Annotated in this window: 49 protein-coding genes and 4 tRNA genes; 26 read left to right on the forward strand and 27 right to left on the reverse strand. The window is 36.5% G+C overall.

Annotation, left to right across the window (positions count from 1 at the left end):
* Window positions 1–621 precede the first annotated feature (621 nt).
* Complete coding sequence (parC, locus tag ACFIJJ_RS02845; RefSeq protein WP_375645848.1) at window positions 622–2,871, forward strand: DNA topoisomerase IV subunit A; 2,250 nt, start codon at window positions 622–624, stop codon at window positions 2,869–2,871.
* 546 nt (window positions 2,872–3,417) lie between these two features.
* On the opposite strand, the gene ACFIJJ_RS02850 is transcribed toward parC, so the two are convergent.
* The 10 genes from ACFIJJ_RS02850 to rpe all read right to left on the reverse strand — a co-directional run bounded on the left by ACFIJJ_RS02850 (window position 3,418) and on the right by rpe (window position 12,530).
* Window positions 3,418–4,674, reverse strand: a complete 1,257-nt coding sequence (locus ACFIJJ_RS02850; protein ID WP_375622407.1) for a multidrug effflux MFS transporter — start codon at window positions 4,672–4,674, stop codon at window positions 3,418–3,420.
* Window positions 4,675–4,745: 71 nt separating this feature from the next.
* On the reverse strand, window positions 4,746–5,078 hold the full coding sequence (grxD, locus tag ACFIJJ_RS02855) for a Grx4 family monothiol glutaredoxin (protein WP_375622408.1): 333 nt from the start codon (window positions 5,076–5,078) through the stop codon (window positions 4,746–4,748).
* A 99-nt stretch (window positions 5,079–5,177) separates the two neighbouring features.
* A complete protein-coding gene (locus tag ACFIJJ_RS02860) occupies window positions 5,178–5,411 on the reverse strand; it encodes a BolA/IbaG family iron-sulfur metabolism protein (RefSeq protein WP_375622409.1) in 234 nt (77 codons plus the stop codon).
* Window positions 5,412–5,466: 55 nt separating this feature from the next.
* Window positions 5,467–7,677 carry a phosphoribosylformylglycinamidine synthase subunit PurL gene (gene purL, locus ACFIJJ_RS02865; protein WP_375645849.1) on the reverse strand — a complete coding sequence of 737 codons (2,211 nt, stop codon included), beginning with the start codon at window positions 7,675–7,677 and terminating at the stop codon, window positions 5,467–5,469.
* A 281-nt stretch (window positions 7,678–7,958) separates the two neighbouring features.
* The gene (gene purQ, locus ACFIJJ_RS02870; protein WP_375622411.1) at window positions 7,959–8,630 is read right to left on the reverse strand and encodes a phosphoribosylformylglycinamidine synthase subunit PurQ; all 672 of its coding nucleotides are present in this window, start codon (window positions 8,628–8,630) and stop codon (window positions 7,959–7,961) included.
* An 11-nt stretch (window positions 8,631–8,641) separates the two neighbouring features.
* On the reverse strand, window positions 8,642–8,881 hold the full coding sequence (gene purS / locus ACFIJJ_RS02875; protein WP_375645850.1) for a phosphoribosylformylglycinamidine synthase subunit PurS: 240 nt from the start codon (window positions 8,879–8,881) through the stop codon (window positions 8,642–8,644).
* Between the two features lie 80 nt (window positions 8,882–8,961).
* A complete protein-coding gene (gene purC, locus ACFIJJ_RS02880; protein WP_375622413.1) occupies window positions 8,962–9,726 on the reverse strand; it encodes a phosphoribosylaminoimidazolesuccinocarboxamide synthase in 765 nt (254 codons plus the stop codon).
* A 191-nt stretch (window positions 9,727–9,917) separates the two neighbouring features.
* Window positions 9,918–10,466: an RBBP9/YdeN family alpha/beta hydrolase gene (locus tag ACFIJJ_RS02885; RefSeq protein WP_375622414.1), complete on the reverse strand. Its 549-nt coding sequence runs from the start codon at window positions 10,464–10,466 to the stop codon at window positions 9,918–9,920.
* A 70-nt stretch (window positions 10,467–10,536) separates the two neighbouring features.
* Window positions 10,537–11,844: an adenylosuccinate lyase gene (purB, locus tag ACFIJJ_RS02890; protein ID WP_375645871.1), complete on the reverse strand. Its 1,308-nt coding sequence runs from the start codon at window positions 11,842–11,844 to the stop codon at window positions 10,537–10,539.
* Entirely contained in the window at window positions 11,844–12,530 is a 687-nt protein-coding gene (gene rpe, locus ACFIJJ_RS02895; protein ID WP_375622415.1) for a ribulose-phosphate 3-epimerase, read from the reverse strand. The genes purB and rpe overlap by 1 nt, the downstream gene beginning before the upstream one ends.
* A 147-nt stretch (window positions 12,531–12,677) precedes the next feature.
* Here rpe and ACFIJJ_RS02900 point away from each other — a divergent pair, with 147 nt between their 5' ends.
* Together ACFIJJ_RS02900 and dksA are read left to right on the forward strand one after the other, a co-directional pair.
* Window positions 12,678–13,226, forward strand: a complete 549-nt coding sequence (locus tag ACFIJJ_RS02900) for a flavin reductase (protein ID WP_375622416.1) — start codon at window positions 12,678–12,680, stop codon at window positions 13,224–13,226.
* Between the two features lie 314 nt (window positions 13,227–13,540).
* A complete protein-coding gene (dksA, locus tag ACFIJJ_RS02905; protein ID WP_015856486.1) occupies window positions 13,541–13,957 on the forward strand; it encodes an RNA polymerase-binding protein DksA in 417 nt (138 codons plus the stop codon).
* Window positions 13,958–14,009: 52 nt separating this feature from the next.
* Here dksA and ACFIJJ_RS02910 read toward each other — a convergent pair whose 3' ends face one another.
* Window positions 14,010–14,486: a hypothetical protein gene (locus tag ACFIJJ_RS02910; protein WP_375645852.1), complete on the reverse strand. Its 477-nt coding sequence runs from the start codon at window positions 14,484–14,486 to the stop codon at window positions 14,010–14,012.
* Between the two features lie 218 nt (window positions 14,487–14,704).
* On the opposite strand from ACFIJJ_RS02910, the gene ACFIJJ_RS02915 reads away from it, so the two are divergent.
* Window positions 14,705–17,239, forward strand: coding sequence for a response regulator (locus ACFIJJ_RS02915; RefSeq protein WP_375645853.1), 2,535 nt, complete (start codon window positions 14,705–14,707; stop codon window positions 17,237–17,239).
* Window positions 17,240–17,523: 284 nt separating this feature from the next.
* Here ACFIJJ_RS02915 and purN read toward each other — a convergent pair whose 3' ends face one another.
* Both purN and purM read right to left on the reverse strand, forming a co-directional pair.
* Window positions 17,524–18,135 carry a phosphoribosylglycinamide formyltransferase gene (purN, locus tag ACFIJJ_RS02920; protein ID WP_375622419.1) on the reverse strand — a complete coding sequence of 204 codons (612 nt, stop codon included), beginning with the start codon at window positions 18,133–18,135 and terminating at the stop codon, window positions 17,524–17,526.
* On the reverse strand, window positions 18,132–19,241 hold the full coding sequence (gene purM / locus ACFIJJ_RS02925) for a phosphoribosylformylglycinamidine cyclo-ligase (RefSeq protein WP_375622420.1): 1,110 nt from the start codon (window positions 19,239–19,241) through the stop codon (window positions 18,132–18,134). Before purM ends, purN begins: the two co-directional genes overlap by 4 nt.
* 161 nt (window positions 19,242–19,402) lie before the next feature.
* Here purM and ACFIJJ_RS02930 point away from each other — a divergent pair, with 161 nt between their 5' ends.
* The 5 genes from ACFIJJ_RS02930 (at window position 19,403) to ACFIJJ_RS02950 (ending at window position 22,596) form a co-directional block, all read left to right on the forward strand.
* Window positions 19,403–20,614 (forward strand): AI-2E family transporter, encoded by a 1,212-nt coding sequence (locus tag ACFIJJ_RS02930; protein ID WP_375645854.1) that lies wholly within the window; start codon window positions 19,403–19,405, stop codon window positions 20,612–20,614.
* Entirely contained in the window at window positions 20,611–21,300 is a 690-nt protein-coding gene (gene hdaA, locus ACFIJJ_RS02935; protein WP_375622422.1) for a DnaA regulatory inactivator HdaA, read from the forward strand. Before ACFIJJ_RS02930 ends, hdaA begins: the two co-directional genes overlap by 4 nt.
* A 708-nt stretch (window positions 21,301–22,008) precedes the next feature.
* A tRNA-Pro gene (locus ACFIJJ_RS02940) sits at window positions 22,009–22,085 on the forward strand.
* Window positions 22,086–22,174: 89 nt separating this feature from the next.
* Window positions 22,175–22,480 (forward strand): ETC complex I subunit, encoded by a 306-nt coding sequence (locus ACFIJJ_RS02945; RefSeq protein ID WP_375645856.1) that lies wholly within the window; start codon window positions 22,175–22,177, stop codon window positions 22,478–22,480.
* Between the two features lie 39 nt (window positions 22,481–22,519).
* Window positions 22,520–22,596, forward strand: a tRNA-Arg gene (locus tag ACFIJJ_RS02950).
* Window positions 22,597–23,348: 752 nt separating this feature from the next.
* Here the strand turns inward: ACFIJJ_RS02950 and ACFIJJ_RS02955 are convergent.
* From ACFIJJ_RS02955 to ACFIJJ_RS02965, 3 genes are all read right to left on the reverse strand, one after another.
* Window positions 23,349–23,423 (reverse strand) — tRNA-Val (locus ACFIJJ_RS02955).
* A gap of 97 nt (window positions 23,424–23,520) precedes the next feature.
* Window positions 23,521–23,883, reverse strand: coding sequence for a cell cycle two-component system response regulator CpdR (cpdR, locus tag ACFIJJ_RS02960; RefSeq protein ID WP_375622424.1), 363 nt, complete (start codon window positions 23,881–23,883; stop codon window positions 23,521–23,523).
* Window positions 23,884–24,783: 900 nt separating this feature from the next.
* Window positions 24,784–25,686 carry a serine aminopeptidase domain-containing protein gene (locus tag ACFIJJ_RS02965; protein ID WP_375645857.1) on the reverse strand — a complete coding sequence of 301 codons (903 nt, stop codon included), beginning with the start codon at window positions 25,684–25,686 and terminating at the stop codon, window positions 24,784–24,786.
* A 283-nt stretch (window positions 25,687–25,969) separates the two neighbouring features.
* Here ACFIJJ_RS02965 and ACFIJJ_RS02970 point away from each other — a divergent pair, with 283 nt between their 5' ends.
* A complete protein-coding gene (locus ACFIJJ_RS02970; protein WP_375622426.1) occupies window positions 25,970–26,437 on the forward strand; it encodes an Hsp20 family protein in 468 nt (155 codons plus the stop codon).
* A 253-nt stretch (window positions 26,438–26,690) separates the two neighbouring features.
* Here the strand turns inward: ACFIJJ_RS02970 and ACFIJJ_RS02975 are convergent.
* Window positions 26,691–26,767, reverse strand: a tRNA-Pro gene (locus ACFIJJ_RS02975).
* Between the two features lie 614 nt (window positions 26,768–27,381).
* On the opposite strand from ACFIJJ_RS02975, the gene ACFIJJ_RS02980 reads away from it, so the two are divergent.
* Window positions 27,382–27,747 carry an iron-sulfur cluster assembly accessory protein gene (locus ACFIJJ_RS02980; protein ID WP_375645858.1) on the forward strand — a complete coding sequence of 122 codons (366 nt, stop codon included), beginning with the start codon at window positions 27,382–27,384 and terminating at the stop codon, window positions 27,745–27,747.
* A 60-nt stretch (window positions 27,748–27,807) separates the two neighbouring features.
* Here ACFIJJ_RS02980 and mazG read toward each other — a convergent pair whose 3' ends face one another.
* From mazG to ACFIJJ_RS03020, 8 genes are all read right to left on the reverse strand, one after another.
* Window positions 27,808–28,632 (reverse strand): nucleoside triphosphate pyrophosphohydrolase, encoded by an 825-nt coding sequence (gene mazG, locus ACFIJJ_RS02985; RefSeq protein WP_375645859.1) that lies wholly within the window; start codon window positions 28,630–28,632, stop codon window positions 27,808–27,810.
* A 33-nt stretch (window positions 28,633–28,665) separates the two neighbouring features.
* A complete protein-coding gene (locus tag ACFIJJ_RS02990) occupies window positions 28,666–29,595 on the reverse strand; it encodes a lipid A biosynthesis lauroyl acyltransferase (protein WP_375645872.1) in 930 nt (309 codons plus the stop codon).
* A 6-nt stretch (window positions 29,596–29,601) separates the two neighbouring features.
* Window positions 29,602–30,630 (reverse strand): zinc-binding dehydrogenase, encoded by a 1,029-nt coding sequence (locus ACFIJJ_RS02995; RefSeq protein ID WP_375645861.1) that lies wholly within the window; start codon window positions 30,628–30,630, stop codon window positions 29,602–29,604.
* Between the two features lie 57 nt (window positions 30,631–30,687).
* Window positions 30,688–31,962: a beta-ketoacyl-ACP synthase gene (locus ACFIJJ_RS03000; protein ID WP_375645862.1), complete on the reverse strand. Its 1,275-nt coding sequence runs from the start codon at window positions 31,960–31,962 to the stop codon at window positions 30,688–30,690.
* Window positions 31,963–31,977: 15 nt separating this feature from the next.
* On the reverse strand, window positions 31,978–33,153 hold the full coding sequence (locus tag ACFIJJ_RS03005; RefSeq protein ID WP_375622430.1) for a beta-ketoacyl-ACP synthase: 1,176 nt from the start codon (window positions 33,151–33,153) through the stop codon (window positions 31,978–31,980).
* An 11-nt stretch (window positions 33,154–33,164) separates the two neighbouring features.
* Window positions 33,165–33,449 carry an acyl carrier protein gene (locus tag ACFIJJ_RS03010; protein ID WP_375613069.1) on the reverse strand — a complete coding sequence of 95 codons (285 nt, stop codon included), beginning with the start codon at window positions 33,447–33,449 and terminating at the stop codon, window positions 33,165–33,167.
* Window positions 33,450–33,637: 188 nt separating this feature from the next.
* On the reverse strand, window positions 33,638–35,956 hold the full coding sequence (locus tag ACFIJJ_RS03015) for an NADP-dependent malic enzyme (RefSeq protein WP_375622431.1): 2,319 nt from the start codon (window positions 35,954–35,956) through the stop codon (window positions 33,638–33,640).
* Window positions 35,957–37,082: 1,126 nt separating this feature from the next.
* Window positions 37,083–41,639, reverse strand: a complete 4,557-nt coding sequence (locus tag ACFIJJ_RS03020) for a hypothetical protein (RefSeq protein ID WP_375645863.1) — start codon at window positions 41,637–41,639, stop codon at window positions 37,083–37,085.
* Window positions 41,640–42,310: 671 nt separating this feature from the next.
* Here ACFIJJ_RS03020 and hfq point away from each other — a divergent pair.
* The 4 genes from hfq (at window position 42,311) to ACFIJJ_RS03040 (ending at window position 47,143) form a co-directional block, all read left to right on the forward strand.
* Window positions 42,311–42,550: an RNA chaperone Hfq gene (hfq, locus tag ACFIJJ_RS03025; RefSeq protein ID WP_005773461.1), complete on the forward strand. Its 240-nt coding sequence runs from the start codon at window positions 42,311–42,313 to the stop codon at window positions 42,548–42,550.
* Window positions 42,551–42,604: 54 nt separating this feature from the next.
* Window positions 42,605–43,948, forward strand: a complete 1,344-nt coding sequence (hflX, locus tag ACFIJJ_RS03030) for a GTPase HflX (protein WP_375622433.1) — start codon at window positions 42,605–42,607, stop codon at window positions 43,946–43,948.
* A 144-nt stretch (window positions 43,949–44,092) separates the two neighbouring features.
* Window positions 44,093–45,919, forward strand: a complete 1,827-nt coding sequence (locus ACFIJJ_RS03035) for a hypothetical protein (protein WP_375622434.1) — start codon at window positions 44,093–44,095, stop codon at window positions 45,917–45,919.
* 147 nt (window positions 45,920–46,066) lie between these two features.
* Window positions 46,067–47,143 (forward strand): COX15/CtaA family protein, encoded by a 1,077-nt coding sequence (locus ACFIJJ_RS03040; RefSeq protein ID WP_375622435.1) that lies wholly within the window; start codon window positions 46,067–46,069, stop codon window positions 47,141–47,143.
* Window positions 47,144–47,164: 21 nt separating this feature from the next.
* On the opposite strand, the gene argC is transcribed toward ACFIJJ_RS03040, so the two are convergent.
* A complete protein-coding gene (gene argC / locus ACFIJJ_RS03045) occupies window positions 47,165–48,097 on the reverse strand; it encodes an N-acetyl-gamma-glutamyl-phosphate reductase (RefSeq protein ID WP_375622437.1) in 933 nt (310 codons plus the stop codon).
* 323 nt (window positions 48,098–48,420) lie between these two features.
* Between argC and glyA the strand changes: the two genes are divergently transcribed.
* The 6 genes from glyA (at window position 48,421) to nusB (ending at window position 52,959) form a co-directional block, all read left to right on the forward strand.
* Window positions 48,421–49,734: a serine hydroxymethyltransferase gene (gene glyA / locus ACFIJJ_RS03050; RefSeq protein WP_375622439.1), complete on the forward strand. Its 1,314-nt coding sequence runs from the start codon at window positions 48,421–48,423 to the stop codon at window positions 49,732–49,734.
* 13 nt (window positions 49,735–49,747) lie between these two features.
* The gene (gene nrdR / locus ACFIJJ_RS03055; protein ID WP_375611570.1) at window positions 49,748–50,230 is read left to right on the forward strand and encodes a transcriptional regulator NrdR; all 483 of its coding nucleotides are present in this window, start codon (window positions 49,748–49,750) and stop codon (window positions 50,228–50,230) included.
* Window positions 50,223–51,350 carry a bifunctional diaminohydroxyphosphoribosylaminopyrimidine deaminase/5-amino-6-(5-phosphoribosylamino)uracil reductase RibD gene (ribD, locus tag ACFIJJ_RS03060; protein WP_273791384.1) on the forward strand — a complete coding sequence of 376 codons (1,128 nt, stop codon included), beginning with the start codon at window positions 50,223–50,225 and terminating at the stop codon, window positions 51,348–51,350. The genes nrdR and ribD overlap by 8 nt, the downstream gene beginning before the upstream one ends.
* Entirely contained in the window at window positions 51,332–51,949 is a 618-nt protein-coding gene (locus ACFIJJ_RS03065; protein WP_375622442.1) for a riboflavin synthase, read from the forward strand. The genes ribD and ACFIJJ_RS03065 overlap by 19 nt, the downstream gene beginning before the upstream one ends.
* Window positions 51,950–52,030: 81 nt before the next feature.
* Window positions 52,031–52,486 (forward strand): 6,7-dimethyl-8-ribityllumazine synthase, encoded by a 456-nt coding sequence (locus tag ACFIJJ_RS03070; RefSeq protein ID WP_375645865.1) that lies wholly within the window; start codon window positions 52,031–52,033, stop codon window positions 52,484–52,486.
* Window positions 52,487–52,488: 2 nt separating this feature from the next.
* Window positions 52,489–52,959, forward strand: coding sequence for a transcription antitermination factor NusB (gene nusB, locus ACFIJJ_RS03075; protein ID WP_375622446.1), 471 nt, complete (start codon window positions 52,489–52,491; stop codon window positions 52,957–52,959).
* Between the two features lie 75 nt (window positions 52,960–53,034).
* On the opposite strand, the gene ACFIJJ_RS03080 is transcribed toward nusB, so the two are convergent.
* On the reverse strand, window positions 53,035–53,514 hold the full coding sequence (locus tag ACFIJJ_RS03080) for an outer membrane protein assembly factor BamE (RefSeq protein ID WP_375622476.1): 480 nt from the start codon (window positions 53,512–53,514) through the stop codon (window positions 53,035–53,037).
* A gap of 221 nt (window positions 53,515–53,735) precedes the next feature.
* On the opposite strand from ACFIJJ_RS03080, the gene ACFIJJ_RS03085 reads away from it, so the two are divergent.
* The 5 genes from ACFIJJ_RS03085 to ACFIJJ_RS03105 all read left to right on the forward strand — a co-directional run bounded on the left by ACFIJJ_RS03085 (window position 53,736) and on the right by ACFIJJ_RS03105 (window position 57,626).
* A complete protein-coding gene (locus ACFIJJ_RS03085) occupies window positions 53,736–54,293 on the forward strand; it encodes a DUF177 domain-containing protein (RefSeq protein ID WP_375622448.1) in 558 nt (185 codons plus the stop codon).
* Window positions 54,294–54,439: 146 nt separating this feature from the next.
* Window positions 54,440–55,510: a phosphate acyltransferase PlsX gene (plsX, locus tag ACFIJJ_RS03090; RefSeq protein ID WP_375645866.1), complete on the forward strand. Its 1,071-nt coding sequence runs from the start codon at window positions 54,440–54,442 to the stop codon at window positions 55,508–55,510.
* Window positions 55,511–55,559: 49 nt separating this feature from the next.
* Window positions 55,560–56,534: a beta-ketoacyl-ACP synthase III gene (locus ACFIJJ_RS03095; protein ID WP_375622452.1), complete on the forward strand. Its 975-nt coding sequence runs from the start codon at window positions 55,560–55,562 to the stop codon at window positions 56,532–56,534.
* A 77-nt stretch (window positions 56,535–56,611) separates the two neighbouring features.
* Window positions 56,612–56,926, forward strand: a complete 315-nt coding sequence (locus tag ACFIJJ_RS03100; protein ID WP_015856447.1) for an integration host factor subunit alpha — start codon at window positions 56,612–56,614, stop codon at window positions 56,924–56,926.
* A 196-nt stretch (window positions 56,927–57,122) separates the two neighbouring features.
* Complete coding sequence (locus ACFIJJ_RS03105) at window positions 57,123–57,626, forward strand: MerR family transcriptional regulator (protein ID WP_375622455.1); 504 nt, start codon at window positions 57,123–57,125, stop codon at window positions 57,624–57,626.
* The last annotated feature ends 45 nt before the right edge of the window (window positions 57,627–57,671 follow it).

Consider the following 57,671-nt stretch of genomic DNA (forward strand, 5'->3'; position numbering starts at 1 on the left):
ATAGTGGCTCTTCCCCTTGTGATAGGTGAGGAAATAATTATGATTGCTTGATCATGAATAAATTAGAAATGAAAGAACTCTATAATATTCGGGAGTCTCATTTTAGTTGAAAAAAATGAATTATCTTTATGTGTCAATATATTATTTATTTTTTATTGAAGTTTTTACAACGTTGTAGCAGAGAATTGTGTCTCTTCGTTTTTATGAAAATAATGTGATTTTCCATTCTATGGACTTACTCTGAAAAGTTTAAATTTCATAAATTTTGAATATTTTTTAGTTTTTCATAGAAAAACTGAAGGGGATTATTATACAATTTATCTTTATAATAAAAGATGATGTTTGAAAGGTGCTTTTGTCATTCCAGAAAGGATGAAATAACTCTTTGTAGGCAGTTAAATTATCGTCGGATTTGACAAAGCTTTCAATAAATTACTTAGGTCAAGGGGGACGGACATGTATAAATTTTTCAAATTGATATAATTTTCTGTTCATGTTCTAATTGCAGCGTTTGTTTTTATGTAATTGACTTTTAATAAAAAAGTCGACTCATAGAAGATTTCACTAAATAAATCCTATAAGATAATTTCTTATTATTGTGGGAATTGTTGTTTTAATACTATGTCTGATAAAATGAATTTACCTTTTGATAAAGAACATATTGAACCAATAGAATTACGTTCTGCTTTACAGGAACGTTATTTGGCTTATGCACTTTCTACGATTACACACCGTGCATTGCCTGATGTACGTGATGGATTGAAACCGGTCCACCGGCGGATTGTTCATGCGATGCGTCTTCTCAAACTAAATCCTGGACAGTCTTATGCGAAATGTGCGCGGATTGTTGGTGATGTCATGGGAAAATTTCATCCTCATGGGGATGCGTCTATTTATGATGCCTTGGTGCGCTTGGCTCAAAGTTTTGCTGTTCGTTATCCGTTGGTTGATGGGCAAGGCAATTTTGGTAATATTGATGGTGATAATGCTGCTGCTATGCGTTATACAGAAGCACGCATGACTGAAGTGGCTGCATTGTTGCTTGAAGGAATTAATGAAAATGCTATTGATTTTCGTTTGACTTATAATGAGGAAGATGAAGAGCCTGTTGTTTTACCAGGAGCTTTCCCTAATCTTTTAGCAAATGGTTCTTCTGGTATTGCTGTTGGTATGGCAACATCTATTCCACCCCATAATGTTGCGGAGCTCTGTGATGCAGCACTCCATTTGATTGCGCATCCCGATGTAAATGATGAGGATTTAAATCAATTTGTGCTGGGACCAGACTTCCCAACCGGTGGTATTTTGGTTGAATCTAAAAAGAGTATTGAAGAATCTTACCGTATAGGTCGGGGTTTTTTTCGATTGCGTTCGCGTTGGTATCAAGAAACTGGCAGCCGTGGTTCTTACGTGATTGTTGTGACTGAAATTCCCTACCAAGTTCAAAAGTCACGCCTTATTGAAAAAACTGCGGAATTGTTGCTTGCACGTCGGTTGCCAATGCTTGAAGATATTCAAGATGAGTCAGCAGAAGATATCCGCATTGTGCTTGTTCCTAAAAATCGGTCGGTTGATCCGGAACTTCTTATGGAATCCCTTTTTAAATTGACTGACTTTGAAGTGAGATTTCCCCTCAATCTTAATGTTTTATCTTCTGGAAGGATACCTAATGTTCTTTCTTTGCGCGAGAGTTTACAGCAATGGCTTGAACATCGGAAAGAAGTGCTTATTCGTCGCTCTCATTATCGGCTTGATCAAATTGATAGCCGATTGGAAATTCTTCATGGATATCTTATTGCCTATTTAAATCTCGATGAGGTCATTCAGATTATTCGTGAAGAGGATGAACCTAAAAAGCAGCTGATCAGTCGTTTTGAATTAACAGAAAATCAAGCTGAAGCTATTCTTAATATGCGCTTGCGCTCTTTACGTAAGCTTGAGGAATTTGAAATTCGTAAAGAATTTGAAAGTTTGAAAGCTGAAAAAGAAAAGCTACAGAATTTGTTAGCTTCTCCTATAAAACAGTGGAAAATAATTTCAGAAGAAATCAAAAAGGTTCGAAACACTTTTGGTCCTGAAACCCTCTTAGGGAAAAGACGTACGACATTTGAAGAGGCACCAAGACATGATCTTGATGATATTCAACAAGCAATGATCGAAAAAGAACCGATTACTATTGTTATTTCTGAAAAGGGGTGGATGCGTGCTTTGAAGGGACACTTGAACGATTATAAAGCACTTTCTTTTAAAGAAGGAGACAGTTTAAAGTTAGCATTTCCAGCATTTACGACCGACAAGATTGTGCTGATCAGTACGGGTGGAAAGTTTTTTGCTATTGGTGCAAATAATTTACCTGGAGGGCGGGGACATGGTGAACCTATTCGTCTCTTAGTCGATATGGATGATGAGCACGATATTCTCACAGCTTTTGTGCATCACGCTGAGGAAAAATTGCTCTTGGTTTCATCTCACGGAAATGGCTTTATTGTTTCTTCTGCAGAAGTGATCGCCAATACACGAAAAGGAAAGCAAGTGATGAATGTGAAAGCTCCTGATAAGGTAAAGCTTTGTGTTCAAGTAAATGGTGATCATGTTGCTGTAGTTGGTGAGAACCGCAAAATGCTTATTTTTTCTATTGAACAAATACCAGAAATGAATCGCGGTAAGGGGGTTCGTTTACAGCGTTACAAAGAGGGTGGTATTGTTGATGCCAAGACTTTTAATTTATCAGAAGGCTTAAGTTGGCAAGATACTGCTGATCGAATCTTTAATCGTCAAGCTGATGATCTCATTGAATGGATGGGAATGCGTGCGGGCGTCGGGCGTTTGGTTCCAAGAGGATTTCCAAAATCAGGAAAATTTATCAATTAAATGTATTTTATACACAGGAAAGTTCCGTATGATTTTATGATATGCAATATATTGATTTATAAGGATCATTTATGATTTTTTTATATTAAAAAGAAAGATCTAAAGTGTGAGTTTTTCTCTTATTTTTCTTCTGTTCAGGTTAAATCAATCAAAAATGTTTGCTTGCATGTCATAAGATGAGGGGAGATTGTGTGCATAAAAACTATTTCTTGTAAACCGTTTCAAATACAAGAGTTTTACAATAATAGGTCTATTTGTTCTTTGGTCAGTGATTATGTTTTTGAAAACCGAGAAATAGTATCATAATGCCGGTTTGTGTTCTTTATTAAGTAAAGATGCTGCTATTCAATGGCTTTTATACATTTTCACATTATACCATTTATGGGTGCTGTCATGAAATGATTTGATATTTCGAGAGCTGTACTTTTAAACAAACAATATGAATGTTTAACATAAGAGTGTTCTATTGGGAGATGTTTTATTTTGTCTGATAGGTTTATCTTCTTATTGTTCAAGAGAGATGTTATTAATCTTTCGTAGTAATATTTATTCGTTAGGATTACTATGATATTGCCTAAAAAGATGACCACGTTCAGCCCATAAGACGAGAAGTATGGCAGTGAGACTCAGAAAGAAAAATCCTGCTGAGTTTGGGATGGTTGTTTCATCAAATTGTTGGGCAATAAAAAAGCTAAGTCCTGCACCGATAGATGTTTGAAGAAAGCCGGATACAGAAGATGCTGTTCCAGCAATTTCGCCTACAGATTCGAGAGCGAGTGTATTGAAATTGGCCATAATGCCACCACAGGTAAACATTAATATACAATATAACGTCATATAAAAAGGAAAAGGGATAACACCACCTGCTAAGATGGAGCCAATAAACCAAATGCATGAAGTGGCACAAAAGAGCAAAAGCATAGTATGAGCAATACGTCTCATCCCAAGACGTCCGACAAGTCGAGAATTCATGAATGATGAGAAAGCCTGAAATGCAGCACCGATGGCAAATGCGATAGGAAACCAAAAGCCTAAGTTATAAATTCCTTCATAGGTTTGTTGTGATGTATTAACAGCGATAAAAATGCACCCTAAAATGATAGAAGTTGCAAGTGTATAGCAAAGTGTTGTACGATTTGTCACAACAACCCATAAGTTGTGTTTAACTGAAGAAAAGGAAAGAGGGCGTTGTTCATGAAGTGTTTCAGGCAAGCGGAATTGAATCCAAATCATCAGCCCGAAACCAATCATTGCCATGAAAATAAAAATATATTGCCAATGTCCGAGCAGTAAAATGATCTGTCCTGTTGCGGGACCAACCATTGGTGCAACAAGAAAAACCATCATAACAATAGACATAACTTCTGCCATTTTTCGACCACTGTAGAGATCACGTACAACGGAAACTGTGAGCACGCGCATAGCAGCTCCTCCAATACCTTGCAAGATACGCAAAATAAGTAAGAGAGAAAAATCAGTTACAAAGGCACAGCCAATCGCCGTAAATGAATAAAAAGCAAGCCCGAGAAGAATAAGTTTACGTCGTCCATACCGATCGCTTATAGGACCGAAAAATATTTGAGCAATACCATAGCTAATAAGATAACTCGAAATAATATAATGTTGATCATTTTCATTAAGAACATTTAAGCCGTCCAAAATATTGGGCATAGCTGGCAGCATAATATCAACAGCTATAGCGTTAATAGCCATGAGAGAAGCAATAAGAACAACAAATTCTTTATAGCCAATTTTGTTTCTAATCGCATCACTATGTGTTTGTTCATTGAGTGAATATGACATATGGCATCCTTGAAATAAAAATTTCGTCTGAAAACAGCTCTTTTTTAGAGTCTGAATAAAATGAAAGATACCTATGATTGATTATAAGGAATATTTTTTTCTTTCAAAAGTTCCTGTAACTCATTGTTTTGAAACATTTCTTTAACAATATCACAGCCTCCAACAAATTCACCTTTGACATAAAGCTGTGGAATTGTTGGCCAATTTGAGTAATCTTTGATCCCTTGACGCAATTCGTCAGAAGTTAAGATATTAATCCCTTTATAATTCAATCCTAAATAGTCAAGGATTTGAACAACTTGTCCTGAAAACCCGCATTGCGGAGCGTCAGGTGTTCCTTTCATGAATAAAATGACGTCGTTTGTTTTAATCTCGTTATCAATAAAATCATGAACAGTGGTCATTTTTATCCCTCGATATTTTGGATTTTTATAAGTGTGTAATTTATACTCGTACTGTTTTTAAATCGTATTGAGTGAATGAATGCAAGAAAAAATTTTAGATTATTTGGGGATATTTGTTTGCAACATTAAGGCGTGAAGATCAGTTCCCATATTGCCTTTAAGGGCATCATAGACCATTTTATGTTGTTGAACACGGGTTTTACCGCGAAAACTTTCAGAAATAACTTCTGCCGCATAATGTTCTCCATCTCCAGCAAGATCACGAATTGTTACAGTCGCATCGGGAATGCCTTCACGAATAAGCGTTTCAATTGCATGGGCACTCATCGCCATCATTATTCTCCTATGTTGTTCACTTTTTGTAAGAGCTGTTTAAAAACAACAATTTTTACTCTTCACCCATAAATTGTGGAAACCAATTTTCATAGGCTTTTGTGAGTTTGTCTATAGAAAGTTTTAGTATTCCATCTATATCAAGTGCATCACCTGCAACTTGACCTAGCTCTGTTAAAGAAACTGCACTTATTTGTGCGAGCTCTTTAAGGCTATTGAGTGCTTCAGGTTTGACGGCTAAAAGATAACGTCCTTGGTCTTCTCCAAAGAGTTCTGCATGTTCTGGTGATTGGTTGCTTAATTTTGCTTTGATCCCTTTACCTGCTTTAATGACCATTTCTGCAAGCGCAATCGCTAATCCTCCATCAGAAAGATCATGGGCGGCGTGAACAAAACCACGATGTATGACATCTCGAACAAATTGACCATGCTTTTTTTCAAGTTGTAAATCTACAGGGGGGGGGGCACCTGCATCAATATTTAAAATGTTACGTGCATAGATTGATTGTCCTAAATGGGAGCCGCAATTTCCTACTAAAACAAGAATATCTCCATTTTGCATACCACTTATTGTGACCATTTTAGACCAATCATTAAGAAGTCCTACACCAGCAATTGTGGGGGTTGGAAGAATGGCTTCCCCATTTGTTTCGTTGTAAAGAGAAACATTGCCTGAAACGATAGGGAAATCGAGGATTCTACAAGCTTCCCCGATTCCTTTAATAGCAAAAACCAGCTGTCCCATAATTTCAGGTTTTTCAGGGTTCCCAAAATTGAGATTATCTGTAGCAGCTAACGGTGTTGCACCTGTCGTACTAATGTTTCGCCAGCATTCTGCGACAGCTTGTTTCCCTCCCTCATAAGGGTCTGCTTCACAATAGCGAGGTGTTACATCAGAAGAAAAAGCAAGAGCACGTTTGCTATTGTTGCCTACACGGATAACGCCTGCATCACCTCCTGGGCGAATAAGGCTATTTCCTTGGATAAGGGTATCATATTGTTCATAAATCCATCGCCGTGAACTTTGATCAGCAGAATTCAATAAGGTCACAAGTGCATCACCAAGATTTTCAACTTTTTTGACGTCTTCTGCTTTTAAGGGTGTTTTTTTTGCCGGATCACTCCAAGGACGGTCATAAACAGGTGCTTCATCACCAAGTTCTTTGATGGGAAGATTGACAACTTCTTCCCCTTGATGAAATACGCGGAAACGTAGATCATCGGTTGTTTTTCCAATAATGGAAAAATGGAGCCCCCACTTATGAAAAATTGCTGCTGCTTGCTTTTCTAACTCTGGTTTAAGAACCATGAGCATACGCTCTTGGCTTTCAGAAAGCATCATTTCATAGGCTGTCATGTTTTCTTCTCGAACAGGAACTGTATCGAGATTAAGCTGTATCCCTAAATTTCCTTTTGCACCCATTTCAACAGCAGAAGAGGTGAGACCTGCTGCCCCCATATCTTGAATAGCAACCACGGCTCCAAGTTCCATGAGCTCTAAACATGCTTCAAGAAGACATTTTTCTGTAAAAGGATCACCGACTTGAACGGTTGGACGTTTTTCACTGATTGAATCATCAAATTCAGCAGAAGCCATTGTTGCTCCACCGACACCATCACGTCCTGTTTTCGCACCAAGATAAACAACAGGGAGTCCGATGCCTTGTGCTTTAGAATAAAAAAGGGCGTCTGTCTTTGCAATACCGGCGACAAAAGCGTTAACGAGGATATTGCCATTATAACGTTCATCAAAATTGACTTCTCCACCAACCGTTGGAACACCAAAAGAATTGCTGTAACCACCTATTCCAGAAACAACACCAGAAACAAGATGGCGTGTTCGCGGATGATCAGGAGCGCCAAATCGCAATGCATTCATAGCGGCGACAGGACGGGCTCCCATTGTGAAGACATCACGCAAAATACCACCCACGCCTGTCGCTGCACCTTGATAAGGTTCAATATAAGAAGGATGGTTATGGCTTTCCATTTTGAAAACAACACATTCTCCTTCACCAATATCAACAACACCAGCATTCTCACCAGGCCCTTGAATGACACATTTTCCTTCTGTTGGAAGAGTTCTTAGCCATTTTTTAGAGGATTTATAGGAACAATGTTCATTCCACATTGCAGAAAAAATTCCTAGTTCAGTAAATGTTGGTTCTCTACCAATTAACGTCAAGATACGTTGATATTCATCCTCTTTTAGGCCATGTTGTGCAATGAGCTCTGGTGTAATAGTGATGTTATCGCAAGGCTTCATGAGTATTTATCCGTTAAATTAACTGAAATTCAGCATTTTAGTTTCTATCTAGCAGCTATTATAAGCAATAATGTTGTTTAATAATAAAAATATTCATAGACCGTAAGCTGAAGATTTTGTTCGTTTGTTTGGTGGGATTTAAGACCAAAAACGATCTTAAATAATTATGTATTTAGAGCAATAATATCCATTGTTGTTTGTGAAGAATTTCGTTCATAGATTTACGATATGAGATATCGACCTTTGTTTTATAATTATGGAGCTCGAGGATTTTTGCGGCATCATCCCTTTACTAACTCTAAAGCACTTTGAAAAAGTAAACGACCGTCAATACCGCCATGGGCGGGTTCAATAAAGTTTTCAGGATGAGGCATCATACCAAGAATATTACCAGCTTTATTAACAATACCAGCAATATCTTTCATTGAGCCATTAGGATTTGTATTTTCTGCATAACGAAAAACAATTTGTTCATTATCTTCCATTTGTTTTAATGTTTCACTATCAACAAAATAATTCCCATCGTGATGGGCAACAGGACAACGAATAATTTGTCCTTTAGAATAATATCGAGAAAATTTTGTCTTGGCATTGACGACTTCAAGTTTGATTTCACGACAAACAAATTTTAAAGAAGCGTTACGCATTAAAGTACCGGGTAATAATCCCGCTTCCAACAAAATTTGAAATCCATTACAGATCCCTATTATTGTAGTCCCTTCTTGTGCTTTTTCACGAATGGCTTTTAAGATGGGAGTTCGCGCTCCAATTGCACCACATCTTAAGTAGTCGCCATAGGAAAAACCACCAGGAATAATAATAACATCTACATCTGGAATTGTTGTTTCTGTTTGCCAAATTTTTAGTGGCTCAACTCCTGTTATATGATGTAATGCTGCAACCATATCTCGATCACGATTTAATCCAGGAAGTTGAATGATGGCAGTTTTCATGAGTGTTTCACTTACAGAAGTTCGATTGTATAATTTTCAATGACAGTATTTGCGAGTAAATCTTCACACATTTGTTCAAGTTTTCTCTTTGCGGTTTCAGAAGGTAGATCATCAAGAACAATATCAAAAACCTTTCCTTGACGAATGGATTGAATGCCTTCGAAAGCCAAACTTTTTAAAGCACCGACAATTGCTTCTCCTTGTGGATCAAGAACGCTTTCTCTTAAAGTAACTGTAATGCGTGCTCTCATTATTTTACTTCCTGCTTTTTAAAAGAACCTCTCATTTGAAGAGGAGTATTTGTAGAAGATGATGTTATTTTATCTTGTGTTTACTTTACGAGAACGGGACCACTTGGTCGTATTGGTTCATTTTCATTCATAATACCAAGACGTTTGGCGACTTCTTGATAGGCATTAATAAGCCCACCCATATCACGACGAAAACGGTCTTTATCCATTTTTTCGTGTGTTTGCATATCCCATAGTCGTGCAGAATCAGGAGAGATTTCATCAGCAAGAACAATGCGCATGGTTTCATCTTCCCACAGGCGACCAAATTCCATTTTAAAATCAATTAACTGTATGTTAACACCGGCAAAAAGCCCAGAAAGAAAATCATTAATACGAATTGAAAGTTGCATGATATCTTCTATCTCTTGTGGGACAGCCCACCCAAAAGCCGTGATATGTTCTTCTGTCACCATGGGATCATCGAGAGAATCATTTTTATAGTAGAACTCAATGATGGATTGTGGAAGCGGGGTTCCTTCTTCCAGACCTAAACGCTTAGCAAGAGAGCCGGCCGCAACATTGCGAACAACAACTTCCAACGGAATGATTTCCACTGCTTTAATAAGCTGTTCGCGCATGTTTATGCGTTTGATAAAATGTGTTGGGATGCCTAAACGTCCAAGGTGGCTAAAGATATGTTCCGAAATTCGGTTGTTTAAAACGCCCTTTCCGTCGATAATTTCATGTTTTTTTGCATTAAAGGCTGTTGCATCATCTTTAAAAAATTGAATATAAGTTCCTGGTTCAGGTCCTTCATATAAAATTTTAGCCTTGCCTTCATAAATACGGTGGCGACGATTCATTATGTTTCTCTATTTATCTTGATGATTCTCTATTTATTTTGAGAGGTTTTTAATAACATTGACAATTGATACTATCCTAATTGATAGAAATTCTCAATGATATTGCTATAATACTTTATATAATTTTTGTCATGACACGTTTACCCAATGGTGGAAAATAGGCAATTAGAAAGAGGACTACTTCTTTTGGATCAAATTTTTGCAAGAAAGTGAGAGAGGACCATCAGCCCTTCAGGCCAAGGTCCGTGTCCAGATTCTGCATTAATATGGCCAGAATACCCAGCATCAACAAAGAGTGATCCCCAATCATTGGCAATTTCTTCTGCTACTGAAAATTGACAAAACTCATCGTTACGGCTGGCTATGACAAGAGAAGGAAAAGGCAACTTTTGGCGATAATAAGGGCCAAATGTCATTAAATGTTTGGGGCGTATTTTCTCATTGGCTACATCAGGAGGGGCAACAAAGAAAGCGCCACAAATTTTTTCTGCATTTTGTATAGTTGCCTGAAGAGCAGTAGGAACGCCTAATGAATGCGCAATAAGCATAACAGGCCTTTGAGCTTTTGCGATGGCGGTTTTAACTTTGTTAACCCACTCTTCACAAACAGGCTTTGACCAATGGAGTTGTTCAATGCGGCGGGCTGTCGACAATTTTTTTTCCCAGCGTGTTTGCCAATGATCTGGACCAGATCCTTTGTAGCCAGGAACAATAAGAATATCGAGTTGATTTGCTTTCATGAATTGTTTTCTTTGTTACAACAGATTTTTGATCATAGGTGGAATGGAGTTTGGTTCTTTCTATGTCGCTTTATTGTCCTTCAAAAACACGTTTAAAAATCGTATTGATATGCTTGGTGTGGTAAGAAAGATCAAATTTTTCGCGAAGTTCTTCTTCACTTAAAGCTTTGGTAACATCTTTGTCGTTGAGGAGTTCTTCTAAAAAGTCTTTTCCTTGTTCCCAAACTTTCATCGCATTTCGTTGTACAATCCGATAAGAATCTTCACGACTAATCCCTGCTTGTGTGAGGGCTAAGAGAACCCGTTGTGAGTGAACAAGACCGCGGAATTTATTGAGATTTTTTTGCATATTTTCTGGATAGACAATGAGATTTTCAATGACAGATGTGAGGCGAGAAAGAGCAAAATCAAGTGTAATAGTCGCATCTGGAGCAATATAACGCTCAACAGATGAATGGGAAATATCACGTTCATGCCAAAGCGCTACATTTTCCATGGCAGGGAGTGCAAATGCACGTACCATACGGGCTAATCCAGTTAAATTTTCTGTTAAAACTGGATTACGTTTATGAGGCATTGCCGATGAACCTTTTTGCCCAGGTGAGAAATGTTCCTCTGCTTCAAGAACTTCTGTTCGTTGTAAATGGCGTATTTCTATCGCTAGCCTTTCAATAGAGGAAGCAATAACACCAAGTGTTGCAAAAAACATAGCATGACGATCTCTTGGTATTACTTGGGTGGAAACTGGTTCAGCACGCATCCTCAAGGCTTTTGCTACATGTTCTTCAACGCGTGGATCGATATTTGCAAAAGTTCCTACGGCTCCTGAAATCGCGCAAGTAGAAATTTCTTCTCGTGCTGCAAGAAGACGTTTGCGACAACGGGAAAATTCAGCGTATGCAAGAGCAAACTTGATTCCAAATGTTGTCGGTTCAGCATGAATGCCATGACTCCGCCCAATGGTGATTGTCTCTTTATGCTCAAAAGCACGTCTTTTTAATGCTTCAAGAAGTTGATCTATATCCTCTAGCAAAATATCACTCGCACGCATCAATTGAATGTTCAGCGTTGTATCGAGAACATCAGATGATGTCATGCCTTGGTGGATAAAACGTGCCTCTGGTCCAATGAATTCAGCTAGGTGGGTTAGAAATGCGATAACATCATGTTTGGTAATTGCTTCAATTTCATCAATGCGATTGACATCAAATTTAGCTGCTGCCCCTTTTTCCCAAATGACTTTGGCGGCTTCTTTCGGAATAATCCCTAAGTGAGCAAGGGCATCACAGGCATGGGCTTCAATTTCAAACCAAATACGATATTTTGTTTCGGGAGACCAAATTGTTACCATTGCAGGGCGGGAATAACGTGCGATCATCATTTTTTTCCTTGTTGTGAGAGGATTGCGGCTTGGCGCAATGCACTAATACGTGTTTTGTAAAGCTCTTTATTTCCATCTTTATAAATTGAAGAGCCTGCGACAAATACATTTGCACCAGCTTTTGCAGCTATCCCAATTGTATCAACGGTGATACCACCATCAACTTCAAGATCAATAGGGCGGTTTGCAATCATGTTTTTAACGCGCTTAATTTTGTCTTTTATTTCTGGAATAAAACTTTGTCCACCAAAACCGGGATTGACCGTCATGATGAGAATGAGATCTAATTGATCAAGCAAATATTCAAGTACATGTTCAGGGGTGCTTGGATTGAGTGCTATTCCTGCTTTTTTCCCCATTTTTTTGATTGTTTGTAATGAACGATGAAGATGTGGACCTGCTTCAGCATGAATGGTTATAATATCTGAACCAGCTTTTGCAAAAGCTTCTAAATAAGGATCTACTGGTGCGATCATCAGGTGGACATCAAATATTGCTTTTGTTAATGGGCGTAAAGCTTTGACAATTTCAGGACCAAAGGTGATGTTAGGAACAAAGTGCCCATCCATAATATCAAGATGAAGCCAATCTGCACCAGCATCAACAACATCTAACATTTCTTGTCCAAGTTTAGAAAAATCAGAAGCCAAGAGAGAAGGCGAAATGAGATGAGAATGGGGCATTAAAATCTCCTTAGATTGGCAGTTTTTATCATGTCGCCTGTGTATACACAAATAACTTTTATGTTATGACGGAAAAGAAAAAATATGTATTATAGATCTTTTTATGAAAAGATCGCTTGAAATTTAAAAGCTTTATAAGTGAAAGATATGTCGAATCATAAAACATATTTAATGCCTAAACTTCAACATAATATTACGGTTTCTTCGCAAGAATATCGAGATGCTATGAGTCTTTTTGCAGGAGCTGTGCATATTGTGACAACAAATGGCATTAAGGGAAAGCGCGGGGTAACTGTTTCGGCGTGTTGTTCTTTATCTGATGATCCTCCGACCCTTCTTGTTTGTCTTATGCGCCATAATCTGAAGAATCAGGTGTTTATGGAGAATGGGAATTTTTGTGTTAATAGCTTGGCAGGAAAACATCGTTCATTAGCAGATATTTTTTCCAGGCGTTGTAATTCTTCACAAAATGAGTCTACTCAAAATGAGCATTTTGATGTTGCACAATGGGGAACTCTGCAAACAGGGGCGCCTAGTCTTTCAGATGCTTTAGCATCGTTTGATTGTCGTTTGATTTGTTGGCACGAGCATGCAACCCATTGTGTTTTGATTGGTGAGGTTGTTGCAATCAACTGTAATCAAGAAAAAGATGCTTTGATGTATTTGAAACGTGAATATCACACTTTGCCTTTATAAAGATTTTATTTTTTTGCATTGATGAAATGATTTATTGTTGCTTCATTTAGACTTTAAACAATGAGAGAGTAGGGGAGGGATGGCTCTGATATCTGATATTAGATTTCCTTCTTTTTAAAGTTTTTCAATAAGCGAGAAAAATGATTCTGGATGAGATTTGATCAAGAATCCAATCTACATAAAAAAGCGATTGAACCTAAACAGTGCATTTAGACCTATTCGTCGATTGTTATGAAAAAACATTTTACTCTTGTGTTGATGGGTATTGCACAATATATAGACCGCACATAGCATATGTGGAGGTTTTTTATTGCATGAGCGAAGAGATTGATGGTCAATATCGCCCTAGTGAAGATGAGCCTTTTATGAATGAGCGGCAAAAGGCGTATTTTCGTGCTAAATTGGTTTCTTGGAAGAATGATATATTAAAAGAAGCTCGTGAGACTTTGGAAAATTTGCAGGAAGAGAATGTTGGTCAACCCGATTTGACTGATCGGGCTTCTTGTGAAACTGATCGTACAATCGAATTACGTGCTCGTGATCGTCAGAGGAAACTTATTTCAAAAATAGATGCTGCTTTAGAGCGCATTGATAATGGGACATATGGTTTTTGTGAAGAAACCGGCGAGCCCATTAGTATAAAGCGTCTTGAGGCTCGGCCGATAGCCGTTTTGTCATTGGAAGCGCAAGAACGTCACGAACGACGAGAAAGAGTTTATCGCGATGATTAAGGTCATTGAAATGATAAACAAACGAAATTCGTGGTGATAAAATTGTGTATTTTTATTTTTGAGGGGTAGGAATGAATAAAGATGGTTCTTGCCGCCCCTCAATTTCGGCGGTGATGGCTGAATCTTTTACCCCTTGATTCGTAAAAGGAGAGGGACTTTTATCCGATACATCGTTTCTTTCTGGAGGGGCGGGATTTAGATGGGTGTGTGTTTCTCTCTTTTGTATTTTGGATGTACCAGTAATATCGGATTCTACAACCATATCTGTTAATCCGCCAATAAGGAGCAAATGCTCTTTATTATCGCAACGGATTAAAACAAGGCGGCGTGCTTGATCTATAGAAATTACTTCACATAAAGCTAATCGCGATAGGCTTTTTTTTCTATTAATGTTGAATCTTCTTGTATTTAAACGGCGTAAAAATACGATAATTATGGTAATAGCTGCGATTGTTATTACAAAAAGCAAAAAGCTTATCGTTATGTTTGCAGCAGATACACCTATTTGCTCTGATAACCAGATATACATAGACTTTCTCCCATTTTGGATGGAAATATTATTTTTTATTGAGATAAAGTGATAAACATACCCTCAAAAGGTTCACTTATAATGTAAGAAATAAATTTTTGAATATTAAGTGAGCTTATCTTAGATAATATCATAGTATATACTTTATAACAACATAACAACGAATATAAAGGAAGTTTTGTGACATAAGAAATAGCTATAAGCTAAGGCAAAGAGAGATGGATAAAGATTTTGAGAATAATGAAAGATCAGCGTCTTCGTTTCACCGGAGAGTTGTGATTTTTGGTATTGTTTTTGTATTAGGTTTTCTTTTCATTGTGGGTATTTTAGGTTTTTTTTATCCACAAAACTATTTGCAACAGGCGATATCAATATCTTTTTTGATTCTAGCAATGATCGGTGTTGCAACACTCCTTTTGTGTGGAATGGGAATTTTAAGATATCATGTGTGGTCGCATGAAGATTTTGATTTTAGCATCTTTAATAGGAGCGATGATGCAATTGTAATCTCTGATCTTTCTGGTTTTGTTTATTATTCTAATCACAACTATCGAAAAATTCTGACCTATAAGCCTGAAGTGTCTTGTTATAGGGTTATTGCAGATCTGCCAGGAGCTGGTGCACTCTCGTACCGCTTAAAGGTTGCAGCCTGTAATAATCTTGCAGCGCAAGAGGAATTAAGAGTAGAACAGCCAATTTTTACCGATTCTACATTAAAAAAATCTGTTTGGTATAATATTTCCATTCAACCTATCACAAAACAGAAAAAAAAGCTTTTATTTTGGCGTATTACTGATATTTCGCATTTACAACAAACGCGAGAAGTTTTTTTCTCAAATCTTCAAGAGGCTATCAATCACTTGGATCAAGCTTCTATTGGTTTTGTATCCGTTAATAGACAAGGAACTATTCTTTATGCCAATGCGACTTTTGCAGAATGGTTTTCAATTGATTTAGCGAATTTCTCAATTGGTCAACATAATTTTGATTCGTTATTTGATAGCGTTGGCGCTAAGAGCTCATGGAGTGATATCTGTTTACAAACCAACAGATATCAAAGTTCAGGTTACTCTTTACCTTATAGGTTTTCGTTATGTTTAAATTCACACACGACTTGTGAGAAAATATTCCATTGTCTTATATCTGTTTCTTCTCTCTTAGAAGAGGAAGCCATTTATCGTGTTGTGATCATTCCACAACAAATACAAAAAGAAGAGGATGATCAATTAAAATTACCCAGTATATTAGGAGAATATTTTGATGCGAGTCCTTTTGCAATAGCCGTGGTGGATCATGCAGGGCAATTGGTTCATATGAATAAAGCTTTTTCATCACTCACGGGATGTATGGACAAAGCTGTCAATTTTTATGATGTTATTTCTCGTCGTGATTGTGTGCAGTTAGAGCGTTCTTTTCAGAGAATTGCGACAAATAAAAATTATTTTGTTTCTCTAGAAACTGTTTTAGAAAAAAATGAAGAATGCCATTTACGGCTCCATATTATGTCTGTACCGCCTTATCACGGTGATGCATTGCAAAATTTGCTTATTATCTCTGTCATTGAAACAACCGAACAAAAAACTCTTGAAGATAAAATGATGCAAAGTCAGAAGATGCAAGCTGTAGGACAATTGGCTGGCGGCATTGCTCATGATTTTAATAATGTTTTAACAGCAATTTTAATGTCGTGTGATCTTCTTTTAAATACGCATCGTAGTTCTGATCCTGCTCATGCTGATCTGATCAATATTAAAAACAATGCTAATCGTGCAGCTGCTCTTGTCCAGCAATTATTAGCTTTTTCTAGAAAGCAAACACTTCGACCTGAAGAAGTCGATTTTACTGAATTTTTATCAGATATCCGCAATCTTATTTTACCACTTTTGGGGAATAATATTCAGTTAAAAATTATCCATGGAAGAGATTTGTGGAGCGTTGAAGTTGATCAAGCATCTTTTCAGCGTGTTATTATGAATTTGGTTATTAATGCGCGTGATGCTATGTTCGATGGAGGTGTTGTTACGATTGCGACAAACAATATTACAAAGCAAAAAAGTGCTGAATTTAATCATCTTGGATTAGCAATTGGCGAGTATGTGCAATTGACTATTTCAGATACAGGGGCTGGTATATCTGCTGCTATACAAGAAAAAATGTTTGAGCCATTTTTTACAACAAAAGAAGTTGGAAAAGGAACCGGACTTGGTTTATCAATGGTTTATGGAATTATCAAGCAGAGCGGTGGGTACATTTATTGTGAAAGTAAAGAAGGTGAAGGAGCAACATTTCATATTTTTCTTCCCCGTTATATCCCTAATATAAAAGGAGAAATTTCTCAAAAGATTGAAAAAGATGAAGAGAAAGATAAAAATATAGATTTAACAGGATCTGCGACCGTTTTATTGGTTGAAGATGAAGATGCGGTTAGAATGGGAGGGGTAAGAGCTCTTAAAATGAGAGGATATACGGTTTTAGAGGCTGCAAGTGGGGTGGAAGCACTCTCTATTCTTGAGGAACAAAAAGGAGATGTTGATATTATTGTTTCCGATGTGGTGATGCCAGAAATGGATGGGCCCACTTTATTGAAGGAAGTCCGTAAAAACTATCCTGATATCAAATTTCTTTTCGTTTCTGGATATGCAAAAGATGCTTTTTCTAAAAATCTTCCACAAGATGCTGTTTTTGGTTTTTTGTCTAAACCTTTTACACTCAAACAGTTAGCTGTAACAGTTAAAGAAACACTTTCGTCATGATACAAAAATTTAATGCCATAGAAAAATTGCGTGTTTTAAGATTTTTTAGGTGAAATACAAGAGTATTTTGATAAATAGAGCTCATAATAATGTTAGAAAATTAAATAAAGAAGAACCATTTAGAAATTCAATTAAAATTCAAAAAAATCACATATTCTGTGCAAAAAATTTATGAAGAGATGGACTCTATTATGTCAACATTTCATAGAGATTTTTAATTGTAGATACTGAGCAAAAACTATGTGTAAAGCATTGAAATATGCTGATTAATAGATTGTTGATACTCAAAAAGATAAAAGCTGTTGTTGCGTATCGACTATTTTGCTCTTTCCTTCAATAAATGCTTTTAAAGCTTCAGGGTAGAGTTTATGCTCTACTTTAAGAACTCTCTGTGCTAAGCACTCAGCAGTATCATGGGGATAGACTGGAACGGCTGCTTGGGCAAGAATTTTTCCTGCATCCATGTCTTCTGTAACAAGATGAACAGTGCAACCCGTGATTTTTACACCTGCTTGTAAAGCTTTTTCATGTGTGTTTAAGCCTTTAAATGAAGGTAAAAGAGAAGGATGAATGTTTAAAATTCGTCCTTCATAAAGTTTTACAAAACGTGGTGAGATAAGGCGCATATACCCCGCAAAGCAGAGAAAATCTGGTTTATATTGATCTAAAATCGTAAAAATATCTTCTTCATGCTCTTCTTTTGTTTTGTAAATTTTGCGCTCAACAATATGAATGGGTAAGTTGTGGTTTTGCGCTTTTTCAATACCGTTTGCACGCGGATTATCGCAAATAACAGCAACAATTTCAGCAGGATATCCTTTTTGTTGACTTGCTTGAGCAAGGGCGACCATATTGGATCCATTACCAGAAATAAAAACGACGATTTTTTTTTTCATAAATGCAGTACCCCTTTATAAAGTATTCCTTTATTTTGATCTTGTCGTTTTGTTAAAATGCCAAGTGGAGTCACCTTCTCTCCTTTTTTTTCAAGAGCTTGCGTAATTGTTTCAGCCGCATGCTGTGCTACGATAATGATCATTCCAATACCACAATTGAATGTTCTTAACATTTCTGTTTTTTCTATTTTACCTTGTTTGGCAATCCATGAAAAGACGGAGGGAACATTGATGGTAGAAAGATTAATTTCAGCGCAGAGAGAAGATGGAATAACCCGTGGAATATTTTCAGGAAAGCCTCCACCCGTAATATGAGCAAGAGCTTTGATTCCTTCATATTTTCGCATGATGGGAAGAAGCGATTTTACATAAATGCGTGTTGGTGTAAGAAGTGCTATACCAAGGCTGTTTTCGGGGGAAAAAGGGGCAGGATCATTCCATTTGAGATAATTTTGTTGGATGATTCGTCGAACAAGCGAAAAACCATTGGAATGAATTCCAGAGGCGCTTAGACCTAATATAATATCACCTTCTGTCAAATCTTTTGAAGGGAGTATCTTGCTGCGTTCGCATGCTCCTACAGCAAAACCGGCTAGATCATAATCTCCCTCTGCATACATTCCTGGCATTTCTGCAGTTTCTCCTCCAATAAGAGCAGCACCGGCTTGTTTACATCCTTCTGCAATACCAGAAACAATCGCAGCACCTTGTTCTGGGTCAAGCTTTCCAGTTGCAAAATAATCCAGAAAAAAAAGAGGTTCAGCCCCCTGTACGAGTAAATCATTGACACACATAGCTACAAGATCAATACCTACAGTGTTATGGTGATCTACTTCAATGGCAATTTTTAATTTTGTTCCCACACCATCATTGGCTGCGACTAGGATAGGATCTGTAAAGCCAGCTGCTTTTAAATCAAAAAGGCCACCAAACCCGCCAATTTCTGCATCTGCTCCGGCTCGTTTTGTCGCGCGTATAAAGGGTTTAATTTTTTCTACCATAGCATTACCCATATCGATGTTTACACCGGCTTTTGCGTAGGTAAGACCAGCTTTGGATTTATCCCCAGCCTTGGATTTATTATTTGTAAGATCTTGATTGCTCATTGGAGCCTTCCTTTAATGGAAAATCAGTTTTTGATGTTATGCAATGCCATGATAGAGTTTCCTCTGCAAGAGATATTGATAAGAAAATAAGCAACTTTTCTTGTACCTTATTTTGAAAATGCTTATAATTTTTTGTGAAGAAATTTTTTTTAGGATATTTTATGAACAAGATATCAGATAACCACGGAAAGTCTTCTTGGCAACTTATGAGAAAAAAAGTAAATGAGAATACATCCCAGGACCGTTATAAAACTTATATGCCAGCATATACTCAATTACCGTTGCCGAATAATATGAAAAGACAAATCTTTTTTTGGCTTGGTACGCTGATTTTTTTCATTCTTTTTATGTTTGTTTTTGGATCAATTTTGCTTCCTTTTGTGGCTGGGATTGTGTTGGCTTATTTTCTCAATCCCATTGTTCAATTACTTGAAAAATTTGGTATTCGTCGTGTGTTTGGGACTGTCCTTATTACTTTATTTATTGTTATTACCTTTGTTGCTGCTTTAGTTATTTTGATTCCTGTTATTAGTTGGCAAATACAGCAATTTATGAGTGATGGTTTACCTGTTTATATTAATCGTATTCAAACCTTTTTTGTTGAGCATGATTTTGATTGGATAAGGCGCTATTTTGGAAGTGATCCAAATGAATTACGGAATAATATTAAAGGATTTTTGGGAGAAGGTTCGGATTTTATTACGTCTCTTTTGAATTCACTTTTAAAGTCAGGAAAATCTATCGTTAATATCGTTAGCCTATTGGTTGTGGCGCCTGTTGTGGCATTTTATATGTTGTTAGATTGGCCACGGATGGTGAAAGCAATTGATTCGTTAATACCGCGTGATCATCTTGAAACTGTTCGGAGTATTTTTCATGAAATGGATAGAGCTATAGCAGGCTTTGTTCGTGGACAAGGAACAGTTTGTCTCATATTGGGAGGCTATTATGCTATTGGTTTAACGATTGCAGGACTCAATTTTAGTCTTTTGATTGGTATGTTTATTGGTCTTATTAGCTTTGTTCCTTATATTGGCACAATGAGTGGTTTGGTCCTTTCTGTTGGTATTGCATGGGTCCAGTTTTATCCCAATAATTGGGGAGGAATCATTGTTGTGATGACACTTTTTTTAATTGGTCAATTTATTGAAGGTTATATTCTTCAACCCAAGCTTGTAGGTTCATCAGTGGGATTACATCCTGTATGGTTGATGTTTTCACTTTTTGCTTTTTCTTCACTCTTTGGTTTTACTGGTATGCTTGTTGCTGTTCCTGCGGCAGCGGCTGTTGGCGTTTTAGTTCGTTTTGCTCTTCATACTTATCTGAGTTCTCAGATGTATTCGCGAAGCGGAAATTCGGAGCCGCTAAAATGAATGGGCGTGAAACGCAATTATCTTTAAATTTTCCTCATAATCCAATTTTTCAATTTGATGATTTAGTAGTAACGGAAAGCAATCGTATGGCTTTTCAGCTTATTGATCACTGGCCTAATTGGAGCTTACCTATTGCAGTTTTGGTTGGCAAAGAAGGATCTGGAAAAACGCACTTTTCTAATATATGGCTCCAAAAAGCAGATGCTTTCAGGATTCAGCACAATGAAATTGATCAGGCTATTACTATGGCTTCTTTAGGCAGATCATTTTTAATAGAGGATATTGATGCAGGTGAAATCAATGAGACAGAACTTTTTCATTTAATTAACAGTATTAAGCAAGCAAATCTTGATGCACGACAAGCTACTTTATTGATGACGGCACGAACACTTCCTTCCGCTTGGAATTTAATGTTAAATGATCTAAAAAGTCGTCTTAATTCGGTGATGTTCGTTGAAATTAATCAGCCTGATGATGCATTGTTAACAGCTGTTGCATTTAAGCTTTTTTCCGATAGGCAACTTATTGTACATCCAGATACGGTTTATTATCTTGTAAGCCGTTGTGAACGTTCTTTATTTTCATTGAAGCGTGTTATTGATTCTGTTGATCAGTTGGCATTACAAAGAAAAAGAAAAATAACACGTGCTGTTATTGCTGAAGTTTTAAATAGAAGAAATCCGTAAATACTCCTTATCATGGCTTACTTATTCTGTCCTTCTATTATCGTTTCAATATGTGGAAGACAAGACATTTAAATTTTCTTCTTTTTGGATATCTATATAAGAGTAAAAAATAGTATTTTTTACTCTTATCGTGTGTTTATTTTAAATAGCTTTGAGATTTTATTGTATGATGTTGAATTCTTACCATTTTCGCATTTGAAAATTTTTCTAAAAAGAGCGCTTTATTTTATTTATAATAAAAACTTTGTGCTTTGAAAAAATGTTTGTTGTTTATGGATTTGGATTGTAGAAGATTCTAGAATTTTTAATAAAAGTGTCCTTGGAAAGATAGAAAAAGAGGGGAAAAAAGCTTAATACAGCTGAATTTTTTGGCTTATGTTCTCTTTGGGAAAGTTTTTCTATGATATTTAAGTCATTTTTTTCTAAAATTGTATCTGTGGAATGTGTTTTGATACAATGAGAGCTTGCTTAAAGCAGGATAAAAATTATGAAGTCCTTATAGAGAAATTCATTCTTTTTTATATAGATTGGATTTTTACGGAGGTTGTTTTCTACTATTTGTCAATAAATTTGTTATTGAGTAGGGAAAAAAATTAAAAAATGTGCTTTTTTGTAAAGAATTGTAACAAAATTAAAAAAAAGTGTGTTTTTCTCTTGCACTTCTGTTGTGAAAATTTTAGGAAATGTGCATCAAGTAAATGTAAATGGCGGAGCGTAGCGCAGCCTGGTAGCGCACCTGATTTGGGATCAGGGGGTCGTAGGTTCGAATCCTATCGCTCCGACCATATTTGATTGAGTGTGTGAGAATGACCCAATTGGGTACGTGTGGTGAAAAACTATCATCCAAGCGTTGTGTAATCTGAAGGAAAAAGGCATGATCGCACGTATTTATAGTCCTGCTAAGACAGCTATGCAGTCAGGTAAGGGGAATACAGGTTTTTGGATTCTAGAGTATGAGCCAATGGAAGCAAAAATGCTTGAACCTCTTATGGGCTACACAGCAACGTCTGATATGAATAATCAGGTAAGGATTCGATTTAATAGGAAGGAAGAAGCGATTGCTTTTGCGCGTAAGAATGCTATCTCTTACCGTGTAGAAAAGAAACATACATCGATTCGACGCGCTATTTCTTATTCTGATAATTTTCGCAGTGATCGGCAGCATTCTTGGACACATTGAATTAAAGATGCTATTTTGAATTGAGAAAATAATCAGTTGGGTCCCGTAGCTCAGCTGGATAGAGCAACGGCCTTCTAAGCCGTGGGTCACAGGTTCGAATCCTGTCGGGATCACCATGTTTAAATGATATTAATAGGCTGTAAAAAGTTAGAGAGTTTTCCTTTTATTCTATTAGCTTATTTCTCTGTATACTCCCGAACCTTTTTAATGTTTTTTGGTTTATTTTGTTGCTAAACGTTTTCTGTTGACTGTTTTAGTATAAAATGATGCTGTTTTCTCTTTTTTCAGTAAAAATTGCTTTCGATAGCTGAAACTATAGCATTGCATTTTCTTACTGCGTGTTGCTACTACATTACATGCTTTAGGAAACAGATTGCAAAAATTTTTTTACGAGATTCTTTTCATCTTTCTGAAAATGAATATTTTATTTCTTAGATTAGATTTAAGCATTGCGGCTAATGCTGGTGAAATTACAAAAAAACATCTATTGTAATTTTTTTTATTTTTTGTGAATAATATTATTACGTTTTTCAGCATGTTTATATAATTTATTACCTAATACCAGTTCCTCTTATGACGTATAAGAGAGAAGATGGTTTTGATTGATTCAATATAAATAGGTTTAAAATGAGAAAACATTACGATATTCGGATTTCTCATTCAACGAGGCTGTTATTACGTTTGTGATACTTTTAGATGGCTTCCTCCAAGAGGCGCTATCAGAACGTAAAAAATATTAAAAACACTCCGTAAAGCATGCCCTTTGTAGAGGCATGTTGCAAAATCTTATTTCCGAATCTTTATTTATGCATCCCGTACCTTGAAAGAATACGATAACTCAATAATTTATTTATACTATAAAGTTGAATGGTGGGCGTGACAGGGATTGAACCTGTGACCCCTACGATGTCAACGTAGTGCTCTCCCGCTGAGCTACACGCCCATTCATTGATGTTGCATACATCATATAGAATGACAAACGTCAATGCCTAATTTCATTTTCTCTTTTATCAGACATGAATAATTTAAAGAATATCCTTTTAAGCAGCTATAAGAATCTTTTCAACCTCATTTACCAGATCACGTAAGTGAAATGGTTTAGAGAGTACTTTTGCATCAGGAGGGGCATCACTATTTGAATTGAGTGCAACCGCTGCAAAGCCTGTAATAAACATTACGCGTAAATCAGGGTCAATTTCAGTAGCGCGTCGTGCGAGTTCGATGCCGTCCATCTCTGGCATCACAATGTCAGTAAGGAGAAGAGAAAAAGGCTCTTCTTGTAAACGTTCATATGCGCTAATGCCATTATCGAAGTCCGCGACTTCGTAGCCTGCACGTTCTAAGGCTTTGACTAGGAAGCGACGCATATCGTTATCATCTTCTGCGAGCAGGATTCGTTTCATGATTATGTTCCAATAGCTCCATTTGTCAGAGTTTTTGCCGCATCAATTATACAATATAGAGTATTTATAAAAAAGATGGTAAAATGCTCATAATTGAAATGAATGGCAAAATGGTTAATTTTTACATTCTTATTCAGAATACAGCATATTCGTTGTGAGTTGGTTAAATTCGAAATGTATGTACTTTAAAAAAGGAGGGACTTGCAAAATATTTTAAGATAATTCATTGTTATTTTTTCTTTTAATTTTTTACATTCTTAACAGAACTCCATTAAAAAACTTATGAAAATCATTACTGTAGAGACTACCTATATTAGAAAATTAGAAGAATATTATGTTAATTTGTTGTTTTAAAAAATTTCTATTACAAAATATATTTTTTATAGTTATTTGTATTTTATAGATATTTTAAAATAAATATTATGAACAGCGTTTTTTTAGAGTATTTTATTTAAATGGATAAAAACTGTTATTTTTATAGATATAATATAAAATAACAACTTAATAATAAATAAAAAACAGTATTTTTATGTTTTATTTATAAAGATGTATAATTTTTATTAAATCCGTTTATTTTATTTATTTTTATTTAAATTTATATTAATCATATAAAATATTTTTATTTATATAAGTATAATTTTATATATAATTATTTTTTTATTTTATAAATTATATTATTATTTAAATAATATCGTTTAATATAATGATATACTTTGTATATTGGGTATTTTTTAGAGGATGTAATGAATATTTAGCTCATGGCTTGCATGTAGAGTCTATAAAAAGAATCATGTGAGTTGTTAAAAGAGGCTATCTACTGTATCAAAGAAGTCTTTATAGATTGACGTTGCTCGTAGAAATTTTTGTTTTGATGGAGCAAGCGGAAGTGAAGGTCTCATGTTATTTTACAGATACATTATCGGGAATAAAAGCATCAAATGCAGCCCAAAATTGTTTTTTGTAATCTTCGTTAACCATAATTGTATCAAGTTCAGCGCCTGTAATAGTAATATTTTCTGTCAGACGTGTGTGTTGGCATAATTGCCGCACTTCAATATTGTTTGCAATATTTTTTTGATTGGCGAGAATAAAGAGTGTTGGGATTTGTAAATGCCCGTGAAGTAGATTTTTTTTCACAGAATCAATCGCATTAAATACCGATGCCATCCATAGGGATGTTGGGGGATTAATGAAAGGGAAGGACACTTTTTGAGCGTGTTTTAATTGCATATTTTTTAGTTTTTTTTCATTTCTCGCTGGTATGAAGCCAAGACCTATATCAGAAAGAAATTGTGTTAACTTATGTTGAAAACCATTTGTTTTATTGCCGAATGGAGCAAAAAGGGGAGAAACACAGAGCAATTTATTAAACTGATGATTAATAAGATCTAATCCGCTCAGTGCTATCAATCCACCTATGCCATAGGCTAGCATAGAGTAAGGTGGCGGACAATTAGGACAAACAATATTTTTAAGAAATTCATATAAATCATTAATATCATTATTTATATCAAAATAATAATGTCGGCTTTGTTTTCTTGTTTTAAAGGATGTCTTTTCTTGATCAAACCAGTCAAATATTGCCGTATGAAAACCACGTTTAGAAATTTCATTTATTGGTAAAAAATATTTTTCTAAAATATTTGCGTAGCTTTTGAGAATAACAATTGTTCCCTTAGATTTTTCTAATTCAGGATATGTTATCGCAAAACGGATTTCGCGATCTATTGCTATTTTAAAGGTGCTATGATGAATATTAGGAGGAGTAGATTCCCAGTCTATGCGATAAAGAGGTGTTTCCAATTGACATCCTTTACAGTAGTATTTCTGCAACTTAGTGCAACGTGAGATAATGAGATGACTTTGACTATTTATGTAATGAGGAAGAAGGATTAAGAAAGGGGTATGGTACTTTTTAGATAGTTTTTATCAATTCAGGTACAAAAGAGTTGAAATGAGGAAAAACAATTACCAGATAATATAGTGTGGTTGCCGTGAAGGGACCACTGGTTCACAAGTAAGTTTGCCATTTGGGAACTTTGTGAATCAATTATAAATTATAGTCGCTCTAGAGGAGGGCAATATTATGCGTCAAGTAGATTTTTCACCATTTTATCGTTCCACAGTAGGTTTTGATCATCTTTTTAACTGGTTTGATTCTAGAACACAACCAGACGAAGTTTCTTCTTATCCGCCTTATAATATCGAGCGTTTAACTGAAGATTCTTATAGAATTTCTATGGCTGTTGCTGGTTTTTCTCAAGATGAAATTGATATTGAAACGCATTGTAACCAGTTGATCGTTAAAGGAGACAGAAAGCCTGAAAATGATAATGAAGAACGAGAATTTCTTTATCGAGGTATTGCTTCGCGTGCTTTTGAACGGCGTTTTCATTTGGCTGATCATGTTAAAGTTATTGGAGCAGAACTTGGAGATGGGCTTCTTCATATTCAGCTTAAAAGGGAGATGCCAGCTGAATTAAAACCTAAAAAGATAACCGTACAGATGTCACCATCCATTACAAAAAATGATAATAGCAACAGTATCGCATAAAGAAAATTTAGAAAATATGAGATCGAATAATTATACATTTTTCTAAAGAATGAAATAACGCGAGACAAAAGGTCTCGCGTTTCGTATGTGTTTTCCTAAGAACGAAGCGCATTTAAATAAAACAGCTTATCTCGAATTTATGATAAAATATCATTGCACATTATTCTTTGTTGAAGAAAAAGTTCATGTGTGTGCAATTGAAATACATAATAATTCACTTTTTAAGTAAGCTTATTTTATAGCTTTTTAAAAATGGTCGGAGCGGCGGGATTTGAACCCACGACCCCTTGACCCCCAGTCAAGTGCGCTACCAAGCTGCGCTACGCTCCGAGTTCATGTAAAACGATTAAATGACTGTTTCTTTAAAGGCAAGAGAAAAAATAAACAGAATAAAATCTAAAATGCTCTTGCACTTAGAGCTTTTGAAAAAAATTTGGACATCAATATTTTGTTGTTAATTCAAGATAAGTAACGAATCTATAAAATTCTTTGTGATCATTAAATTTTTAGTTCTATAGTTAATAGATGTATGCATTTAATTACTTTTGCAGATTATAAGGGGATAAGATTAGTGACTTTAGGGGTATGCATTGGAAAAGGAGGGGAGAAAATGAATGTGGGAGGTATATTTTTTCCTTACCTAATCGTTACTTTATCTAAAAAGATAAAGACTTTCAAAGGAAGAGAAGTGAATGTATGGTTTTGAAAAGTTTTCGTTTTTTTAGAGTTTTTATAGATGAGGTATTTTGCATTTTATGTGGATAAAAAATTGTAAGTTTTGGATTGTATAATCACAAGTCTCATTTTACGGGTATGTATTTTTATCCAAACAAACAAGGTCACAATGCTTTAATTTATGTTTTGTTTTTTTTCTAAAAGATCAGATAAAATATTATAGAGGAAAAACTTTCAAAGTGTCTATTGAACTAAGAAAAGAGTAAAGGATGAGCCGTTTTTCGGTAATAAATTTGACGCAAGCAGCAGTGGATCGTGTTAAAGCGATTATGGATGCAAAAGATGCACAGGGTATTCTTGTTGGTATCAAAAAAGGTGGTTGTGCAGGGATGGAGTATACAATTACTCTTGTCAAAGAAAAGGGGATAGATGCGGACGTTGTTGAAGTGAATGGTGCCCGTGTTTTTGTAGCACATGATGCGGTATTGTTTTTATTAGGAACACAGATGGATTATGAAGAGACAACGCTTCGTTCTGGTTTTGTCTTTAAAAATCCTAATCAAGTTTCAGCATGTGGGTGTGGGGAATCGGTAGAACTTCGCCCTGCTAGACAAGATCAATGCAAAACAAATTAAGCTTATAGTGAACTTGTAATTGAGTAATTTTAGGAGATTTGTTTTCTTGGTACAAGAAACTTAATATTTTGATTGTTCATTTTTAGCTTGCTTCCAAAGTGCTTCCATTTCCTTCAAAGATGCATCAATGAGTGTTTTAGATTGAGTGGATAGCTTTTCTTCAATATAGGCAAAACGATTTCGGAATTTTGTATTTGTTTTTTTTAATGCTTTTTGTGAATCAATCGCTAAGTGGCGTGCCAAATTGAGGAGAATAAAGTAGAGGTCTCCAAACTCTGCTTCTATTTCTGAAATTTTCTTATTTTTGATGGCTTCTTTGAGCTCTTCGAGTTCTTCTTCTATTTTTGCAAAAACTTTATCACTCTCTTGCCAATCAAACCCCACTTTTGCCGCTGCTTCTTGTAAAGCAAGCGCTTCTTGGTTTGCTGGCTGGATTGGTTTTACTTTTGCGAGTATGCTTGTGGAGGAATTGTTGTTTTTTTCTTCACACATTCTTTTTTGTTCAACCTGTTCTCTTTTTTTTATATATTCCCACTCTTCTTTTATAAATCCTCGTTTTTTTTGCTCAGCATTTCCAAAAACATGAGGATGGCGTCGAATCATTTTTTCCGTGATTGCATAAACAACATCTTCAAAAGTAAAGCTGCCTTCTTCTTGTGCTATGGTAGCATGATAGACAACTTGTAAAAGAAGATCCCCAAGTTCTTCACAGAGATCCTTTCGATTTTTTCGTTCAATGGCATCGATGACTTCGTAAACTTCTTCGAGCATATAGGGTATGAGGGATTCAAAAGTTTGTTTTTTATGCCAGATACAACCATTATCAGAGTTTCGTAATGCAGTGATAATTGCAGTGAGATCTTTGATATCTTTTGAGGCTAACATTTTGCACTTCCTTTGTAAGCAATAGAGCTTATGTTAGATGTCCCAACGTCTATGTAACCACATCCATTGTCCAGGATATTCACGGACCCAAGATTCAACAATATCATTTAATTTTTGCGTAGAAGCAGCTATATCGATATCATTTTTTTCATCACGTGGAAGTTCTACATGTTCATATAACTCTAAACGATGACGTCCACTAGGCAAACGAATACAACGTGCTGGATAAATATCACAGTTATATTGTCGAGCAAGTTTTATAATTAAGGGGTTTGTTTTAAGAGGTCTGTTAAAAAACGTCCCCATGACACCGCGGCGAAATTTTTGATCAACGAGCATACCAACATTTTCACCTTCTTCTAATTTGGCTGCTAATGCCCATGCTGCACCGGCCTTGGAGGGAACAAGATGTCCCATAGAAGTTTGTCGTGCTTTAAGGATTCGTTTGGCAACATAGGGATTATTAGGTGGTCTAAATAATACTGTAACATTAAGATCAAAACTTTGTGCGCAAATAGGCAGAAGTTCAAAATTTCCAGTATGTGCGGTGAAAAAAATATGTGGTTTTTTTTCATTTTTTAATCGCTCAAATATTTCAATGCCTTTAACCTCAATGAAACCTGGCTCGTCTGCATGAGGATCAAAATCAAAAATTTTATCAAGAAAAATATATTCGGCTAGGAAACGTCCTATATTTTCCCACATTTCTATTGCAATCACATGGAGTTCTTGCTCTGTTTTTTCTGGATATGCACTCCTAAGGTTTGCAAGTGTGATTTGATGACGATGTACAAGGGGACCAATTTTTTTTGCTAACCAAGCAAAAAAAGAAATTCCCATTTTGGCTGGAAAACATTTTAGAATAAATAAAGAACCAAAGAGCAGATATGCCCATAACAAGTAGGATATTTTTTTAGCTATAATTTTAATACGATATATGAGATTTTTAAGAGAAAGCTTCATCATGATTTAATCGATTTTAAGGATAATTTTACCAAAAACATCACGACTCTCCATTCGTTTTAAAGCTGTATCAATTTCATCCAGCCCAACAATTGTATCAATGACAGGGTGCACGGCTTTTTGTGCCATTTTTTGCATGGCATTTTTCATATTTTCCATACGGCAGCCAAATGAACCGAATATCTTAAGCTGTTGCTGGAATAATTGCATGAGATTTATTGGTGCTGAAACACCAGAGGTAGAACCGCAAGTCACTAAGCGTGCTCCTTTTTTCATACATAACAGAGAACCGTTCCATGTATCGACACCAACATGCTCAAAAACAACGTCAACACCTTTTTTTTGGGTTAATTTACGCACTACACCTTCAAAACGATCTTTACGATAATTAATCACATGATCTGCTCCAAGAGCGTGTGCTTTTGCAATTTTTTCATCTGAACCTACAGTGGTGATAACTGTACATCCCATGTGTTTTGCAAGTTGAATGGCTGCAGAGCCAATACCTGAACCACCAGCCTGTATCAGGATTGTTTCTCCTGCTTGTAGTTTTGCGTTATCGAAAAGCATATGTTCTACGGTACCAAAAGTAATTGGAGCAACAGCTGCTTGCAATTCATCACATTGGAGAGGGGCTGGAACTAATAAACGTGCTGGCAAATTGACAAGCTCACACGCAAATCCATCAAGGTGAAAACCGTAGACTCCCTTTACATGACTGCAAAGATTATCCCGTCCTTCATGACAAGCTTGGCATATTCCGCAGGTTTGTGCACCATAAATTGAGACAATTTGTCCAAGTTGGAGATGTTCAACGCCATCTCCTATTTGTATAACCTCACCAGAGGCTTCAGCACCAATGATGAGTGGCATTTTTCTTTTCGCAAAGGCCATGCCACGCCATCCCCATACATCAATGTGATTAAGGGCAACAGCTTTTATCCGTACCGTTACTTCACCTAGGCTCGGTGGAGATGGCGAGGGAATATTGGTGATTTCAAGCCGACGTTCATCGAAGAGTTGCAGTGCACGCATTATTATCCCCCTTAAATATATTATTGGTTAGCGTTATAAAATTTTATTATTAAAGGATTATCCTTTATATGCTGTGATAACAAGACTCGTATTTTGACCACCAAATCCAAAAGAGTTTGACAAAACCGCATTAACACAGGCTTTACGGCTATGATGAGGAACAACATCTAAAGGGATAGCAGGGTCAGGATTATCGTAATTTATTGTCGGTGGAAGTATCCCCGATTGAATGGTTAAAAGCGAAAAAACGGCTTCTATTGCACCAGCAGCAGTTAATGTATGCCCAATCATTGATTTATTAGAAGAGACTGGAATATGCTCTAACTGATCACCGAAGACTGTTGATAACGCAAGATATTCCATTTTCTCATTTTCAGGTGTTGAGGTTCCATGTGCATTAATATAGTCAATTTCATTGATGGTTATTTGTGCATCGTCTAAGGCTTTACGAACGGATTCAATTGCTGGTGATGCATCAGGTTTTGAACGTGTACGGTGAAAATCATCGGCTGTTTCTCCACAGCCAGCTAAAATTCCTAAAACTGTAGCGTTACGGTTTAATGCGCTTTGAAGAGATTCAAGAACAAGAGCGCCTGAGCCTTCTGCCATAACAAAACCATCTCGATCACGGCTAAAGGGTTTTGCTGCTTTTTCTGGAGGCTCATTCTGAGTTGAAAGAGCAGATAGTAGCGAAAAACGAATAAGAGATTCTGCTGAAACTGACCCATCTGTCGCAATTATGAGAGCACGATTTGTCTCTCCCCGTCGAATAGACTCAACACCTAATTGAATTGCTGTTGCACCAGATGCACAGGCAGTGGAAAGTGTAACAGGAAGTCCTTTTGTACCGAATGTTTTTTGAAGTTTTTCTGCAATTGCACCAAATTGTGTGGTTTCAAAAAGCATTTCATGGAGTTTATGCTTACAGACTTTAAGAAGATGTGCATAAGAAGGTTCATTATTGAATTCTTCCTCTTGATCAAGACTAAAACGTGCTTTCCATTCAAGTTCAACAGGAGGAGCAGCTAGAAAGAGTGGTCCATTAAAATTTGTTTTATCAATAGCAGCTTGTTTTAAAGCTTCTTCAGCAGAAAGATGCGCAAGCTTTTCAGAGAGAGCTGAAGCACCAAGCGTACTTTCTTTGAGGAAATCAATTGTTCCAGCAATATATGTATTTAATCCCTCAACGGGAAAACGTGTTATTTTGTGGATACCGCTTACACCGTTTGTTAATTTTTGCCAATTCTCATGTTTCCCTTGTCCTAGTGATGTGACAATACCTGCCCCCGTTATTGCTACAAGTGGACGTCCAAAATGATCATAATATTTCACTATAGAAATTCCCCTTCAAACAGCTGTAAGACGTACGATACCTTCAGCTCTTTTTATACCAATAGTTGTCACAAATATTTCATGTACTTCTTTAAGAAAAGGTTTTTCATGAGGACTTAACGCTGGAAAACAGTGTTTTTTTTCAATTGCAAGTGCTGCAAGAGCAAGTGCTAGAGGAAATTGTGCTTCCCGCATATAGCCAAATAACGTTGTAATACCGCGATAAGATAGATTAGCATCATCAAGAGCATTTTGTTCTGCTTTTGTTGCTTCATGAGCACCAGAGGCTGCTGAAATGGCTAAGGCAGATTTAGTGCCCACAGTTTTTAACATTGTTGCAATTGATTCTCTAAGTGAAGTTTTGGTTCTATCTATTTGGTCTGTAACAATTTGACTAATTTCAGCATAAGCACGTGCGTTACGTTTTTTCGCATGTTCTCCACTTTCAAGAACGAAGAAAATACCACCAGAACCGGTTATAATACCGCCGCCAGGGTGAACTTTACGATCCCACACTGGGCTCCACCCATTATGAGTTAAAAGACCACCAAGCTCATGTGCTAACAACATATCATAACTTTGTGCATTATAGGAACTTCCTACAAGAGCATGGGTACTTTGTCCCGATTTAATACGGGCTACAGCAACTTGAAGTGCAGAAAGTCCACTACCTTCTTCTCCCATAAATGTGCGAGATGATCCAGTGACTTTATGAACAATTGAAATGTTTCCTGCCAGAAGGTTTGAAAGTTGTGCCAAAAATAATGTTGGACGAAGTTCGGTTGCAAGAGCAACATTTAACATAGAGGCATGATCGACGACTGCGCGCGCTTTAGAAAGGATTTGTGTATCAACAGTAATATCACGCTCTCCTCCACTTGCTGCTACGATCATATCCATTGTTGAAGTGAATTGCTCATTATTTTTCATACCGGCGTCATCAAGAGCAAGACCAGCCGCATAAGTACCAAGACGTTGCCATGTTCCCATTTGCCGTTGATCACTTTTTTTAGGAATTTGTAAACTCCAATCAACTTCGGGCAATTTATGAACTGTGTAGGGCGAAAAAGTTGTATAGTCTAGGTTTGGTTGACGGGCTGGATCATTTAAGAGATTCCAATGTTGATCAGTTCCTTCTCCCAGAGAGCTTATGAGTCCTATACCAGTGATGAATACAGATTGATCATGCATGATGAAAAAAATTACTCCGCCTGTTTTAAGGCAACGAGATCATCAATTTTTGCACAAAGGTTTTTAAGAACAAAGTATTCTTCCGTTGCAACTGTACCTTCGTTGACTTCTTGCGTCCATTGTTCTAGTGGAACTTTTATTCCGAAAGCTTTATCAATAGCGAAAACAATATCAAGAAAATCAAGACTATCAATTCCCAAATCGTCAATTGTATGACTTTCAGGTGTAATTATATTGCGATCAATTTCACTGATTTCTGCAATAATATCAGCAACTTTATCAAACGTAGCAGACAATACACGGATTCCTTATTATAGAGTTAGTAAATTCAAAATACATTTAATACTGTTCTTCTAGCCTTTTTTCTCTTTAAAAAAAAGCCTTAATCCAGAATATAACTGTCTTTTCTATAGAGAAAAGAGGTTTACAGTACATGAAATACTATATCTCAATATTTAAAAAACTTTGAAATTTTATTGCGCATTTATTTTACGAGACTATTTTTTCTATTGGCAGCAAGGACAGCAAGGGCTGTTATATTAACAACTCCCCGTGAAGTTACTGAAGGCGTTAAGATATGGGCGGGACGTGCTGCCCCGATTAGAATAGGACCAACATGGAGTGCATTTGTAAGGCTTTTAACAGTGTTGAGCGTGATATTGGCTGAATCAAGTGTTGGAAAGACAAGTAAATTAGCTTCACTTTTAAGACGAGAATCAGGGAAAACACGATCACGAAAAACTTTGGAAAGGGCAGCATCAGCATGCATTTCACCATCTGCTTCTAAATCAGGGTGTAATTTGGCAAGAATTTCTGTTGCACGTCGCATTTTACGCGCACTTTCTGTGTTTTTAGAACCAAAGTTTGAGTGTGATAATAAGGCTGCTTTTGGTGTTATTCCAAATGCTTCAACTTCTTGAGCTGCCAACACAGTCATTTCAGCGATTTCTTCTGCAGAAGGATTTTCATTGACGTAAGTATCTGTGAGGAAAAGAGTGCGTTGTTGAGAGATAAGCAAACTCATAGCAGAAAAACGGTGAACATGAGGATCAAGACCGATAATTTGTTCAATCAATTCAAGTTGGCGTTCAAAGCGTCCTTCTAAGCCGCAAATCATCGCGTCTGCTTCTTCACGCATGACGGCGAGGGCAGCAATGGCCGTTGTTGATGTTCTTACTACTGTTTTTGCCATTTCAGGCGTAACACCACGTCTTCCTGTATAATGAAAAAATAAATTAACATAATCACGAAAACGTGGATCATCTTCAGGGTTTGTTAATTCAAAATCTATACCAGGACGAATTCTCAAACCAAAGCGTTTTAATCTTGCTTCTACGACATGTGGACGACCGATAAGGAGAGGTGTTGCCGTTTGTTCTTCAATGACAATTTGTGCTGCACGAAGGACGCGTTCATCTTCACCATTCGCATAAATGACGCGTTTACGTTTTGCTGTTTTTGCTGCAGCAAAAACAGGTTTCATTGTTAAACCAGAAAGAAAGACAAATCGATTGAGGATATCATAATAGGCTTCCATATCTTCAATGGGACGAACGGCGACACCCGTTGCCATTGCTGCTTTAGCAACAGCAGGAGCAATACGCAGTATTAAACGCGGATCAAAAGGAGAGGGGATCAAATAGTCTGGACCAAAACTCGGGGGTTCTTTTGAGTATGCGCGTGCCACAACATCTGAAGTTTCTTCACGTGCAAGGGCAGCAATCGCATGAACAGCAGCCATTTTCATTTCTTCATTAATTGCAGTAGCACCTACGTCTAATGCACCACGGAAGATATAGGGAAAACACAGTACATTATTAACTTGATTGGGATAATCAGAGCGCCCTGTACAGATCATTGCATCTGGCCGCACGGAGCGTGCTTCTTCGGGCATAATTTCTGGTACTGGATTAGCCAGCGCTAAAATGAGTGGATTTTGAGCCATTCTTTTAAGATATTCAGGCTTTAACACACCACCCGCAGATAAGCCCAGAAAAATATCTGTATTATCAATAATATCAGATAAAGTTCGTGCGTCTGTTTTTTGGGCGTAATTGTCTTTCCAACGATCCATAAGGGTCTTGCGACCTTCATAAACAACACCTTCTAAGTCACTAAGCCAAATATTTTCAACTTTTGCCCCAAGACGGACCAAAAGATTAATACAAGCTAGGGCCGCAGCGCCTGCACCTGAGGTAATTATTTTTGCATTTTCAATTTTTTTTCCTGAAAGATTTAAGGCATTTAATACAGCCGCAGAAACAATAATAGCAGTTCCATGTTGGTCATCATGAAAAACTGGAATATTCATCTTAGCGCGCAGTTTTTCTTCGATTTCAAAACATTCAGGAGCCTTGATGTCTTCAAGATTGATACCACCAAATGTAGGTTCTAAAGTCGATACCGTTTGTACCATTTGTTCTATATCGGATGCATCAATTTCAATATCAAAGACATCAATATTCGCAAATTTTTTGAATAAAACGGCTTTACCTTCCATAACTGGCTTTGAAGCAAGTGGGCCAATATTTCCTAAACCAAGAACAGCAGTTCCATTGGATATAACAGCGACTAAATTAGAACGGGAGGTATATTGAGCAGCAAGATTAGGATCTTCATGAATTGCAAGACATGGTGCAGCAACACCTGGAGAATAAGCAAGAGCTAAATCACGTTGGTTATCAAGAGGTTTTGTTGCTTGTATTTCCAATTTTCCAGGTTTAGGGTACTGGTGATAAAAAAGTGCGGCACTGTCAAGTTCAGCTTTTTGTGAACTGAAATTACTATTTCGTTCTCTAGACATTTTTATGATATCCAAGTTAGTGTATGTTTATACTGAGCGTTCCATCTACGATAAGGTTTTGTCTACTATAGATCCTCATTTCTCTGCATATCAAAATGCATGGGCATGAGTAAATTCTCCTGGATCGTAAAACCAATTTGATGCTTCTTTTTGTTTGTGCGCGTAAATAATTTTGTTGATAGCAGCACGTTTGTTTTTCTTTCCTTAATAAAACACGTAAAAATTAATTAGTTTACAAAAAAATGAAATATTTCTTAATGCTTACATTACCAAGTCATTATTTTTTTTGCAATGCTTACAAAATAAGGAAAACACAGAAGAGCTTTTCCTATTAATTTCATCCATTTTTTATAAAATATATATTTTATTTAAAATTCTATACGTAGGTAAAAGAAGTTTTAAACAACAATTTAAAAGTTATAAATTTTTTATTCAAATATTTTAAAGGTAGTTGAAACGTTAAGAAGAGAAATTGTGTTGTTTATTGTTCAATAGAATTTCTAATAGTGAAAGCTTTATTTTTTATATACTGATAAGTATATGTTTTAAGCAACGAAGATGTCGCTGAAATAGCTGTAATTGCGCATTCTATACATGAATCATATATTCCATATAACGCTTTTCTTTATAATTTATAATGAATCATCTTGTATATTGGATGGGAAATTTGAATACAATAAAATCCATTCATTTCAAATTCACCTAATATAACAAAAATATTGACTTACATATTTCAAGGAAGAGCAATATGTGAGTAAAAAATCTTTAAGAAAGGAATAAAAATGTTTCTTATGAATTGTTTTCATAAAAACGCATGAAAAAACATTGAGAGGTAGCAAATAAAATAATATTGTTAGAGCTTTATGTTTTTATGAAACTATGAAAAAAAAGATTAAGAGAAGAATAAAGAAGTAGGAAATATGTTTTATTATTCTTAGAATGCTATGCTGTTTGATAAGTTATTATGCTTCTTTAGGATTATCGTCTAGGATATCAAAGAAAATCGCATGCCAATTATCCCAGCCTTTGAAAGCTACAGTTGAAAGCAAAGTACTCTATGATGAGCCATTAAAACAACTGGAGAGAGAAAGTGGAAAAAATATTTTTTTCCACTTTTCTTATTTGTTTATTGAATACGGCCACTTGCATGAGCAAGCATGGTATAAACTTTTCCGGTATCTGATATCAGGTATTTGCGCACTGAGCTGGAAGAACTAGAACTGCGCGATATATCACGTAAGAGCTTTTCGAAATCTGTAACATATTGATTCACTGAACGTTTAAACTCAAAATCGCTCATATATTTTCTCTTAATCATTTCAAATATTGTTTTTCCATTCAAGGTGTAAAGACGTTCTGTTACAATGTTTTTTTGTCCACGTTGATAATGATCCCATAGCTCAACAATGGCATTATGATTAATCGCTTGCACTATACCAGATGCTAATGAGTTAAGAGAGGTGTTTGCAGGACGTGGTTTTGTTTGCACAGACGTTAAAACAGCATCACTAGGGGCGTCATAAAATGTTTCTTCACGTGAAGCTCTTTCTAAGAGATTCGATACCCATTTATTTGGTCTTTTTTTGCTTTGATCTTGTTGCAAAACAGGTTTAGGTGGTACGATCTTTTTAATGGTTTCAGGGGAACTATCACTTCTTTGATTAAACATTGATGATGTAGGAAATGCCGATATCAGCTGTTTTTGCAAATCCTTTTGATCATTTTGTATAACACTGACTAAATCTTGTAACGCTGTAATCTGTTCATTCAAAGCTGTGCGAATTGTTTGCGTTGTTTCTTTTGTTTTTTCTGGAAGTTTTTTTACATTTTCATTGATATCATTATTAATCTTTGAGAGCTCTAAACGAACTTCATCAGCGGAGCGACGTATATTTTCTGCTGCTTCTGAAAAACGCATTGATGCTTCACTAACAAGTCCATTAAGTGATTGTTGGAATGAATTTGTGGAGTTACGCGCATTCTTATCAGAGCGTTCAAGTGCTAAGTTGAAGATTTTTTCATAATGCTCAATCATTTGATTAATTTCATGAGACTTTGAAACAAGTGCATCACTTAATACAGAAAGCGTATTATGTTTTTCTTCAAGTGTTGCACTAAGTGAATTTTCAGACTGTTCAAGAACGTGAATAGTTTGGGTGAGTGTTTTTGCATGTTCACCAAAACTGCTTGTTATATGATTAATTTGTTCAAAGGTATTCTCTGAGAGTCCTTGCAGAATTTCAACATTATTGTTGAGTGCTTGATTTGAGGCTGTTAAACGCTCTGCTACTTGGTTTGTATTACGGAAAAAATTATTCGTCGTTTCACTAAACTGACCATCAATATTTTGAACAGCTGATAATAAAACATTACTATTTTCGTGAAAATTGTAAATTGATTGATTCAACTGTTTTAAGATGGATGAGACATTATTAACAAGCTCTTCCTTCATCGCTGTTACTGTTTGAAGTGTTTCGGAGTTAGCTTTGGTCAAGCTATTCACTAAAGATTCATTATGTGCATAAATTCTTTGTTCAGCATTTTGTGTAGAGAGAGAGAGTTGTTCACCGATATGCTGTGTTAAAGAATCAATAGATTCTGTCGTATTTTGCGCTGCTTGATTTAAGTAATTTGTCAGCTCTGTTATTTTTCCAACATGTTCTGAAACTTGTGTCGCTGTTTGATTTCCAGCATCTTCCAGACGGCTCGTTACATCAGAAAGCTGATGTCCTAAATTATTTTTAAGATTTTGCATAGAGTGATGAAGAACATCACAGCGTTCATTAAGAACTTGTTCTATTGCTGTTGTTGATGTGTGAATAGTTTCATTCAATAATGCTTGTGCATTATGACTGGCTGTTGCGAAAGCTTCGACAGTATGCGCTGTTTGTTCAGACAGAACGGACAGAACTTTTTCACTGGTATCATAAACAGTTTTTTTGACATTTGATACAATGCGATTGCCTGATTCTGAGAGAATATTTTCTGCTTGGGCAGTAACATTTGTAACAGATGAAAGAATTTGTTCACTCGTAGAAGAAAGAATATCAGAAGCTTTTATAATCTTATTATGCAGGTTATCTGTAACTGTATTAACAGAGTCTTCTAAAGTTACACGCATATTGTCAACACTGCTTTCCAGCGCTTGTTGAATTACCTGACTTTGCTCATTATTAAGCATGAGAGACGTTTTTAACGTGTCAGAACGTTCCTCAATAACAGATGTTTGCATATCAATGGCTTCACAGATTTGGCTAAACTTTTCAGATAATGTTTCCTCTAGCGTTGTTGTCCGTTCAAAAATTTTGTGTGCACGATCTTCTAGATCTGTATCGAATGATTCCATACGTGTTTCAAGGGTTTCAAAGAAAACTCCACTCGATTGAGAGAGGGTATTCTTTAAAATTTCGGCATGGCTTTCAAGGTTTTTGATATGATCTTGAACCGTTTCAGTAATGTTTTTATTATTGGCAACAATTGCACTCTCAACTAAATCTATTTGTTGTTTCAATGCAACATCAACACGTATATCACTTTTTGCAATGAGGTTATGGATTGTTTCCATGCGTTGCTCAAGTGTGCGTGCTTGATCGGCAAGAACTTCATTGAGAGAAAAACTATTAATCGCTAAAGAATCGCGCAGAGCATCGGCACGGATATCAATATTTCTCGCTTGTGCTTCTAAAGCATCTTGGGTTGTATTACAGCTTTGTACAATGACGTCTTGTAGCTTTTCAGTGCATTGAATGATGTTTGTAATATGATTTTCAGCTTGTTTATCAACAACTTGAACATTATCAGCCAAAACTTTTTCAATATGAGAAGTATTTTGGGACAAAACATCAATTTGATTTCTTAATGTATCTGCAATTTTATTCTTCTCGTTATCGAGCATGTCTGCCATAAGAGCTCGTTGATCAGAAAGTTGTACTTTAAAATCTTGTGAACGTTCTTGTATGATATCAACAATGGCATTGTCGACATATTGAATTTCTTCTCTCAGACTTTCTTTACTTTTATCAATTGCAGAAAGAATAGCTTCACGTCCATTTGTAAATGCATGGGTAATGTCTGCTGTTTTTTCTTGGAGGTTTTCATTTATTTTCAAGACATGAGATTCCAAGAAGTTACCAAGTTTTTCAGCATTATCCTCTAAAGCCTGACTGCGTTCTATAAAGGAATCAATAATGGAATCACTATGTTCTTTAAGAGAAAGATCAACAGTTGCTAAACGTTGTTCAAAGGCTCCAATTGCTTGCGAGGTTACGTTATCAAATTTAGAAGAGAGTTTATGTGCTTGGTCGTCGAGCTTTAAGATCTTCTCATCAAAATTCTGTAGAGATTGATTATTACGATCAATAAGAGCTTTATCCAAGGCTTTAAACTTTTCATCGACAGCGTGCAAAGTTTGATCTGTTACTGCTTGTATATGTGTTGCAATTTTAGCAACATGTACTTCCGCTTTTTCAGCTGTTTCATTAAAGGTTTTTTCTATTTGTTTTTCATTATGATCAAATCGTTTTGCAAAACCATCGAAGTTTTTTCCTAATTCATGAAAGAATTCTGTGTTTTTCTGCTGAATTTGTGTTGTTGTTTTGTTAAATTTTTCAACAAGCTGATTTGTTACGCCATCACTGGCGTAGGAAAGTTTTTCAACAAGGTCTTCACCTTGTTTTTGTAAAGTTTGAGAAAGGGTTTGTGCAAGTTTTTCAACGTTGGTTACAATGTTAGAGGTAACCAAACCAAATTCATCACTCAGTTGTTCTTGGGTTCCTTTAATTGTTGATTGTACGCGATCTGCGTGATTCAAAATGGCGATGCGTTCATTACTCAATTCTTTGATTAATGTATGGATACGTGATTCATTCTCAGCATAGGCTTGTTCTAAATTGTGAACTTCACCTTGTATGATCGCTTCAAGTTCAACAGCACGTCCGAGGGTACGTTCAATACCTTCGTTCATTGCTGCTACTTCTTCACGAATGGTTTGCCCTATAGCAATAGCTTGTTTTTCAGATAGATGTTGTGGTTCACTAAGGCGCTGTGCAGCATTGGTCATAAGAAGAGCAATATTATGCAAGTCGTTTGAGCGTTTTGTTAATTGAGCAACGCCCCAAGATATAAGGATAGGAATTGCTGTTCCAGCTGCTACAGCAAGGCCTGTTGGGGATGTAACAAAAGTGCTGATATTGGATAAGGAGCTGAGTCCGGTAGGTGCAAGCTTATGCGCAATAAAAGCTCCTCCAGTTGCCCATAAAGCACTAAGCGCTGTTGTATACCAGTAGACTCGAGAGGAAGAACGCTGCTTTAATGGTCCAAAATTTACAGGGGTTGTTATATCATCATTTGCAGGAAGAAGTTTTGTAGACAACAATGTATTATGAACAGTTCCACCTGAAATATCAGGTGAAGGTTTTGGAGAAAAAAGCTGTTCAACAACGGATTTATCAATAACAGCTTCATCATGAATATTAGAAACAAAAGTTGACGTACCGTTTTCAGCAAAAAATTCTTGTTCTGCCATTGCAATTTTTTGAATCAGATCATCGACATTAACAACATTTTCAGAATTATTGGATGATATTGTTTCAAATCCTGTGTTATCGAAATCAAAGTCCATAGCTTTTGTGAGGGCTTCTTCAACTTCAACTTCAAATGTTTGCAATTTTGTTCTGCGTGCCATACTCGCCTCGTACTCTTACAGACGGAAAAGGGATACGTCCTCTTCCACATAATTTCTACATACTAGCTGTTAATTATTTAGAAAGGAATATGCTTAGGGAAAAATTTTGAAAACTTATCAAGATAAAGTTAACGCAGTTTCTTATACCCTGTTTAAAAGTGCTATAAAATGTAACAAAAACAATTTATTATTTGACTCTAATAAAAACAAAAATACTGTTTACAACTTGTGTTTATAAAAAGCTTTATAAATCTATTATTTTTAAGATAAGATGATTTAATGGCGTATATATGGCATATATAATGTTAAAAAAACAGTGAGGTGCGAATGCCTCTTTTTAAATATCGATGATTGTTAATAAATGCTGTTGTTTGCTTACTTTTATTGATTCGAAACAAAGGAGATTTATCATCACAGATATAGCCTGTAATAGCTTAGTATAAATTTTTGCTTTTTAATTGTAAGCTCATAAAAAAGTAAACGTGGAAAAATTTTTAATTTAATATAGCTTTTCGTAAGTTGTACTTTATTATTGCCTTAAAGAGCCGTTTTTTCTCTAATTTCAGTTGTTTGTTGCTGAATTTTGAAGCTTCTACGTTGACAATTGGATATTTTTCAGTCGATATGCATGCACAAATATTTTATGCAATCTAGATAAAGGTGTAAGAATAATGGCAGAGCGATCACAACACCTGCAAGATGTGTTTTTAAATACGGTGCGTAAGCAAAAAATTTCCCTTACAATTTTTCTTGTCAATGGCGTTAAACTCACGGGAATTGTAACTTCATTTGATAATTTTTGTGTTCTTTTGCGCCGAGATGGACACGCGCAATTGGTTTATAAGCATGCTATTTCTACGATTATGCCTGGACAACCTGTACAGATGTTTGAGGGTGAAAGTCCTGAGTAAACATATCATTTAAAGATAGACCTCTTATCCCATTTTAAAAGTACTTAGATTGCTATGATAAATGAAAATGAGAGATTAGGAGGGGTGTTTTCGCAGAATACAGGACAAGTGCGTGCACTTGTTTTGATACCAATTTTTCAAGAAAATAGAAGTGAAAGCTCTTTGAGAGAGTGTTCTATATCTTCTCGTGTTAAAGAATCATTGGGGTTAGCGCGTGCTATAAGGTTAGAAGTTGTTAATTATGAAACGATTAATATTGCAACGCCTCGCTCTGCGACTTTCTTTGGAAAAGGTAAAATAGATGCGTTAACCTGTTATATAGATGAATATTCTATTGAGCTTGCAATTGTAGATCACTTTTTAACGCCAGTACAGCAGCGTAATTTAGAAAAGTTATGGAATTGCAAAGTTATCGATAGAACGGCTTTGATTCTTGAAATTTTTGGTGATCGTGCACGAACAAAAGAAGGGGTTTTGCAAGTAGAATTGGCGCATTTATCCTATCAAAAAGGGCGGCTTGTGCGTAGTTGGACGCACTTGGAAAGGCAACGGGGAGGGCGTGGCTTCCTAGGTGGACCTGGTGAAACTCAAATTGAAGCAGACAGGCGCCTTTTGCAAGGAAAAATTGTTCGTATTCGCCGCGAATTGGAAACGGTTATTAAAACACGTGCTCTTCATAGAGCAAAAAGAAAAAAAACATCTTATCCTGTTGTGGCACTGGTGGGATATACGAATACAGGAAAATCGACACTCTTTAACCGTTTAAGCGGTGCAGATGTTTTAGCAAAGAATATGTTATTTGCAACGCTTGATCCGACTTTGCGCAAAGTTGTGCTTCCCCATGGAAAAACTATTCTTTTGTCTGATACTGTAGGGTTTATTTCTAACTTGCCAACGAATTTGATTGCAGCTTTTAGAGCAACCCTTGAAGAAGTGGTTGAAGCGGATCTCATTCTTCATGTAAGAGATATGTCAGATCTTGATCATCGTGCACATGCCCAAGATGTTTTAGAAGTGCTTTCAAGTCTTGATATCGATATTGATGATACGGAGCATATCATAGAAGTCTGGAATAAGATTGATATGTTGGATGAGCAAGCATTGAATGTTTTACAAGCAAGCGCAAAAACACGATTAAATCCTGCTCTCATGGTATCAGCACTTAAGGGGGATGGACTCGATCAATTATTAAGAGCCATTGAAAAGCGAATTTTTGGAGATGTGCAAAGCATTGAATATCTTTTACAACCTCATGAAATGTCGCTTATTGATTGGTTTTATGAAAACTCTGCGGAAATAGTGCAAGAAGGGCATGATGATGGGTCTATTACCATTAGAGCGGTTGTTACTTCTGAAGCAAAAAAACAACTAGAGAGCCTCAAAAAAAATATGGATTAAGTTCTTTAAAGCTATTGTTGAACATTTGTGCTTAAATTTTATATTTTTATTATCTCAAAATAATATGACAGCAAGTTAAGAGGATAGTTACTACTTTCTCTTAATAAAACAATATGAAGAAGTATTTTGCTGGTTAAAATAAAGATGAGTCTTACATGTAATAAAAGACTGTTCGTATGTACAGTATGGCGAAACATTTTGATTGTTTTGCTATTACAAATCCTGTGTGTATCTTTGATTTGGTTGTATTATTTTGTCCAGCCCCGTGGTTACCAAGCAACTTTAACATTTTCATTATCTGATTCTGTAGGAAAGCCATTACCAACTGAAAAGCAAGACAATGTTATCGGCTTTTTGTTTTCACAGCCTATATTCTCAAATGATTCGCATTTTTCTTTAAGCGCTTCCTATAAGAAAAAAAATCGGGAAAATATTCGTTTATCGCGTCATGGTGATCTTATCAATCTTACTTTTGAAGCTGAGACACTTGAAGCAGCTCAACATGGGTTGGAAACTTGGTTTTCCGCATTTTCACAAGCAATCATAAAACAGAAACAATCCTTATTAAGTGATAAATCAGAAGACCAACAATATGATGATACTGCGATCGTTAATATTGTACAGGGATTTCGTGCATCTGTTGATTCTTTTATTCAGCGTGGTGTAAAACAAACAGAGCTTCATGATCTTTCGATGCAATTAACGCAAGCAACTTTAAAGCGTATTCATTTAACAAGTTTGAATTCAATGATTAACATGATGCGTGAAAGTGGGCAGTCTTTATTGTCTTTATCGTTTATTGCAGGCAATTCAGCAATTGTTTCTCTTGAATCTAAACGTGATCTTTTGGAAACGCAAAGAGCACATATGGCGGCGCAATTGGGGTGGACTCATCCTCAAATTAAGGCAATGACTGCGGAATTAGAGGCGGTTTCTCATCAATTAAAAAATAAAATTTTACAGATTGTTTATCAAGTTCATTCAGATGAGGTTATTGCAACGGAATTAGAAAAACAGCTTCAAAAAAGGGTGAGTTTTTTTGTAAAAGATCAATCCCAATCTTTGAATGAAATATTTAACGAGTTTGAAAATAAAATAAAAGCAGCAGTTGATGCCCAAAATGAAGCGATGAGCAAGTCTGCTCAACGAAGAGAAAAAATTGTTGATTCATATCCGAGATTGAGTGATGATCCTCTTCTCTTACAAAATACAAATATCCACGTGGTTATGCCAACAACGTTAGCACCAATTTCTTTTATGGCTCTTTATGGAAAAAATATTCTTGTGAGTGCATTGGCCAGCTTCCTTACTCTTTTGCTAGGAATATTGTTATTTTATCCGTGCTTTAGAAGCAAAAAAGACCAACTCTCAGAAGAGGGGTTGAGATCAAAAGAAAATGCTCTTAAGGAAACTGAGAGTATTTCAGTTTCTCAAGAAACAAAAGGTCTTGAAGCTTTTATTACAATAGAGGGATTATCTGATGTTTTGAAATGGCGTGCTTCAACCATTATTTCAATCATTGGACCAGAGGCAGCACGGACAGCGGCAAAACTTTCACTTCATCTCACAAAAGAGAACAAAACAATTTTGTTAGTCGATATTTCTGGTCAACAAATAGAGAAAGTCATTGGTCCACATCGTGGGCTGAGTGATGTTTTAACGGGCAATGCCCAGTTGCATGATGTTATTTACCGTGATTATGATACGGGGGTTGATATTCTCCCCCAGGGGTTAACAAGCGCTGTTTCTGCACAAGATTTTTCAAATGATATTTCTCATATATTACAAGAATTTAAAAAAGAATATGATTTTATCATCCTAGAGATGGCAAGTGAACCCAAATATGGATTTGAGCAATTTGCAGAGCTAACAGATTATTATATTTGTAATACTGTTCTTAATGAACAGGATTGGATGATGCGGATGGTAAGATGCTTTCCAAAGACTGTTTATCGCGTTGTTGCATCATAAGCTTCGTAAAAAAGAAATATGTATCACATGTTATAGTGGTACGCTTGTTTTTTGCTAAAGTTGTAGTACATACTAAAATAGATAACAGAGTTAATGTTTAAATTTTAAAATGCATTTTAGTTGGAGAGAAGCGTGGGGCAATCAGAGATGGCAGTAAAGGAATTAAACAATAGCATTTTAACACCTGTGCAAAAGAAAAATAGAAAACAAATACAGGTGTGGCTTTACTCTATTTTATTGCTTTGTTTAGCAATTGTCTTAGTGGGGGGCGCTACTCGTTTGACGGGATCAGGATTATCGATAACGGAATGGAAGCCAATACATGGCGTTATTCCACCGATTGGTGTGGATCAATGGCAAGAGGAATTTTTAAAATATCAACAGATAGCACAGTATAAGCTGCTTAATCCTGATATGACTTTAAGTGCTTTTAAGGTCATTTTTTGGTGGGAGTGGGCGCATCGTGTTCTTGGGCGTCTTGTTGGTCTTGTCGCTTTATTGGGGCTCATTTGGTTTTGGGCAACTAAACGTGTTGAAAAAAATATCTTACTCCCGATTATTGTTGTGCCTATTCTTATCGCCTTTCAAGGCTTTATTGGTTGGTGGATGGTTGCTTCAGGGATTGGACAAAGTAATTTAACAAGTGTGAGCCAATATCGTTTGGCATTTCATCTTATAACGGCATGTTTTGTGATTATTTTTGTTACTTATTTATCTCGAGGGCTTGCAGAATATTCAGAAAAACCAGCAAATAAAAAGGTGCAATATTTTGCGGCATGGCTCGTTATTCTCGTCTTGATAGAGATTTATTGGGGTGCTTTGGTTGCAGGGCTTCATGCTGGAAAAGTCTATAATACATGGCCCCTTATGGATGGTCAGATTATTCCTGATGGATTGTTACAGCATCGTCCTGTTTGGCTCAATTTATTCGAAAATCCCTTAACGGTTCAGTTTATTCATAGATTTTTTGCTTATTTTTTATTGTTTGCCTCGGCTATTCATGCTTTCTATGTACAAAAAAATGTTCCCCGTTCAACCCACTCTCGTCGTGCATTTCTTATCTGTGTTATGATTATTATCCAAGCACTTTTAGGTATTTTGACACTATTACATGAGGTTCCGATAAGTTTGGGGCTCATTCATCAAAGTATGGCATTAGTCGTGTTGTGTTTTGTTGTTGCGCATTGGCGAGCAACAAAAGGGGCATATTGTGCTGTTGAATAAAAGCTTGTATCTAGGTGGAGTTTAGTTGCTTGAAAGCATTAAATCAAGGTTTTGGACAGCAGCAGCTGATGCGCCTTTTCCTAAATTATCGAATATGGCGCTGAGATTAAAAATGCCTTCACGATCATTTCCAAATACGAACAGTTTCATACCATCTTTATTGGCTAAACATTCTGGATTAAGTCTTTGAAGTGAAGCAGTTTCTTCTTGTGATGCAACTAAAATGGTATTTTGTCCATCGTAATGGTTTGCGAGAATTTCGCGCAAATCAGAACAGTTTGCTGATTTTGTGAATAAATGGCGATGCAGAGGAAGATTCACAATCATTCCCTGAGGGAAACGACCCACACTTGGTATAAAAACTGGGGTTTGATTGATTTGTCCATAGATCTTGATTTCTGGCACATGTTTGTGTTCAAGATTAAGACCATAGATAAAATAATTTTCCTGAATATTTTTTTGAGATTGATTTTCCATTTGTAAAATCAACTGTTTTCCACCTCCGGTATAGCCGGAGATTGCATTAATCGAGATGGGATAATAGGCGTCTAGCAGTCCTGCTTCACGGAGTGGGCGAATCAAACTAATGGCACCGGTAGGATAGCATCCGGGATTGGTTACATAATGTGCCGTTTGGATGCGCTTTCTTTGTCCTGCTGTCATTTCAGGAAATCCGTAAACCCAGTCTGGTGCAACACGGTGGGCTGTCGAGCTATCAATAATCCTAATGTTTTTATTTTTTTTAAGCCAATGAACTGTTTCGCGAGCAGCATCATCTGGAAGACACAAAATAGCAATATCAGCTTGATTAAGATAGTCTTGTCGCAGATGAACATTATGGCGATCTTTATGAGAAAGAGAGAGTAGTTTTAAATCTGTACGCCTTTCTAAGCGTTTTTGTATTTGTAGTCCGGTTGTGCCGTGTTCACCATCAATAAAAACTTTGGTTAGCATTCTTATTTGCCTTCGTATTAACTTTTCCTACTATATTCAGCTTTTCAAAATATAAATTATTTTTAATCATTAAATTATTGAATTTCTTTAGATTATAGATTTTTTTTGAAAAAGGTGTAAATAAATTAAGAGTGTAAAAGAAGAAATGTAATCTTATTTTTTACCATTCTTGAGAGGAAAGTTTTTCGCTGTTTTTATAACAAAGAATAAGATAAATATTTTCCTCATTATTTTTGAGTGGAAGTAGTTTAAAATGTTTGGTTTGCATGGTTTGCTGTGTTATCGTTCAGTGACTTTATTTTTTTATGTTAGGAATGTGTTTTATGACTCAGCAAGAAAATGACGCACAAAAGCGCTTTTTTAATGATAATTTACAAACTGTTGATGGTGCAATTTTTGACGCAATTAGAGGGGAGTTTGAGCGTCAACAACGTGAAATTGAGCTGATTGCTTCAGAGAATATTGTTTCAAGAGCGGTTCTTGAAGCGCAGGGGTCTGTGTTAACCAATAAATATGCAGAAGGTTATCCAAGAAAGCGCTACTATGGTGGGTGTCAATTTGTTGATGTCGTTGAAGATTTAGCTATTGAAAGGGCAAAACAGCTTTTCGGTGCTGCGTTTGCGAATGTACAGCCTAATTCTGGTAGCCAAATGAATCAAGCTGTCTTTTTAGCTTTACTTCAGCCTGGTGATATATTTATGGGATTAGATTTAAATGCTGGTGGTCACCTTACGCATGGTTCATCTGTTAATATGTCAGGAAAATGGTTTAATGTTGTTTCCTATGGTGTCCGTAAAGAAGATCAGATTATTGATATGGATGAAGTTGAGCAGCTTGCAAAAGAACGTAAGCCAAAACTTATTATAGCAGGGGGATCATCTTATCCACGGCTATGGGATTGGGAAAGATTCCGTGAAATTGCAGATGAAATCGGTGCTCATCTACTCGTTGATATGTCCCATATTGCTGGTCTTGTTGCTGGCGGCGTGCATCCTTCACCTGTTCCACATGCGCATATTGTAACGACAACAACACATAAATCGCTTCGAGGTCCTCGGGGTGGTTTGATATTGACAAATGATGAGGCTTTATCCAAAAAAATTAATTCTGCTATTTTTCCTGGTCTTCAAGGGGGGCCTTTAATGCATGTGATTGCCGCAAAGGCTGTTGCATTTGAGGAGGCTTTGCGTCCCTCTTTCAAGAGTTACAGTGCGAATGTTGTTGCTAATGCGAAAACTTTAGCAAAAACATTACAGAGTAATGGTTTTGATATTGTTTCTGGCGGTACAGATAATCATTTATTGTTGATTGATTTACGTTCCAAAAATTTAACAGGAAATCGCGCCGAATTGGCTTTAGGACGCGCTCATATTACCTGCAATAAAAATGCTATCCCTTTTGATCCTGAAACACCATCTATAACATCGGGAATTCGTTTGGGGTCACCTGCTGCCACAACGCGTGGTTTTTCAGAAAAAGAATTTATTCAAGTTGGTCATTTGATTTCAGAAGTTCTTGATGGTCTTCGGGATGCAAAAAGTGATGAAGATAATCATGCTGTTGAAATAGCTGTTAAGAAAAAGGTGGAAGATATAACGAATCAATTTCCTCTTTACTCTTATCTTAGCACTTGTTAAGGATGCAAAAGAGATGCGCTGTCCTTACTGCCAATATGAGGATACACAGGTTAAAGACTCGCGTCCAGCAGAAGAGGGGGCAGTGATTCGCCGCCGCCGTGTGTGTTCCGTTTGTGGTGGTCGCTTTACAACTTTTGAACGTGTTCAGTTGCGTGAGCTCTTGGTTGCTAAAAAAAGTGGACGATGTGAACCCTTCGATCGTGATAAGTTAATGCGATCAGTTGATGTGGCTGTACGTAAGCGCAATATTGATCCTGATCATATTGAACGAGCAATTTCTGGCATTGTACGCCAGCTTGAAAGTTTGGGAGAACCAGAGATTTCTTCAGAAAAAATTGGGCATCTTGTGATGGAAGCATTGAAAAGAATTGATGATATTGCTTATATTCGTTTTGCTTCTGTGTATCGAGATTTTCGTAATGCAAGCGATTTTCACGATGTTATAGATGAATTGTCAAAGGGTATCGCGGATACAGAATCTCGTTTTGATGAATAAAAAAGTGCAAGATGAACGGTTTATGGCTGCAGCTATTCGTTTAGCAGAACGTCATGTCGGTCTTACAGGTGGGAATCCTTCTGTTGGTACGTTAATTGTGCAAAACGATAATGGTGCGGGGGCTTTTATTGTTGGCTATGGCGTAACAGCTATTCATGGGAGTCCTCATGCAGAAGTGCAAGCTTTACACATGGCAGGTTCTCTGGCTCAAGGAGCGACTGCTTATGTTACTTTAGAACCTTGTGCGCATTATGGAAAAACTTCGCCGTGTGTGAATGCACTTATTGATTCAGGTGTTTCTCGAGTTGTTGTTGCGCTGACTGATTGTGACAAGCGTGTTGATGGTCATGGTATTGCTCTTTTGCGAGCGGCGGGTATTGAAGTGGTTGAAGGCATTTTAGCTGAAGAGGCTTTTGAATCCTTATGGACGCATTGGTGCATAAGGAAGATACAACGCTGTGCGGTCACTTTTAAAATGGCAATTTCTGCCGATAATGGTGTTGGAAAAAGAGAGAAGGGCAGCGTAAAAATTAGTGGAACACTTTCTCATGCCCATACGCATATTCTACGTGCTCAAAATAATGCTATCCTTGTTGGTATTGGTACTATATTAGCAGATGATCCACAACTCAATTGCCGTTTGCCAGGGATGGAGATGCGTTCACCAATTCGTATTATTTTGGATGCAGATTTATCTATCCCCCTTGATGCAAAAGTTGTCCAAACAGCCATAAAAATTCCTACATGGGTTATTTGTGATGTGGATCTTTCAAAGAAAAGCAAAAAAAATGCATTGGAGCAATATGGTGTGTCTGTTTATTCGGTCGAGATGAACAATGGTTGTGTAGAACCCTTTGCTCTTTTACAGATGCTTTATAAACATGGGATTAATAGTGTTTTATTGGAAGGGGGTGTCAAGACAGGGGAAAAATTTTTGAATGCTGGTTGTGTTGATCATTTGATATGTTTTCATACTCCCATTGTTTTAGGCAAAAATCGTATTGAAGCCCCTCATTTTGGAAATTATCTCTCGCAGTTTCATGAGATTGAGACAAGAATGTTTGGAAATGACCGTTTTTATAAGTGGAGACGTAAGACATTATGTTCACAGGAATTATAACGGATATTGGTTGTGTTGAAGATGTTCAACCTTTAAAGCAGGGGATGCGTTTAAAGATTTCTACCCGCTATGCTATAGAAAGCTTAGCAATTGGCGCATCAATTGCTTGTTCAGGAATTTGTCTGACAATTGTAGAACGAGGATTAAAACAAGAAGATTCTAATTGGTTTGTTGTCGAAGCGTGGGAAGAAACATTACGTTTAACGAATCTTGCACAATGGATAAAAGGAACTTTTGTTAATTTGGAACGTTCGCTTCGATTGGGTGATGAAATGGGAGGACATTTGGTTTCTGGTCATATTGATGGTTTGGCTGAAATCATTGATCAAAAAAATGAAGGGGATGCAATTCGTTTTTATTTAAAAGTTTCAAGACAATTTATGCCTTTCATTGTTAATAAGGGATCTATTGCACTTAATGGGACATCTTTAACTGTTAATGGTGTTGAGGATTGCGTTTTTGATGTTCTTATTATTCGCCATACACTCGAAATGACAACGTGGGGACAAGCTAAAATTGGAGATCGGGTCAATTTGGAAATTGATCAACTTGCTCGTTATGCTGCAAAATTTTTTGCTTTAAAAAGAGAAGATGAATAAACCAACACTCTATTGATCGTTTTCAGAATTTTATGCTTTATAACCTTAATTTTTTTGATTCGTTTTTTATGGAATTCCATTATGATGAAAGAGATACGTAAAAATCCTCACGTATTGATTGTTGAAGCACGTTTTTATGAGGGGATTTCTGATGCGCTTTTGAGAGGTGCAGTGAATACTTTGCAAAAAGCTGAAGCAAGTTATGATGTTGTAACGGTTCCTGGAGCATTAGAAATACCAAGTGCAATAGCTTTTGCTGAACAAAACAAGACATCGTATGATGGTTATGTTGCTCTTGGTTGTGTTATTCGGGGTGAAACATATCACTTTGAAATTGTTGCTAATGATTCTTGTCGTGCATTGATGGATTTAACTGTTCATCAGCATTTGGCTATTGGAAATGGTATTTTGACTGTTGAAAACGAAGAACAAGCATGGGTGCGTGCAAAACTAGATGATAAAAATAAAGGTGGTTTTGCGGCTGAAGCTGCTTTATGTATGATCGCTCTAAAAAAGAGATTTGGAGATAATCGTTAAATATGGCTGATATAAAAAGCAGACATTTTCCGCGTTCAGCCAATAAACGTGGAGCAGCAAGACTCGCTGCAGTTCAAGCACTCTATCAAATGGATATCGTGGGTTCGGGGGTGATGGAAACGGCAGCTGAGTATGAGGCTTATCGTTTGGGAAAAGATATTGATGGAGAGCAGTATCTTGACGCTGATTTTCAATGGTTTTTGGCGATTATAACGGGTGTTGTAAAAGATCAAAAGCAGCTTGATCCTCTGCTTCATCAACAGCTTTCAGCAGAGTGGTCTCTTTCACGTCTTGATTCTATATTGCGAGCAATTTTACGAGCAGGTTTATGGGAGTTGATCAACCGTAAAGATGTTCCCGTTGCGGTTGTCATGAATGAATATGTTGACATAGCAAAGGCGTTTTTTGAAGGTGATGAGCCAAAACTTGTTAATGCAGTTCTCGACAGTATGGCAAAAAAAGTCCGCCTCTAAGAGCGACAAATCCCCTTATTATAGGTCTGATATTATCAGACCTATAATATTGAAATGGTGTGTAGACTATATGATTTAGTTATGGGATGGCAAATTTGCAGGGCCTTTTATAATTTGAATTAAGAAAGGATGCTCTTTTGTTACAGTTGGTGTTGTTTGTGTAATAAAATCAAACACTTGACCGTCTTGTAATCCGTAATTTGCAACTTTTGCAACCTGATTATTTTTATTGAAGTAAATGGCTAAAACTTTGCGATCAATAATCTTTGTTTTCATAAACTGCATCCCACGATAGCGTGTCTGTGAGATGTAATAAAAAACTTCATTGTCATATTTTGTTTTTAATGAAGGGGTCCCTAAAGTTAAAAGAACCTGCTCTTGACTGGAGCCAATAGAAATAGAGCTTAAAGCATTTTTATCAAGAACATAGCCCTCTCTATAAATTTGGCTCGAACCTGAAGAATCAAGAAGACTACATCCCGCAAGCATTCCTATGCTTGCTATTGATAGACCAATTAATAATTTACGTTTGATTAAGGTTATTATGTGAGGCATTTGAAACAATGATATCTCCTTTTTATACTGAGATGTAGGACAAGAAGGCAACCTCAAGTTTTTTCTAATTTTAACTTAATCTACCGTAGCTTACACTGAGTTTCCCTGTTATAAAGCAAATTATGCCATATAGAATTTCTTTAGAAAAGAAAAAAATGCATAAATACTTGAGATAAATAAAAACACAGTGCTTTATGCGTTTTTATGTTTGGGAGTTGTCAATGAATGTTCAAAATGTTCCTCAAATGACATTTGCTTTGGCTTATCCAATATCCGTACGTTCTCTACCTGCTAAAGGTATAAGGGTTCATCTTTGTGCAAATAAAAAAGAATGTACACATTTAGCCCAGAACCATAATTTAATTGAAGTAAAATCTTGTGAGGGAAAATTCCATATTTTCCCGTGGAAAAAACGCGGAGTGCGTATAAAAGGTCTGTTGCAAGCGCGTATACTACAGTTATGTGTTGTTACATTAGAACCATTAGAAAATATCCTTTGTGAAAATATTGAGGTTGTTTTTGTTCCTGAAGATTCAAATTTGATGAAGCCCAAAATATCAGAGGATACAGGAGAATTGTTTTTAGATGTGGAGGGGCTTGATACTCCTGAAGTATTTTATGATGATAAAATTGATATTGGTGCAATCATGGAAGAGTTTTTTGAGTTGTCTATTAATCATTATCCACGTAAAGAAGGGATAAAGATGAATATGGTTGAAAATTTAGAAGAAGCAGAGCAAAAATTTTCGCCATTTTCTGTTTTGAAAAATTGGAAGTGATTGTAAAAACATACAAAAAATATCTATTGTATGCTAAACGGTATTTTCTGCGGAGCGATTTTTGCAAGATGTGCTGTGTGAGTGTTCAGGAGCCAAAAATCATAATATGTATTTGATGTAAATGAAAAGATGTGGGATATGCAAGCGTGATTAGAATTTCTGTGGATGTCATGGGCGGTGATTACGGTCCAGAAGCAGCTATTGCAGGAGCAGCAATTGTACAAAAATATTTATCAAATATTTATTTTCTGTTTTATGGAGTAGAGGAGGCCGTTCGTCCGGTTTTAAAAAAATATCCCTGTTTGGATTCTGTATCGCGCTTTTTCCCTACAGAAAGTTATACACGCATGGATGAAAAGCCAAGCCAAGCACTTCGTAATGGGCGTGGTAAATCATCAATGTGGTACGCCATTGAAGCGGTAAAAAATGGTGAAGCTGATGCTTGCATTTCTGCTGGGAATACGGGTGCGCTCATGGCCATGTCTTATTTTTGTTTGAAAATGCTTGCAGAGGCTGAACGTCCTGGTATTGCGGGTATCTGGCCAACACTGCGTAGTGAGAGTATCGTTTTAGATATTGGAGCAACAATAGGTGCTTCGGCTAGTCAGTTGGTTGATTTGGCGGTTATGGGAGCGGGTATGTTTCGCGCTTTATATCACACTGAAAGGCCAAGTGTTGGGCTTTTAAATGTGGGGGTGGAAGAGGTCAAAGGACTTTATGAAATAAAAAAAGCAGGAATGATATTGCGTGAAGTGCAATTAGAAGGATTGGAATATAAAGGATTTGTTGAGGGCAATGACATTGGAAAAGGAACAGTCGATGTTGTTGTGACAGAGGGGTTTTCTGGTAATATTGCTTTAAAAACCGCAGAAGGAACCGCGCGACAGATAGGAGAGATTTTAAACTCTGCACTGCGCAGTTCTTTTTTAACATCTCTTGGTTATTTTTTGTCGCGGAGTGCTTTTCGTACACTAAAACATAAAATGGATCCCGATAGGGTGAATGGAGGAGTGCTTTTAGGTTTGAATGGTGTTGTTATAAAAAGCCATGGCAGTGCTAATGCTAATGGTTTTGCTTCTGCTATCCGCGTTGGTTATGAAATGGTTAGTAATGGACTTTTACAAAAAATAACGGCTGATTTACGGCGGTTTCATGAGAATAAAGAAACACTTTTTGATCAAGAGGATGAAGCGGTGATGAATGGAGAGTCCTTATGATAAGCTCTTATAATAGAAATGAAAAATTTGAAGAAAAGGTAAGAGCTGAATGATTCGGTCAATTATACGTGGTGTAGGAAGTGCTTTGCCGAAAAAAAGTTTATCAAATGATGAGATTGCAAAGTTTGTTGAAACGTCAGATTCATGGATTGTTCAGCGTACAGGAATACGCCAACGTTATATTGCCAGTGAAAATGAAACAACTGTTTCTTTAGGAGTTGAGGCTGCGCAAGCCGCCCTTATAAATGCTGGTTTAACAATAAAAGACATCGATTGTATTATTTTAGCAACGTCTACTCCGAATCGTACTTTTCCTGCTTCTGCTGTTGAAATTCAAAGCGCTTTGGGAATGAGCCATGGATTTGCTTTTGATATTCAAGCTGTTTGCTCTGGTTTTATTTTTGCTTTAACAACAGGAGATTCTTATTTACGGTGTGGAGGAGCTAAAAGAATTTTAGTTATTGGGTCCGATACATTTTCTCGAATTTTAGATTGGGAAGATCGTACGACATGTGTTTTATTTGGTGATGGTGCGGGTGCCGTTATTTTAGAAGCTCAAGAAATTGAAGGGGAGATTGCTTTTGAGCGTGGTATATTGTCTGCGAAACTGCGCTCTAATGGTGCTTATATAAATAAGCTATATGTTGATGGTGGACCTTCAACAACACAAACGACAGGCTATTTGCGTATGGAAGGACGAGAAGTTTTTAAATATGCTGTTGGTATGATAACGGATGTGGTTGATGATTGTTTTGCAGCTGCAGGTATGGATTCTTCACAACTAGATTGGTTTGTACCTCATCAGGCTAATAAGCGCATTATTGAAGCATCTGCTAAAAAGTTGGGAATTTCACTAGATAAAGTTGTGATTACCGTTGATCAACATGGTAATACGTCTGCCGCATCAGTTCCGTTGGCTTTAACAACAGCGGTTTGCGATGGGAAAATAAAAGAAGGAGATCTTATCATGTTAGAAGCCATGGGAGGTGGATTTACATGGGGAGCAATTCTTATTCGTTGGTGAATTATGGCTACTTGACCATATTTCAAGAAAACGTATAAGTCATTTTGTAATTTTTAATATTTTAATAGGTGGTTATAATGACAAGTAAGACAGTAACGCGTGCAGATTTAGCGAGCGTAGTTTGTAAAAGAGTGGGCTTGTCACATACTGAATCAGCAGCTTTAGTCGAATTGGTTTTGGATGAGATTTGCAACTCACTTGTAAGAGGTGAAGCGGTTAAATTATCTTCTTTTGCAACTTTTCAGGTTCGCAGTAAAAATGAACGTGTTGGACGAAATCCAAAAACAGGTGTTGAAGCACCTATCCCGCCGCGACGTGTTGTGACGTTTAAGGCTGCCAATGTCCTTAAACAGAGAATTTTAGATTCGCATCGTGCAAGACAGAAAAAATGATATCTCATAAATAAATGCCATGGTATGTTTGGTATTTGTTAAAAAAATGTATAAAATAAAGGTCTTTGTTTTTTAGAAAAAGACTGTTCAGTAAGTCGTCAATGATGGTCTTATTTTTGACTAATCTTGTTGAGAAATTGAGACAGAATGAGTCATTGTAAAGTATTTTATTTTGTTTTAAATAAGGTGTTGCAAAATGGATAAAAGCTCTGATGCTTTTCGCACAATTAGCGAAGTAGCGGAGTTGTTGGAGCTTCCGCAGCATGTCTTAAGATTCTGGGAAACACGTTTTAGGCAGATTAAACCAATGAAACGTGGGGGAGGAAGGCGCTATTATCGCCCGGTCGATGTGGATTTGCTCAATGGTATTAAGCAGTTACTATATGATCAGGGTTATACGATAAAAGGTGTGCAACGCCTTTTGAAAGAAAATGGTGTTGCTTTTGTGACGGCATTGGGTAATGGTGATCTGGATGCTATGAATGTGGTCATAGAAAAGAAACATGCAGGACAAACTTCTGAAAATGCTAATAATAAGCCTAAGAAATCTTCTTTTGGGCTTTTGAGTTTCATGAGGAATGAAGGGGAAACATCTGTCGGTTCTGTGAATCTTTACAAAGATAAAACTGATAAAGCATTGTTACAAGAAATCCTGTTTGAACTCATTGAATGTAAGCGTGTTCTTGATAGAGCACGATAATAATATTTTTTATTTTATATGTGTTTCTTTTTTAGCAAAACATGT

This window comes from Bartonella sp. TT29SHDZB (assembly GCF_042193395.1).
Taxonomy (GTDB): domain Bacteria; phylum Pseudomonadota; class Alphaproteobacteria; order Rhizobiales; family Rhizobiaceae; genus Bartonella.

What these genes read in the sequence shown, in the direction of transcription:
- ACFIJJ_RS02860 (WP_375622409.1), bottom strand. Translation starts at nt 5,411, where the DNA reads ATGGCGATGAGTGCCCATGCAATTGAAACGCTTATTCGTGAAGGCATT.
- purC (WP_375622413.1), bottom strand. Translation starts at nt 9,726, where the DNA reads ATGAATCGTCGCCACCGTATTTATGAAGGCAAGGCTAAAATTTTATAT.
- dksA (WP_015856486.1), top strand. Translation starts at nt 13,541, where the DNA reads ATGAGCGAAGAGATTGATGGTCAATATCGCCCTAGTGAAGATGAGCCT.
- ACFIJJ_RS02970 (WP_375622426.1), top strand. Translation starts at nt 25,970, where the DNA reads ATGCGTCAAGTAGATTTTTCACCATTTTATCGTTCCACAGTAGGTTTT.
- ACFIJJ_RS02850 (WP_375622407.1), bottom strand. Translation starts at nt 4,674, where the DNA reads ATGTCATATTCACTCAATGAACAAACACATAGTGATGCGATTAGAAAC.
- ACFIJJ_RS03095 (WP_375622452.1), top strand. Translation starts at nt 55,560, where the DNA reads ATGATTCGGTCAATTATACGTGGTGTAGGAAGTGCTTTGCCGAAAAAA.
- ACFIJJ_RS03070 (WP_375645865.1), top strand. Translation starts at nt 52,031, where the DNA reads ATGATGAAAGAGATACGTAAAAATCCTCACGTATTGATTGTTGAAGCA.
- nrdR (WP_375611570.1), top strand. Translation starts at nt 49,748, where the DNA reads ATGCGCTGTCCTTACTGCCAATATGAGGATACACAGGTTAAAGACTCG.
- ribD (WP_273791384.1), top strand. Translation starts at nt 50,223, where the DNA reads ATGAATAAAAAAGTGCAAGATGAACGGTTTATGGCTGCAGCTATTCGT.
- purN (WP_375622419.1), bottom strand. Translation starts at nt 18,135, where the DNA reads ATGAAAAAAAAAATCGTCGTTTTTATTTCTGGTAATGGATCCAATATG.
- ACFIJJ_RS03105 (WP_375622455.1), top strand. Translation starts at nt 57,123, where the DNA reads ATGGATAAAAGCTCTGATGCTTTTCGCACAATTAGCGAAGTAGCGGAG.
- ACFIJJ_RS03085 (WP_375622448.1), top strand. Translation starts at nt 53,736, where the DNA reads ATGAATGTTCAAAATGTTCCTCAAATGACATTTGCTTTGGCTTATCCA.
- argC (WP_375622437.1), bottom strand. Translation starts at nt 48,097, where the DNA reads ATGCTAACCAAAGTTTTTATTGATGGTGAACACGGCACAACCGGACTA.
- ACFIJJ_RS02945 (WP_375645856.1), top strand. Translation starts at nt 22,175, where the DNA reads ATGATCGCACGTATTTATAGTCCTGCTAAGACAGCTATGCAGTCAGGT.
- ACFIJJ_RS02995 (WP_375645861.1), bottom strand. Translation starts at nt 30,630, where the DNA reads ATGCGTGCACTGCAACTCTTCGATGAACGTCGGCTTGAAATCACCAAT.
- ACFIJJ_RS03100 (WP_015856447.1), top strand. Translation starts at nt 56,612, where the DNA reads ATGACAAGTAAGACAGTAACGCGTGCAGATTTAGCGAGCGTAGTTTGT.
- ACFIJJ_RS02915 (WP_375645853.1), top strand. Translation starts at nt 14,705, where the DNA reads ATGGATAAAGATTTTGAGAATAATGAAAGATCAGCGTCTTCGTTTCAC.
- purB (WP_375645871.1), bottom strand. Translation starts at nt 11,844, where the DNA reads ATGATCGCACGTTATTCCCGCCCTGCAATGGTAACAATTTGGTCTCCC.
- ACFIJJ_RS03065 (WP_375622442.1), top strand. Translation starts at nt 51,332, where the DNA reads ATGTTCACAGGAATTATAACGGATATTGGTTGTGTTGAAGATGTTCAA.
- ACFIJJ_RS02910 (WP_375645852.1), bottom strand. Translation starts at nt 14,486, where the DNA reads ATGTATATCTGGTTATCAGAGCAAATAGGTGTATCTGCTGCAAACATA.
- ACFIJJ_RS02900 (WP_375622416.1), top strand. Translation starts at nt 12,678, where the DNA reads ATGTCGAATCATAAAACATATTTAATGCCTAAACTTCAACATAATATT.
- ACFIJJ_RS02980 (WP_375645858.1), top strand. Translation starts at nt 27,382, where the DNA reads ATGAGCCGTTTTTCGGTAATAAATTTGACGCAAGCAGCAGTGGATCGT.
- ACFIJJ_RS02885 (WP_375622414.1), bottom strand. Translation starts at nt 10,466, where the DNA reads ATGAAAGCAAATCAACTCGATATTCTTATTGTTCCTGGCTACAAAGGA.
- mazG (WP_375645859.1), bottom strand. Translation starts at nt 28,632, where the DNA reads ATGTTAGCCTCAAAAGATATCAAAGATCTCACTGCAATTATCACTGCA.
- hdaA (WP_375622422.1), top strand. Translation starts at nt 20,611, where the DNA reads ATGAATGGGCGTGAAACGCAATTATCTTTAAATTTTCCTCATAATCCA.
- ACFIJJ_RS03040 (WP_375622435.1), top strand. Translation starts at nt 46,067, where the DNA reads ATGGCAGTAAAGGAATTAAACAATAGCATTTTAACACCTGTGCAAAAG.
- glyA (WP_375622439.1), top strand. Translation starts at nt 48,421, where the DNA reads ATGACTCAGCAAGAAAATGACGCACAAAAGCGCTTTTTTAATGATAAT.
- ACFIJJ_RS03015 (WP_375622431.1), bottom strand. Translation starts at nt 35,956, where the DNA reads ATGTCTAGAGAACGAAATAGTAATTTCAGTTCACAAAAAGCTGAACTT.
- nusB (WP_375622446.1), top strand. Translation starts at nt 52,489, where the DNA reads ATGGCTGATATAAAAAGCAGACATTTTCCGCGTTCAGCCAATAAACGT.
- hfq (WP_005773461.1), top strand. Translation starts at nt 42,311, where the DNA reads ATGGCAGAGCGATCACAACACCTGCAAGATGTGTTTTTAAATACGGTG.
- purL (WP_375645849.1), bottom strand. Translation starts at nt 7,677, where the DNA reads ATGAAGCCTTGCGATAACATCACTATTACACCAGAGCTCATTGCACAA.
- ACFIJJ_RS03005 (WP_375622430.1), bottom strand. Translation starts at nt 33,153, where the DNA reads ATGCATGATCAATCTGTATTCATCACTGGTATAGGACTCATAAGCTCT.
- hflX (WP_375622433.1), top strand. Translation starts at nt 42,605, where the DNA reads ATGATAAATGAAAATGAGAGATTAGGAGGGGTGTTTTCGCAGAATACA.
- ACFIJJ_RS02930 (WP_375645854.1), top strand. Translation starts at nt 19,403, where the DNA reads ATGAACAAGATATCAGATAACCACGGAAAGTCTTCTTGGCAACTTATG.
- parC (WP_375645848.1), top strand. Translation starts at nt 622, where the DNA reads ATGTCTGATAAAATGAATTTACCTTTTGATAAAGAACATATTGAACCA.
- purS (WP_375645850.1), bottom strand. Translation starts at nt 8,881, where the DNA reads ATGAGAGCACGCATTACAGTTACTTTAAGAGAAAGCGTTCTTGATCCA.
- ACFIJJ_RS02990 (WP_375645872.1), bottom strand. Translation starts at nt 29,595, where the DNA reads ATGAAGCTTTCTCTTAAAAATCTCATATATCGTATTAAAATTATAGCT.
- rpe (WP_375622415.1), bottom strand. Translation starts at nt 12,530, where the DNA reads ATGCCCCATTCTCATCTCATTTCGCCTTCTCTCTTGGCTTCTGATTTT.
- ACFIJJ_RS03035 (WP_375622434.1), top strand. Translation starts at nt 44,093, where the DNA reads ATGAGTCTTACATGTAATAAAAGACTGTTCGTATGTACAGTATGGCGA.
- grxD (WP_375622408.1), bottom strand. Translation starts at nt 5,078, where the DNA reads ATGACCACTGTTCATGATTTTATTGATAACGAGATTAAAACAAACGAC.
- purM (WP_375622420.1), bottom strand. Translation starts at nt 19,241, where the DNA reads ATGAGCAATCAAGATCTTACAAATAATAAATCCAAGGCTGGGGATAAA.
- purQ (WP_375622411.1), bottom strand. Translation starts at nt 8,630, where the DNA reads ATGAAAACTGCCATCATTCAACTTCCTGGATTAAATCGTGATCGAGAT.
- ACFIJJ_RS03020 (WP_375645863.1), bottom strand. Translation starts at nt 41,639, where the DNA reads ATGGCACGCAGAACAAAATTGCAAACATTTGAAGTTGAAGTTGAAGAA.
- ACFIJJ_RS03080 (WP_375622476.1), bottom strand. Translation starts at nt 53,514, where the DNA reads ATGCCTCACATAATAACCTTAATCAAACGTAAATTATTAATTGGTCTA.
- cpdR (WP_375622424.1), bottom strand. Translation starts at nt 23,883, where the DNA reads ATGAAACGAATCCTGCTCGCAGAAGATGATAACGATATGCGTCGCTTC.